Source organism: Saccharothrix sp. BKS2 (assembly GCF_047689505.1).
Lineage (GTDB): Bacteria > Actinomycetota > Actinomycetes > Mycobacteriales > Pseudonocardiaceae > Actinosynnema > Actinosynnema lopnurensis.
This window is the reverse complement of record NZ_JAUQOL010000002.1, coordinates 627,506-676,709: the sequence shown is the minus strand read 5'-3', so window position 1 is coordinate 676,709 and position 49,204 is coordinate 627,506. Positions and strand designations below refer to the sequence as shown.

Sequence of the window (49,204 nt, the reverse complement as noted above, 5' to 3'; positions counted from 1 at the left end):
GTTGTGGTTGAGCATCCGGGCCTCTTCCTGGGCCAGGACAACCACCCGCCTCGCGCGGTCGGTGAACCTCTCGAACATTTGCACTCCCTGACTGCTGCGCCGGCGGTCCTCGGGCTCGCCACGGGCAGACCGTGGAGAGCGCGGCACCGTGGGACCACTGTAGTCGTCAGCCCCGACACTCTCAGTTCCCGTTCGCACGCCGTGGTCTCCGGGGCCCTCCGACATCGGTACCAACGCGTGATCTGCCAGGCAGATTCCACGGATCGGGCGTTGTCCGCTGAGCGCGAACATTCAGCCGTTCGGCGTCCCGCAGGTGACCGGCGTCACGGGGTGGACACAAGTTAGGTTAACCTGGCTAAGGTTAGGCAAGCCTGACGAAGAACGACCCAGACGACCACCGGACGCTGAGGACTCCTGGACATGACCGTACCGGCGAGGGTGACCGCGCGCGACGCGACGACACCCCTGTCCGAGTCCCTGACCAGGGCGGCGTCCCTGGCCACGGGGTTCGAGGTGCGGTTCGGCCTGCCGGCCGACCCCGTCGAGCGGGCGGGGTGGACCACCTGCGCGGAGTTCACCGCGGAGCCGGCGCGGTTCGACGCCTGGCGGGGTTCGCTGGCCGAGTGGCTGCGGGAGCAGTACGGCGAGGCCCCGGAGCGCACCACCGCCGGCTACGTCATGAGCTGGTACCTCAACGTCGTCGGCGTGCTCGGCGGCGTGCTGTTCCACATGGCCCGCCGGGTGCCGTCGCTGCGGCCCCAGGACGTGGCCATCAAGGTCGCCGGCCAGGGCCGCCCGCACACCATGGGCGTGGCCCTGCTCACCGACGACTTCGCGTGCCTGCCCGACGACCCGGCCGGGGACCACCCGGCGGCCACCGTGGTCGCCGACGAGGGTGCCCTGGCCGCGCTCCTGCGGGCCAGGTTCGCGGCGCACAGCGCGGCGTTCGTGGCCGCGTTCGGCCCGACCGTGCGCCTGGGCCGCCGGATGCTGTGGGCGGCGGCCACCGACGCCCTGGACAGCGCCGCGTGGACGGCGGGCCAGATGTGCGGCGACGAGTCCTCGGGCGTGGTGGACGCGTCGCTGCTGCTGCCCGCGAAGCTGGAGCCGTTCACCTCGGCCTCGACCCTGCGGGCGACCGAGACGGGCTGGACGCGGCGGCGGGAGAGCTGCTGCTTCCACTACGTCCTGCCGGGCGCCGAAGCCTGCGGCACCTGCCCGAGGGTCCGCTGAGGGCTTTCCGCTCGAAGGGCTCTCCGCTCGAAGGGCTTTCGCTCGAACCCCCGAGGGCTTCACCCCGAGACCCCCACGAGGGCCGGTCGCACCTCACCGGTGCCGGTGCCCGATCGGCACGACCAGCGGCGTGCCCGCCACCGGGTCGACCACCACCCTCGCCTCCAACCCGAACACCTCCAGCAGCACCTCCTCGGTCAACACCTCGGCCGGCGCCCCGGCCACCACGACCTCCCCGGCCCGCATCGCCACCAGCCGATCGGCGTACCGGGCCGCCAGGTTGAGGTCGTGCAGCACCATCACCACGGTCCGCCCGAACTCCGCGTTCAACCGCTGCACCAGGTCCAGCACGTCGATCTGGTGGGCCAGGTCCAGGTAGGTCGTGGGCTCGTCCAGCAGCAGCAGGTCGGTCCCCTGCGCCAGCGCCATCGAGATCCACGCCCGCTGCCGCTGCCCGCCGGACAGCTCGTCCACGGCCCGGTCCGCCAGCGCGGCCATCCCGGTCATCTCCAGCGCCGCCGCGACCGCGGCCTCGTCGTCCGCCGACCACTGCCGGTACCAGGACTGGTGCGGGTGCCTGCCCCGGGCCACCAGCTCGGCCACGGTCAGCCCCTCGGGGGCCTGCGGCGACTGCGGCAGCATGGCCAGCACCTTCGCCACCTCGCGCGTGGGCGTGCGGTCGATGCGCTCGCCGTCCAGCAGCACCGCGCCCGAGCGGGCGGGCAGCAGCCGGCCCAGCGCCCGCAGCAGCGTCGACTTGCCGCACCCGTTGGGCCCGATGACGGCCGTCACCGAGCCGGACAGCACGTCCAGGTCCAGCCCGGACACCACCAGCCGCTCGCCGTAGCCCACGGACAGCGACTCCGCCCGCAACCGGACCCCGGGAACAGCACCGACCCTGGTCATACCCGTGCCTCCCGACGACCGCGGACGAGCAGGTACATGAGGTAGGGCGCGCCGAGCACCGCGGTCACCACGCCGACCGGCAGCTCCACCCCGCCGAACGCGACCCGCGTGACCAGGTCGGACGCCACCACCAGCAGCGCGCCGACCACGGCGGACCCCATCAGCGGCGGCGTGGCCGTGCCCGCCAGCCGCAGCGCGACCTGCGGCGACACCAGCGCCACGAACGCCACCGGCCCGGCCGCCGCCGTGGCCAGCGAGGCCAGCACGACCGCCAGCAGCAGCAACCCGCCGCGCGCCCGGTCCAGCCGCACGCCCAGCCCGCGCACCGTGTCGTCGTCGAGCTGCAACGCGCCCAGCGACCGGGACCCCACCAGCGCCACCGGCAGCAGGACCGCCAGCGCCAGCGCGACCGGCACCACGTGCTCCCAGCCGCGGCCGTTCAGGCTGCCGGTCAGCCACGTCATGGCCCGCGCCGCGTCGTCGACGTCACCGACGGTCAGCAGGTAGCTGGTGACGTTGACCGCCACGGCGGCCACGCCGATGCCCACCAGCACGAGCCGGAACCCCTCGATGCCGCGCCGCCACGCCAGCCCGTGCACCAGCAGCCCGGCCACCAGCCCGCCGGCCAGGGCCGCCAGCGGCACCCCGACGCCGGACAGCGAGCCGCCGACCGCGCCGAACGACCCGGCGAACGTGATCAGCAGCACCGCGCCCACGGCCGCGCCCCCGCTCACCCCGAGCACGTCCGGGCTCGCCAGCGGGTTGCGCGCGATCGCCTGGAACACCGCCCCGGCCACCCCGAACGCGGCGCCCACGCACACCCCGGTCAGCACCCGGGGCAGGCGCAGGTCGAGCACGATGAACCGCTGCCCGCGCGTCCCGCCGCCGAGCAGCACGTCGAACACCCGGCCCAGCCCGATCGGCACGTCGCCGAGCCCGACCGCGATCCCGCCGACCACGGCGAGCGCCGCCAGCCCCGCCACGACCAGGGCGAGCGGCCGCCACCGCACCCGCCAGGACACCGGCCCGAGCCGCAGTCCGACGGCGCGGTGCCGCACCCCGGCCCGGACCGCGGCCGGCCCCGCCCCACCACCCCGGCTCACAGCCTCACCAGCTTCCGCCGCCGCACCAGGGCGATGAAGAACGGCGCGCCCAGCAGCGCCATCACGATGCCGACGTCCAGCTCACCGGGTCGGGCCAGCACGCGCCCCACCACGTCGGCCGCCAGCAGCACCACCGCGCCCACCACCGCCGAGAACGGCAGCAGCCACCGGTGGTCGGGCCCGGTCAGCGCCCGCGCCACGTGCGGCACCACCAGCCCGAGGAACCCGATCGGCCCGCACGCCGCCACCGCGCCGCCCACCAGCAGGGTGATCGCCACCACACCGACCACCCGGGTCGCCACCACCCGGTGCCCGAGCGACCGGGCCACCTCGTCGCCCAGGGCCAGCGCGTTCAGCCCACCCGCGTTGAACGCCGCCAGCGCCAGCCCGACCAGCAGGAACGGCAGCACCTGCCACAGCACCGACAGCTCGCGCCCGGCGAGCCCGCCGACCTGCCAGAACCGGAACGCGTCCAGGCTCTGCCGGTCCAGCAGCACCAGCGCGGACACCAGGCCGGTCATCAGCGCCGACACCGCCGCGCCCGCCAGCGCCAGCGTCACCGGGGTGGGCCCGGACCGGCCGGAGCCGAGCAGGAACACCACCACGCTCGCCACCAGGGCGCCGGCGAAGGCGGACCACACGTATCCGTAGAGGTTGTCCACCCCGAGGGTGAAGATCGACAGCACCACCGCGAACGACGCGCCCTGGGTGACGCCGAGGATGCCGGGGTCGGCGAGCGGGTTGCGGGTGTGGCCCTGCATCAGCGCGCCGCCGACGCCGAGGGCCGCGCCCGCCGCCACGCCGAGGGCCGTCCTCGGCACCCGCAGACCGCGCACGACCAGGTCGTTCTCGGCGCCGGTCGGGGCGGTCAGCGCCCGCCACACCTCGTCCGGCGGGATGTCCCGCGCGCCCACGGCGAGGCTCACCAGGGCCACGAGGACCAGGACGCCGGACAGCGCGCCGAGGAGCACGAGCAGGCGGGTGGCGCGGAGGCCCACGGTGTCCTCCTCACCAGTCCAGACCAGGTGAGGCAAGCCTAACCGAACACGATCAGGTGAGAGCCGCCGCACGCCACGTGCCGGAACCCGGCCCCGAACAGGACCCGAAGCCCGTCCCCGAAGCCGACCCGGGCCGGACCCGAAGCCGACCCCGAACCGAACCCGGCGCGAACCCGGGCCCGCCCGAAGCCGACCCGAAGTTCGTGCCGAAGCCCGTGCCGAAGGCGTGCCGAACGCCACAACCAATCGAGACGACGGCGGTCCGAACAGAAGATCACCACTGCGGGGAACGGCCGAACAAATGGATCTTCACCCCACCACCGGGACCGAAGATCACCCACCCCACCGTGACAAGCACCACCACCCCGGGTCGGTGCGAAAAAACAACCAAGGGGTGCCGGAATACCCGGCACCCCTTCGTCGATTGACGTAATTGCGCGTGACCTGCGCCACGTCGCGCCCGTCAGCCCTGCTGGTGGTACGCCTCCAGCACCTCGGCCGGGATCCGACCCCGGTCCGAGACCTTCATGCCCTGCTTGCGGGCCCACTCCCGGATCGCCTGGTTCTGTTCCCGGTCAGCCGAGGCCGGACGCGCCGCCTTCACACCGGCGGGCCGACCAGGACCGCGCTTGCGGCCACCGGCCTTGCGCGCACCGGCGACGAAGTCGGCGAGGGCCTCGCGAAGCCTGGACGCATTGCCCGCGGAAAGGTCGATCTCGTAGGACACGCCGTCCAAACCGAAACCGACCGTCTCCTCGGCCTGCCCACCGTCCAGGTCATCGACCAGGGTCACGGTGACCTTCTGCGCCATGCGTATCCTCCTGGACTCGAATGCGCGGTGTTCCCCGACCGCGACCTAAAGCATTGGCGGGTGCAGGTTAGCGCACAAGTAGCGTAATGCGCCGCCCGGAGTCCGAGAAGTTACTCATTCCGGGCGCACGAGGGGGAACAGGATCGTCTCCCGGATACCGAGACCGGTGAGCGCCATGAGCAGCCGGTCGATGCCCATTCCGACCCCGCCGCTCGGTGGCATTCCGTACTCCAGCGATCGCAGAAAGTCTTCATCGACGGGCATGGCCTCGACGTCCCCGCCGGCGCCAAGGCGCGCCTGGGCTTCCAAGCGCTCCCGCTCGACCACCGGGTCCACCAGTTCGGAGTATCCCGTGGCCAACTCGAAACCGCGCACGTAGAGGTCCCACTTTTCGGCCACACCCGGACGGGTGCGGTGCTGCCGGGTGAGCGGGGAGGTCTCCACCGGGAAATCACGCACAAACGTGGGCGCGTGCAGGTCGTTGCCCACCAGGTGCTCCCACAGCTCCTCGACGAGCTTGCCGTGGCCGAGCTTCGGGTCCACCTCCAGGCCCCGCGCGTCGGCCAGCTCGCGCAGCCGCCCGGCGGTCGTGTCCGGCGAGACCTCCTCGCCGACGGCCTCCGACAGCGACTCGTACATGCCCAGCGTGGTCCACTCGCCGCCGAGGTCGTACTCCTCGCCGTCGACCAGCGTCACCACGTGCGAGCCGGCGACCGCCATCGCGGCCTCCTGGATCAGCTCCCTGGTGAGCACGGCGTTCGTGTCGTAGGTGGCGTACGCCTCGTAGTACTCCAGCATCGAGAACTCGGGCGAATGGGACGAGTCCATGCCCTCGTTGCGGAAGTTGCGGTTGATCTCGAAGACCTTCTCGATACCGCCCACCACGCAGCGCTTGAGGTACAGCTCCGGCGCGATGCGCAGGAACAGGTCGATGTCCAGGGCGTTGGAGCGGGTCACGAACGGCCTGGCGGTGGCGCCGCCCTGGAGCGTCTGCAACATCGGCGTCTCGACTTCGGTGAAACCACGGCGGTGGAACGACTCCCGCAAGGAGCGCACCACGGCGGCCCGGTTGCGCACCGTGTTCCGCGCCTGCTCGCGCAGGATCAGATCCACGTAGCGCTGCCGAATGCGGGTTTCCTCGGCGAGTTCCTTGTGCGCGACCGGGAGCGGGCGCAGCGCCTTGGCGGTCAACCGCCACTCGTCGGCCAGCACGGACAGTTCGCCCCGGCGCGAGGTGATGACCTCGCCGTGCGCGAATACGTGGTCGCCCAAGTCGACGTCGGACTTCCATTCGGCCAGCGCCCGCTCCCCGACCCCGTCCAGGCTGAGCATCACCTGGAGTTCGGTGCCGTCGCCTTCGCGCAGCGTCGCGAAGCACAACTTGCCGGTGTTGCGGATGAACATGACCCGCCCGGTCACGCCCACGACCTCACCGGTGGAGGTGTCCGGGACCAACCCCTGATGAGCCTCGCGCACCTGGCGCAACGTGTGCGTGCGGGGAACTTCCACCGGATAGGGATCGACACCCCGTTCCAGCAGACGCGCCCGCTTCTCGCGGCGCACCCGCATCTGCTCGGGGAGGTCGTCGTCGCTGGTGGTGGAAGGGATCGCCGGCTGCTCGCTCACGGAGGGGAAGGGTACGGAAGAACTCCCCCGGTATTCGAACCGGCTCTCGCTAGGCTCGGGGCGGTGACGTCAGACGACCTGATGGCCAGGCGGGCCAACTCCTTCGGAGCGCACGCCGCGGCCTATGCGGAACACCGTCCCGACTACCCGGCCGCGGCCGTCCGGTGGGCGTTGGCGCCCCTGGGCGGCGGACCGCACCGGGTGCTCGACCTGGGCGCGGGCACGGGGAAGCTGACCGGTGTCCTGCTCGCCGAGGGCCACTCCACGACCGCCGTCGAGCCGGACGAGGGGATGCTCGGCGAGCTGGTGCGCCGGCACGGCGCGGCGCGGGCGCTGCCGGGCAGCGCCGAGCGGATCCCGGTGCCGGACGACACCGTGGACGCCGTCCTGGTGGGGCAGGCGTTCCACTGGTTCGACCCGGCGCGCGCGCTGCCGGAGATCGCGCGGGTGCTGCGGCCGGGCGGTGTGCTGGCGGCGCTGTGGAACGGCGACGACGAGTCGGTGCCGTGGTTCGCCGGGTTCAACCGGGCGGCCAGGTCCAGCGTCAACGAGCACGACGAGCCGTCGGGCGAGTGGCAGCCGGTGCCCGACCACGAGCTGTTCACCGACACGACCCACGGCGAGTTCCCGCACGCGCAGCGGCACACCGCCGAGTCGTTGGTGGCGACCATCAACACCCACTCGCACATGCTGGTGATTCCGCCCGAGGAGCGCGACGCGGTCAACGCCCGGATGCTCGCCTTCCTCCGGTCCCGCCCCGAGACCGCCGAGGGCGAGTTCGACCTGCCGCTGATCACCCGTGTCGTGCGGATGCGGTCGACGCGCTGACCCGTGCTCCACCCGCGCCGCGCCGACCCGCACGGCACCGACCCGCAGCACGCCGACCCGCAGCGCACGGCACCGACCCGCGCCGACCCGCGGTCAGCGCATGTTCCGCTCGAAGACCAGCCGCAGGCCCAGCAGCGTCAGGTCCGGCACGTGCGCCTGGATCGTGGCCGACTCCGTCACCACCAGGGGGGCGAGCCCGCCCGTGGCGATCACCGTCACGGGGCCGGGCTCGCTCGCCTGGAGCTCGGCCTCGATCCGCCGCACCAGGCCGTCGACCTGGCCGACGAACCCGTAGACGATGCCGGACTGGAGGCACTCCACGGTGTTCTTGCCGATCACCGACCGGGGCCGCACCAGCTCCACCTTGCGCAGCTGCGCGGCGCGGGAGGCCAGCGCGTCCACCGAGATCTCGATGCCCGGCGCCAGCGCGCCGCCCAGGAACTCGCCCTTGGCGGAGATGACGTCCAGGTTGGTCGAGGTGCCGAAGTCCACCACCACGCACGCGGTGCTGTGCAGGTGGTGCGCGGCCAGCGTGTTGATCACCCGGTCGGAGCCCACCTCCTTGGGGTTGTCCACCAGCAGCGGCACGCCGGTGCGCACGCCCGGCTCGACCAGCACCTTGGGCACGGACGAGTAGTAGCGGCCGAGCATCACGCGCAGCTCGCGCAGCACCGCGGGCACGGTCGACAGCGCCGAGATGCCGGTGACCCGGTCCGCGTACTCGCCGAGCAGGCCGCGCATGGTCAGCGCCAGCTCGTCGGCGGTCATCCGGGCGTCGGTGCGCATCCGCCAGTCGCGGACCAGGGAGGCCGTGTCCCCGGCCCCGTCGTACAGGCCCAGCACGATGTTGGTGTTGCCGACGTCGATGGCGAGCAGCACAGCCGTCCCCCCTGGTTCTCGCTGGTTCTCGTCAGTTCTCGGCCTGGATCAGCGCGTCCAGCGCCGCGGCGTCCTCGGTCTCCGCGGACACCGGCTCGACCGCGCCGACCGGGGTCCCGTTGGTCCGGTCGGTGTGGGCCGTCCCGCCGTTGACCAGGCCGGAGCCCTCCGGGGCGTGCGCGGGGTCGGCGCCCAGGTCGACCACCCGGTTGTCGGCGTCCACGAAGACGACCCTCGGCCGGTACGCCCGCGCCTCGGCGTCGTCCAGCTGGCCGTAGGCGATGAGGATGACCAGGTCGCCCGGCTTGACCAGGTGCGCGGCCGCGCCGTTGATGCCGATCACGCCGCTGCCGCGCTCGCCGGGGATGACGTAGGTCTCCAGGCGGGCGCCGTTGGTGACGTCCACGATGGCGACCTGCTCGCCCGCGAGCAGGTCGGCGGCCTCCATCAGGTCCTCGTCCACCGTGACCGAGCCGACGTAGTGCAGGTCGGCCTGGGTGACGGTGGCCCGGTGGATCTTCGACTTGAGCATGGTGCGGAACACCGCTGTCCCCCTTCTACTCGTCACCGGTGCCGAGCAGCACGGCGGCGTTGTCGATCAGTCGGGTCGAGCCGACGCGGGCGGCGAGCAGCAGCCGGGCGTCGCCGTTCTCGGGCGCCGGACCGAGGTCGGGCGCGCGCAGCTCCAGGTAGTCCAGGTCCACGCCGGGTTCGGCGGCGAGGGTGTCGTGGGCGGCCTTGAGCACCGCCTCCGCGCCCTGGGCGCTGACGTGCGCGCCCGCCACCAGCGCGGCGGACAGCGCGGTCGCCGCGTGCCGCTCGGCATCGGACAGGTAGCGGTTGCGCGAGGACAGCGCCAGGCCGTCGGGCTCGCGCACGGTCGGCACGCCCACCACGTCCAGCGGGAAGTTCAGGTCGCGCGCCATCCGGTGGACCAGCGTGAGCTGCTGGTAGTCCTTCTCCCCGAACACCGCGTAGGTGGGCTGCGCGATGTTGAACAGCTTGGCCACCACGGTGAGCACGCCCGTGAAGTGCCCCGGCCGCGACGCGCCCTCCAGCTCCTCGCCGAGCGGGCCCGGATCGACGGTGACCGTGCCGCCCGGCGGGTACATGTCGTCCACCGAGGGCGCGAACACGAGGCCGACGCGCTCCTCCCGGCAGATGTCCACATCGGACTCCAGGGTGCGGGGGTAGCGCTCGAAGTCCTCACCCGGCCCGAACTGGGCCGGGTTCACGAAGACGGAGACGACGACCACGGTGTTCTGGAGCACCTGGGCCTCGCGGATGAGCTTGCGGTGGCCCTCGTGCAGCGCGCCCATGGTCGGCACCAGCGCGACGTTGCGGCCGGCCGCCCGCAGCGCCCTGGTGACGCGGTTCAGGCGCCGGGGGTCGTGGTGCACCGTGACGTCGCCCGGCTGGTAGTCGTCCCTGGTGAGCGGCTTGGTCATGCCTGTCAGTCCTCAAGGGTGGAGCGGACGTCGGACGCCGGTCCGGGCTTGAGCAGCCCGGCGGCTTGCGCGCGCGCCGCGGTGCGGCGCGCGAGCACACGGTAGGCGGGCAGGGCGTCGTGCTCCCCGAGCACCTCCAGGTGCTTGGCCACGGTGCCCGCGTCGCCGCGCGCCACCGGGCCGGTCAACGCGCGGTCGCCGTGCCGCAGGACGTTGTCCAGCGCGGCCGACAGCAGGGGGCCGAGCACCCGCTCGGCGTTGGCCACGCCCGCCTCGCGCAGCAGGTCGGCGCAGTCGGCGACCAGGGTCATCAGGTGGTTGGAGCCGTGCGCGAGGGCGGCGTGGTAGAGCGGGCGGGCGGCCTCCGGGACGCGGACGGGCTCGGCGGACATCTCCACCACGAGCGCCTCGCCCACGTTCCAGGCGACCTCGTCGCCGTCGGCCGCGGTGACGCCGACCGAGCAGGCGGTCATCCGCTGCACGTCCTCGGCGCGGCCGGTGAAGGTCATCACGGGGTGCAGCGCCACGCACAGCGCGCCGGCCGCGGCCGCCGGGGCGAGCACGGCGACGCCCTGCGCGCCGCTGGTGTGCACCACGATCTGGCCGGGGCGCAGCGAGCCGGTGGCGACCAGGCCGCGGACCAGGCCGGGCAGCTCGTCGTCGGGCACGGCCAGCAGCACCAGGTCGGCGGAGGCGGCGACCTCGGGCGGGGGCAGCACGGGGGTGTCGGGCAGCAGTTCCTCGGCGCGGCGCAGCGACTCGCGCGACACGGCGGAGACGGCGCTCACCACGTGCCCCGCTCGGGACAGCGCGGCGCCGAGCACCGAGCCCACCCGACCGGCCGAGATCACTCCCACGGCCAGCCGCGCGGGGCGGGGGGTCGCGTCCATGCGACACAGCTCCTTAAGCGGCGTTCCAGTCCCTTCCAGCGGGTACCGGACGACGGCCGCGAGCGTAATCCGGTGGGTTGCCCACCGCGGTCAACTGCGACGAACACCACCCGCGGCCTTCAGCGCGCCCGGCGCGTCCACAGCGGCCTGACGTGCGGCGACGAGGGCTTCGAGCAGCTTCGCGTGACGTTCGTCGGCGTGCGCGCCCGCGGTGCCCTGGGCGATCCGGTGCCGCAGGAACGCCAGCTCCGTGGCGGCCACCTGGTAGCCCGTGACCGCCTTGGCCGCCTGTTCGCCGACCTTGCGGCGGACCGCGCGCCGCCACCGCCGCCGCCCCTGGAGGCTGGCCAGCAGGGTGACCTCGCTGGAGGCGATCCAGCGCCGCGCGGCCATCTCCGGCAGCTGCGCCGCGACGACCCGCTGCTCCCGGCGGCGCTGCCAGACGACCATGCACACCATGCCCGCGAAGATCGGGACCATGATCAGGAAGTACAGGTTGATGAAGGTGGAGCCGGTGCCGACCGTGGTGGAGAAGTTCCACAGCGAGTGCAGGCCGACCGCGGCGAGGTAGCCCAGGACGGGGGCGGCGAACTTCACCGCGCGCCTGCCGGTCATGGCGGCGAGGCCGATGCCGATGCCGGCCAGCGAGGTGAACAGCGGGTGCGCGAACGGCGAGAGCACGCCGCGCAGCACGAACAGCGCCACCACGCCGCTGCTCAGGTCGCCGAACCCGCTGTCGTCGAAGACGCGGGCGAAGTACCAGATGTTCTCGGTGAACGCGAAGCCCGCGGCCGTGACGCCCGCGTAGACGATGCCGTCCACCACGCCGTCGAACTCGTGCCTGCGGCGCAGGAACACCGCGACGATGAACGCCGCCTTGGCGGCCTCCTCGACCACCGGCGCGCCGATGACGGCGGCGAACGTGGCGCCGTCGCCGTTGATCAGCTCGCCGAGCACGTAGGCGGTCTGGTTGAACACCAGGGAGGTGATCGTCGCGCCGCACGCGCCCCAGGCGAAGGCCAGCAGCAGCACCTTCGCCGGTTCGGGTTCCCACCGGTCCACCCACAGGTAGGCGCCGAGCACCGCGAGCACCGGCACCAGGGCGGCCACCGCGCCGACCAGGATGGGCACCAGGCCGACGCTGCTCGTGCCCAGGCCGAACAGCACCAGCCCGGACACGCCCAGCGCGATCAGGCCGACGACCGGGAGCAGCACGGTCCACCGTCGCTGGTCGACGCGCTTGCGGGCGGGAGTGGTCACGACCGCAAACCTTAAAGGGACACTTGACCGGTGGTGGAGTCGGAATCCGCTTGGCGGGGAGCGCTGTACGGACCGGCGGGGTTCTTCACGCGCGGTGAGGTGCCCGCCGACCACTTCCGCACCGCGCCCCTGGTCGGGCCGGAGCTGGCCGAGGCGCTGCTCGTGCTGCTGGACCGGGTCGACGCGGCGCTGGGGCGTCCCGATCGGGTGGACTTCGTGGACGTGGGCGCGGGCGGCGGCGAGCTGGCCGCGGCGGTGCGGGAGCTGGCGCCCCGGTCGCTGGCCCCCCGGCTGGTGGTGACGGCGGTGGACGTCGGGCCGGCGCGGTCCCTGCCGGGGGTGGCGTGGACGCGGGAGGCGCCGTCGTCGGTGCGCGGGCTGCTGGTGGGGCACGAGTGGCTGGACGCGGTCCCGTGCCCGTTGGTCACCGGGCCGTCGGACGACCCGTGGCTGGCCCGGTGGTGGCCGGTGCGGGAGGGCGAGCGGGCGGAGGTGGGCGCGCCCCGGGACGCGGCGTGGGCGGGCGCCGTGGCGCGGGTGGCGGCGGGCGCGGCGCTGGCGGTGGACTACGGGCACGTGCGGGCGGACCGGGCGGCGGGCCGGTACGCGGCGGGCACGTTCGCGGCCTACCGCGGCGGGCGGCGGGTGGAGCCGGTGTTCGACGGGAGCTGCGACCTGACCGCGCACGTGGCGCTGGACGCGTGCGCGGCGGCGGCCGGCGGGGACCGGGTGCTGGTGTCGCAGCGGGACGCGCTGGGCGCGCTGGGCCTGACCGGCTCGGTGGACCCGGCCGCGCCCGACTGGCTGGCGGCGGCCGAGCGGGCGTCCCGGGTCGCCGAGCTGCGGGCGGTGGGCGGCCTGGGCTCGTTCGGCTGGCTGCTGCACGGGGTGGGGGTGCCGGTGTCCGCCCTGCTGCCGCCCCTGCCGCCCTGGCGGCCGTGAGGGCTACCGGGCCCAGGGCGGGGTGATCCGCTCCTCCCCGACCAGCGCGGTGATGCCGACGGAGGTGGCGACCAGCACCGTGGCCGGGCCGCCGACCAGCTCGAAGTCGGTGTGGGGCGGCACGACGACGGTGTCGCCGGGACCGGCCTCCCGGCCGTGGACGGTGACCCGGCCGTCGAGCACGTGGAACACCTCCTCCTGGTCGACGCGGTGCCGCTCACCGCGCGCGTCGGCGGGCACCCGCACCGTCCACAGGGCGATCCGGGTGCTGCCCGGCGACGGGGTGGCGTGCGGGGTGAAGACGAACCCGTGGCGCTCGAACATCGGTCCTCCAACTAGTCAACTTGGTTGTCTAGTTGCGGACTAGATGGTCGTGGAGCCCGTGTCGACGCTGTTCGCCCGCACCTTCCGCGTGATGACCGACAGGTTCCACGCGCGGCTCGCCGAACGGGCGCCGGACCTGGAGCCGCTGCGCCCGGCCCACGGCTTCGTGTTCCGCTTCCTGGCCGGGGGCGGCGGCCGCACCGCCGTCGAGCTGGCCGGCCACCTGGGGGTGACCAAGCAGGCGGCGACCAAGACCGTGGCCGAACTGGTCGACTGGGGCTACGTCCGCCGCACCGCCCACCCCACCGACCGCCGGGCGCAGGCCCTGGAGCTGACCGGGAAGGGTCGGACCTACCTCGACCTCGCCGACGCGCTGTGGGCGGAGCTGGAGGCGGAGTTCGCGGCGACCGTCGGGGACGAGCGCGTGGTGGCGGTGCGCGGGGCGCTGGAGGCGTACCTGGACGGCCTGGAGGGCGGGCTCCGGCCGGTGTGGTGAGCGCGGCGGGCGGGCGGCGCCGGGGCCGGCGAGCCGGTGGTGCTGTCCGCCACGCGCCGACCGCCGGGCGCGGGCCGTACGAGGCACGGCCGCTCCCTGTTCGCCGTCACCCGCGACCGGGGGCCGTGCGAGCATGACCGGGTGGAGATCACCGTTGGCGTGGGGGCCGGGGCACGCCACCTCGGCGTGGACCGGGTGGTCGACCTCGGCCCCCTGCACCCGTCGGCGCACGGCGCGTACCGGTTGCGGCTGACCGTCCGCGACGACGAGGTCATCACCGCGGCCGAGCCGCTGGTGGGGCACCTGCACCGGGGCGCGGAGAAGCTGTTCGAGGTCCGCGACTACCGGCAGGTGCTGACCCTCGCCAACCGGCACGACTGGCTGGCCGCGTTCTGCAACGAACTGGCCGTCGCGCTGGCCGTGGAGCGGATGACCGGCATGGAGGTGCCGCACCGGGCCCAGGTGCTGCGCGCCGTGCTGTGCGAGCTGAACCGGGTCATGGCGCACCTGGTGTTCCTCGCCCCGCTCACCGGGACGCGCGACCGGGACGCGGTGCAGGCCGTGCTGGAGGAGGCGTCCGGCGGGCGGATCCACTTCATGTTCAACCGGATCGGCGGCCTGCGCGAGGACGTCCCGGCGGGCTGGACCGACCGGGTGCGCGAGGTGCTGGCCGGCGTGGACCCCGGCGAGGCGCCGCCCGGCCTGGCCGGGCTGGGGGTGCTCGGCCGGGAGGACGCGCTGGCGTTCGGCGTGACCGGTCCCGTCGGGCGGGCGTCCGGGGTGGACTTCGACCTGCGCCGCGACGACCCGCTGCCCGGTTACGCGGGCCTCGAGGTGCGGCCGGTGGTGCGCGTGGAGGGCGATGCGCTGGCCCGGGTCCGGTGCCTGGTGGACGAGGTGCGCCAGTCCGTCGACCTGGTCGGGCGCTGCCTGGACCGGTTGCCGGGCGGGCCGGTGAACGTGCGGCTGCCCAAGGCGGTGAAGGCGCCCGAGGGGTCGGTGTACACGTGGGTGGAGGCGCCGCTCGGGACGTCGGGGGTGCACCTGGCGTCCCGGGGGGAGAAGACGCCGTGGCGGTTGAAGCTGCGGACGCCGTCGTTCAACAACGTGCAGGCGCTGTCGGCGCTGCTGCCGGGTACGCGGGTGGCCGAGCTGCCCGCGGTGCTGGGGTCGTTCGCCGTGGTCGTGGGGGACATCGACAAGTAGGGCACCACAAGTAGGGCACCACCGACCACGGCCCGGTCCGGCACCAACCCGGCCCTAGCCCTGCTCGGCCCAACCCAGTCCCAACCCTGCCCTGCGCGGCCCCAACCCCGCCCGGCCCCAGCCCGGCGCGCCCCAGCCTCACCAGCCCCGGCTCCAGCAGCCCTAGCTCCAGCAGCCCCAGGCCCAGCCCGGTTCTAGCCCAGCCCGGCTTCAGCCCAGCCCGGCTCCAAGCAGGCCCGGCCCGGTCTCGGCCCTGGGCCGGCCTCGGCTCAGTCCTCGCCGCGGCGCCGGCGGCGGCGCGGCGACTCGGCACCGCCGAACGCGGCGAGCAGCTCGCTGACCGACTTGCCGTCCGCGTGCGCACCGGCGGGCTCCACCGGCTCGGGCGCCTTGCGCCGGCTCGGCTTGGAGATCTCCTCCCACGTGTCGCTCCGGTCCTCGACCCGGCGGCGCCCTCCCGCGTCGGCGGCCTCGGGCGCCCGGCGTCGGCCCGGGGAGGACGCGGCTTCCGCCTCACGCCGCTCCACCGACCGGCGGCCCGACCGCGCCTCCGACTCGGCCGACGGGCGGCGGGCCTCGGCTGCCACGGGGCGATGGCTACCGGTCTGGTCCGCGCGCCCACCGGTCACGGGCTGGTGGGTCCCCGTCGGCTCGGCCCGCCGGCCGGCCACCGGCTGGTGCGTCCCGGTCGGCTCAGCCCGCCGACCCGCCACCGGCTGGTGCGTGCCGGTCTGGTTCGCCCGGCCACCGGCCACCGGCTGGTGCGTGCCCGGCTGCTCGGCCGACCTGCCCTGCGCCGACTGCCGGGACCCGTTCTGGTCCCCGCGCCCACCGGCCACCGGCTGGTGGGTCCCCGTCGGCTCGGGACGTCGGCCCGGCGGCGGCTGGCGGGTCGCGTTCTGGTCCCCGCGCGCACCGGCCACCGGCTGGTGCGTCCCGGTCTGGTTCGCCCGCACCCCGGCCACCGGCTGGTGGGTCCCGGTCTCGGTGGCGTGCGCGCCCGTCACGGGCCGGTGCTCACCGGTCAGCTCGGCGCGACGCGCCTCCAGGCTCGGGCGGCGACCCGCTGCGCTCGTCACCGGTCGGTGCTCACCCCCGAGGTCGACCCGCCCGGTACCGGACCGGTGCGCGTCACCGGCGTGGTCCTCGCCCACGGGGCGGTGTTCGTCGCCCGGCTCGACCCGGCGACCCGGCACGGGGCGGTGCTCACCCGTCAGCTCCGCCGGTGACCGGCCGGCCGCGCGCTCGGCGGGCGACCGCCGCACCGGGACCGCCCGCGTCGCCTCCGGTCGGCGTGCCTGCTGGGCCTCCGCCTGCCGCGCCTGCTGGGTCACCGCTTCCCGGCTGATCATCTCGGTGCGCTCGGCCACCCGGCTGCGCCGCTGGCCGCCGTGCTCGGTCTGCGCGCCGGGCTCCGGCGCGCGCTGGGCGGGCTGCGCCGCCCGCGCGGGTTCGGCCGGGCCCAGTCGGCTCGCCGCGTCCTCCCGGCCCGCGTCCCCACGGCCCGCGTCCCCGCGCCCGGCATCCATCCGGCCTGCGTCCCCACGCCCGGCATCCATCCGGCCCGTGTCCCCACGGCCCATGTCCCCACGCCCAGCGTCCACCCGACCCGCGTCCCCACGCCCGGCATCCCCGCGCCCCACCGCGTCAACCCGGTTCACGCGCTCGACCGGCTCCGCCTTGGCCGCGGCCTCCCGCCGCACCACCGCCGGCGTCCCCGGCCGCTGCTGGGTCGCACGGGCGGGATCGCGGCGCACCGGCTGGGCCGCCTCCCGCCGCGCCGGCTCCGGGCGCGCCGGTTCGGGACGCCGAACCTGGTCCTTGCGGGAGGTGTCGTGGGGAACGCGCTCGATCAGCTCGGTCCGCTCGACGCGCTCCGCCGCGGGCTTCTCCGCGGCCTTGCCCACCGCGACCTTCTTCGCGCTCGCGGTGGGCAGCGAGGTCCCCGCGGTGATGATCCGCTGGTCACCCATCGACATCAGCCGGGACTGGTCGGACAGGGCGCGCATCCGGGTCGACTCGGCGCGCAGCGCCACCCGTTCGACCAGGACCTCGCCGCCGAGCAGGGCCTCCAGGTTCTCCCGCAGGGCGCGCAGCTCGTCGCGCAGCGCCTCCAGGTCGTCCTTGGCCTCCTCCTGCACCCGCTTGCGGGTCTCGGCCTCGACCTCCAGCTCGTACTCGCGGCGGGCCGCGACCTCGCGCTCCAGCTCCAGCTCGTAGACCGACTGGAGGTCCGCCACCTCGTCCTCGCGGTCGGCGATCTGCCTGCGGTAGCGGGCGGCCAGGAAGGCGCCCACCAGGGCCGCCCACAGCGCGGCGACCACGGCCAGGCGCAGCCACCGGGCGCTGTCGCTGAGCACGAGCACCGCCGCGGCACCGAGGGCGAGCGCCAATGCCGCTACCAGCAGTAGTCGCCCGGAGCCACGACCGTGATCCTGCTGCTCGTCATCGTCCGACGCGCCTCGCCCGGTCATGGCGCCTACCGTACCGGTCAGTTATCCGATTGAGACCTCGGCGTCGGTATTCACTCGTCCCGGTGAGGATCGGTGGGGGTTCTGCAGCAGTGCTCCAGCCACAGCGCGGCGCCGATGAGCGCGCCGGCGCACCCGATCCCGACGATCGCGCTGACCAGGTCGTTGCCCGCCGCCTCGAACTGGTCCCGCACCGGCAGCACGTAGAACAGCACACCGGTCCACGCGCCGAGCATGATCGCCCCGAGCAGGGACGACGCCTTGGCCAGCGCCACCGCTCGGGCCGCGGTCAGCGGCTGCACCGGCTCCGCGCCGGGCCTGCGCAGGATGCGGGCGCGCAGCGAGAACGCCAGCCACAGGTCCACCGCCGCGATGACCAGCAGGGTGAACCCGGCGAACGTGGGCAGCGGCGGCAGGGTGTCGTAGGCGAGCCTGATCAGCAGGTGCGCGAGCAGGCCCGCGACGAGGCCGGCGGCGAGCAGGTCACGGGGCTTGGTGAACCTCACCCCACCATCGTCCCCGAACCCGCGCGCACGATCCGATCAGCCCCGCGTCGACCGGTCACCCAGCCGGAGGTCGTCCCTCCGGGTGACGCCGCTCAGGTCGAGCCCCGCCACCAGGTCCGCCACCCGCCCGTGCCCCGGCAGCACCGCGCCCGGCTCCACGTCCAGCCACGGCACCAGCACCGTCGCCCGCTCGAACGCCCCGGGGTGCGGCAGCAGCAGCTCCGGGTCGGCCGAGGTCACCCCGTCCACCGACACCACGTCCACGTCCAGCGTGCGCGGCCCCCAGCGGCGCTCGCGGACTCGCCCCGACGCCTCCTCCAGCGCCTGCCCGCGCCGCAGCCAGCCCCACTCGTCGACCTCGTCGGAGACGATCAGCACCGCGTTGAGGAAGTCGTCCTGGTCGGTCACGCCCCACGGCGCGGTCTCGTACACCGGGGACACCGCCACCAGGGACCCGGCGAACCCCTCCACCGCCAGCCGCAGGTGCCCCAGCCGGTCGCCGAGGTTCGACCCGATCGACAGGACCGCCCTGGTCACCGGTCCGCCCTAGTCACGGGTCCGCCGGATGGTCACCGACACGTCCCCGAAGGTCAGCGGGATCGGGGCGGACGGCTTGTGCACCGTCACCTCGGCCGCCCGCACCCGCAGGTCGGTCATCACCTCGTCCGCGACCTTGCCCGCCACGGTCTCGATCAGGTCGTACGGCCCGCCGGCCACGATCGCCGCCGCCCGCTCGGCCAGCTCGCCGTAGTGCAGCGTCTCCCGCAGGTCGTCGGTCGCCGCCGCGCGGGAGAGGTCCAGCCAGGCGGTGACGTCGACCAGGAAGTCCTGGCCGTCGCGCTTCTCGTGCTCGAACACGCCGTGGAAGCCGCGCACGCGCAGCCCCCGCAGCGAGATCCGGTCAGCCATCCCGACCCTCCCGACCCGACCGCCAGGCCCCGGCCACCGCGACCGCGTCCAGCGACTTCCCCACGTCGTGCACCCGCACGCCCCACGCGCCGTTGAACGCCGCCAGCGCCGAGACCGCCGCGGTCGCGTCCTCGCGGCCGTCCGGGTCGCGGTCGCCCAGCAGCGAGCCCAGGAAGCGCTTGCGGGACGCGCCCACCAGCACCGGGAACCCGAGCGACACCAGCGCGTCGAGGCGGTTGAGCAGCTGCCAGTTGTGCTCGGCGTCCTTGGCGAAGCCCAGGCCCGGGTCGAGCACGAGGTCGTCCTCCGCCACGCCCGCGGCCAGCGCCGCGTCGACCTGGCGGGACAGCTCGTCCCGCACGTCCTTCACCACGTCGTCGTAGACGGCCAGCCGGTTCATCCCCCGGCTGTGCCCGCGCCAGTGCATCAGCACGTACGGCACGCGCGCCGACGCGACCAGCGGGATCATCGCCGGGTCGGCCAGCCCGCCGGACACGTCGTTGACGATCGACGCGCCCGCCCCCAGCGCCGCCTCGGCCACCCGGGCCCGCATGGTGTCCACGCTGACCGGCACGCCCTCGGCGACCAGCGCGCGGATCACCGGCGCGACCCGCCCGGCCTCGACCTCCGCCGCCACCCGCTCCGCGCCCGGCCGGGTCGACTCGCCGCCCACGTCCACCAGGTCGGCGCCGCGCCGGAACATGGCCACGCCGTGCGCCACCGCGTCGTCCAACCCCAGGTAGCGGCCGCCGTCCGAGAAGGAGTCGGGGGTGACGTTCAGCACGCCCACCACCACGCAGCGGTCCGGCCTGGCCACGCTCACCGGAGGCGTCCCCGGATCAGCTCGATCGCCTCCGCGCGGGACGACGCCGAGTCGCGCAGCAGCCCGCGCACGGCCGAGGTGGTGGTCCGCGAACCGGGCTTGCGCACGCCGCGCATCCCCATGCACAGGTGCTCGGCCTCGACCACCACGATCACGCCGCGCGGTTCGAGCCGCCGCGCCAGCGCGTCCGCGATCTGCGAGGTCAGCCGCTCCTGCACCTGCGGCCGCTTGGCGTACAGGTCGACCAGCCGGGCCAGCTTGGACAGGCCGGTCACCCGCCCGTGCTCGTTCGGGATGTACCCGACGTGCGCCACGCCGTGGAACGGCAGCAGGTGGTGCTCGCAGAACGAGTACATGGGGATGTCGGTGACCAGCACCAGCTCCTCGTGCGACTCGTCGAACGTCTTGGCCAGCACGCTGTCGGGGTCGGTGAACAGGCCCGCGAACAGCTCGCGGTAGGCCCGCGCCACCCGCGCCGGGGTGTCGCGCAGGCCCTCGCGCTCCGGGTCCTCACCGCACGCGAGCAGCAGCTCGCGCACCGCGGCCTCGGCCCGCTTCTGGTCGAAGGGTCGGCGTGCGAGACCGGCCCCCCCGTTTCCGGGGAGGCCGGTCTGGTCGATCTCGGTCACGTGCGGTTGTCCGGATCCGTCTCGAAGTTCCGCTTGCCCGCCTCGGCGTCCTGCGGTTGTCCGGGCTGCGGCTGCCACGGCGGCTGGGCGACCCCGCCACCCGGCGCGGTCGCCGGGGTCCACCCGGGCGGCGCGCCGTAGTTCGGCGGGACGGCCGACGGCGCGTGCGGCGGCTGCGGCTGCGCCGGGTAGGGCTGCCCCTGGTAGGGCTCCTGGTACTGCGGCTGCCCCTGGTACTGCTGGCCCTGGCCCTGGTACTGCGGCTGACCGGGCTGGCCCTGGTACTGCTGACCGGGCTGCGCCGCCGGGTACGGCTGCGGGTACTGCGCCCCGTTGCTGCCGTTCGGCCCGTTCGGGTTGACCGGCGGCCCGGGGGTCGGGTCCGGCACCGAGGGCTCACCGTCGCGCACGTCCTCGATCGCGGGCGGCCACGGCTCGCCGCGCTCCTTGGCCAGCTCCGCCGGGGTCTTGACCGGCGGCTTGTCCGAGGGGGTGCGGTTGCCGAACTCGTTGAACTTGGTGATCCGGGGCCGCTTCTCGACGCTGGCGAACACCCGCTCCAGGTCCTTCTGGTGCAGGGTCTCCTTCTCGATCAGCTCCAGGGTCAGCGCGTCGAGCACGTCGCGGTAGGTGTTGAGCACCTCGTACGCCTCGGTGTGCGCGGCCTCGATCAGCTCGCGCACCTCCTCGTCGATCTCGTGCGCGACCTCCAGCGAGTAGTCCGCCTGCCTGCCCGCGGTGCGGCCGAGGAACGGCTCGCCGCCCTCCTGGCCGTACTTGACCGCGCCCAGCCGGGCGGACATGCCGTACTCGGTGACCATCGCGCGGGCGATCTTGGTCGCCTGCTCGATGTCGTTCGACGCGCCCGTGGTCGGCTCGTGGAAGACCAGCTCCTCTGCGGAGCGGCCGCCCAGCGCGAACACCAGCCGGGCGATCATCTCGGACCTGGTCATCAGGTCCTTGTCCTCCTCGGGCACGGACAGGGTGTGACCACCCGTCCGGCCGCGGGCCAGGATCGTGACCTTGTAGACCGGGTCGATGTCCGGCATCGCCCACGCGGCCAGGGCGTGCCCGGCCTCGTGGTAGGCGGTGATCTTCTTCTCCTTCTCGGAGATGATCCGGCTCTTGCGGGCCGGACCGCCGATCACGCGGTCGACCGACTCCTCCAGGGCCTCGTTGGTGATGACGGTGCCGTTCTGGCGGGCGGTCAGCAGGGCGGCCTCGTTGATCACGTTGGCCAGGTCGGCGCCGGAGAACCCGACGGTGCGCTTGGCCAGGCCGTCCATCTCGGCGTCCGGGGCCAGCGGCTTGCCCTTGGAGTGCACCCGCAGGATCTGCTTGCGACCCTTGAGGTCCGGCACGGACACCGGGATCTGCCGGTCGAAGCGGCCCGGCCGCAGCAGCGCCGGGTCGAGGATGTCCGGCCGGTTGGTCGCCGCGATCAGGATGATGCCGCCGCGGGAGTCGAAGCCGTCCATCTCGACGAGCAGCTGGTTCAGCGTCTGCTCGCGCTCGTCGTGGCCGCCGCCCATGCCGGCGCCGCGGTGGCGACCGACGGCGTCGATCTCGTCCACGAAGATGATGCAGGGCGCGTTCTGCTTGGCCTGCTCGAACAGGTCGCGCACGCGCGAGGCGCCGACGCCGACGAACATCTCCACGAAGTCGGAGCCGGAGATCGAGTAGAACGGCACCCCCGCCTCGCCGGCCACGGCGCGCGCGAGCAGCGTCTTGCCGGTGCCGGGCGGGCCGTAGAGCAGCACGCCCTTGGGGATCTTGGCGCCCAGGGCCTGGTAGCGGCCCGGGTTCTGGAGGAAGTCCTTGATCTCGTAGAGCTCCTCCACCGCCTCCTCGGCGCCCGCCACGTCGGCGAACGTCGTCTTGGGCATGTCCTTGGAGAGCTGCTTGGCCTTGGACTTGCCGAAGTTGAGGACGCGGTTGCCGCCGCCCTGGGCGTTGTTCATCATCCACATCAGCAGGAGCAGCAGCAGGCCCAGCGGGACCAGGTACAGCAGCATCTGCGTCAGGAACGAGTCCTGGGTGACCTTGGTCTCCAGGACGGGGTCGTTGGGCGCCTCGTCGAGGATGGTGAAGATCTCGTCCGTGGAGCTCGCCGGGAACTGCGCCCGCACGCGGTTGCCGCCCTCGACGGTCACCCCGTCGTTCAGGGTGAGCTTGAGCAGCTGCTCCTTGTCCTCGATCGTGGCTTCCTTGACCTGGCCGTCCCGGATCTGCTGCAGTGCCTGGGACGTCTTGATCGGGGTGTAGCCCCGGTTGTCGTCGAAGAGCACGTTGAAGGCGTAGAAGAGCAACAACACCGCCACGATCCACAGCAGCGGGTTGCGAAGCAGGCGCTTGCGGTCCATGCACTTACGGCCGGCGGGCGGCCTCGACCCTCCCTGACTTGTCGACGGGCGCGGACGGGCACACCCGTCCGACCAGCCTACCGCCCGTGCTCGGGCGGAGCGCTCCGCGTTCGGGACCCGTCGTGTCCTGCCGGACCAACGGGCGGGAGCCCCCCGGTGTTCCCGCCCTGTTCGACCCGGTGACCTCGGACACGGATCGCAGGTCGAACCGGTTCAGCCGGGCCGGGCGCCGGCGGTGAACCGGTCGCGCCTGAAGGCCGTAGTAACTCACCGGGGGTGGCGTGTGACCAGCAGGTAGCGAGGATGTGAGCGCCACTCGAGTGACATGTAACACGAGAGTTTGTCATGTGACGCCGCCGTGTCATCCTCGGCAACTACCACGAGTTCTCAGTTCGTCCAACCGGGTGAACACCGAGCGAAGGTGTCAAGCATGGCAACGCGCAACCGAGCCACCCCCGGTCGCCTCCGCCGCGTCGCCCTGCCCGTGGGCGCGCTGCTCGGCGTCGTGGCCGCCGCCGGTGCGGCCGTCGTGGCGATCCGGGTGACCGGCGGACCGGAGTGCCGGGGCACCCTCCCGCTCAAGGTCGCGGTCACGCCCGCGGTCGAGCAGGTGGTGCGGGGCGCCGCCGACGACTACCTGGCCACCCGGCCCGTGGTGGACGGCAGGTGCGTGCAGGTGCAGGTGGAGGCGCGCGGCGCGGCCGACGTGGCGAAGGAGCTGCCCACCGCCCAGATCAACCCGCCCGCGCTGTGGGTGCCGGACTCGTCCATGTGGGCGGCGGAGACCCGGCGGCAGTCGGGCGACGAGGGCTCGGGCGCGCCGCGGCTGGAGATCCGCGCCCCGCTGGCCACCTCCCCGCTGCTGATCGCGGGCTCCGAGCGGGCGATGACCGCGCTCGGCTGGCCCGTCACGCCCGTGAGCTGGGCGCGGGTCGTCGACCCGAAGGTGTCGGTGACGCTGAGCGACCCGACCACCTCCACCGAGGGCCTGGCCACGCTCGCGGTCATCCGCGCCCGGCTGGGCAACCCCGACGGCACGCCCAGGCCCGAGCTGATCGGCGCGCTGCTGCGGGTCGGCCGGGACGCGCTGCCGTCCGTGCGCGACGCGTTCGGCAAGGTCGTGCAGGGCACCGAGGACGCCCCCGTGTTCACCGCCTCCGAGCAGGGCGTGCTCAGCGCCAACCGGGCCGCCGGGGAGCGCCGGGTCGTGGCCTCCCAGCCGAAGGAGGGCACGGTCGCGTTCGACTTCCCGCTGGTGCGGGTCAGCCGGGCCGGCGAGGCGGCGGGCACCGAGGCGGCCGCGGCGGGCTTCGAGCAGGCGCTGCGCGCCGACCGCACCGACCGGCGGTTCGCCGAGGCGGGCTTCCGCGCCCCCGACGGCACAGCACCCGAGGGCTGGACCACCGAGGCCGACGGCGTGCGCGGCAGCGACGTGGCCACCCTCGCCACGCCGTCCCCCGACGAGGTCTCCGAGCTGCTGCGCACCTGGGGCGCGGTCAGCCTGGACACGCGGCTGCTGGCCGTGCTGGACGTGTCCGGCTCGATGGCCGAGACGACCAGCGACGGCCGGACCAGGGTCGACGCGGCGAAGGAGGCCGCGCTGACCGCGCTGGGGATGCTGCCGGACACCTCGGAGATCGGTCTGTGGGCGTTCTCCACGAACAAGAAGCCCCCGAACGACTGGATCGAGCTGGTGCCGATCGGTCCGCTGGGCGAGCCGATCGCGGGCGCGCCGCGCCGCGTGCAGCTCCAGAAGGGCGCGAACGGCCTGAACCAGCTGGTCGGCGGCGGCACCGCGCTGAACGACACGGTGCTGGCCGCGTTCCGCCACGTGCAGCGGACCTACGACCCGTCGATGATCAACTCGGTCACGCTGATGACCGACGGCAGCAACGACGACATCTCCAGCATCGACCTGCCCTCCCTGCTGACCGCGCTGCGGGAGGAGGCCGACCCGTCCCGGCCCGTGCCGATGATGATGATCGGCCTGGGCCGGGAGGCCGACATGGACGCGCTCAAGCACATCGCGGAGGCCACCGGCGGCAAGGCGTACCAGGCCCTGGAGCCGGAGGACATCCGCGGCGTGCTGCTGGACGCCATCTCGCAGCGCCGCTGCCGGCCGAACTGCTGAGCGGGGTCGGGGCGGTCCTCGCCGGGACCGCCCCGACCGCGCGGCTCAGCCCGAGTAGACCTTCGGGTCCAGGGTGCCGATGTAGGGCAGGTCGCGGTAGCGCTCGGCGTAGTCCAGGCCGTAGCCCACCACGAACTCGTTGGGGATCTCGAAGCCGACGTACTTCACCGGCACCTCGACCTTGACCGCGTCCGGCTTGCGCAGCAGCGTGCAGACCTCCAGCGACCGCGGCTTGCGCGAGGCCAGGTTCTTGAGCAGCCACGACAGGGTGAGGCCCGAGTCGATGATGTCCTCGACGATGACCACGTCGCGGTCGGCGATGTCGCGGTCGAGGTCCTTGAGGATGCGCACCACGCCGGAGGACGAGGTCGACGAGCCGTAGGAGCTCACCGCCATGAACTCCAGCTGCACCGGCACCGGCAGGGCGCGGGCCAGGTCCGTCATGAACATCACCGCGCCCTTCAGCACGGTGATCAGCACCAGGTCGTTCCCGCCGTCGGCGGGGTAGTCGGCGGCGACCTTGTTGGCCAGCTCGGTCACCTTGTCGCTGATCTCCTGCTCGGTGATGAGCACGGAACTGATGTCGCCGTCGTACACGGACGGTTCCCCTTTGGTCATGCCTGCACTGGTTCCACTTCAAGCCTGCCATGCGCGCGCCGAGCCACAAAGCCGCCGGGCAGCCACACCCCGCCCTGACCTCGCCAGTCGCTCACCAGGGCGTCCACCCGTCTCAGGTGCGAGTCGGACAACTCGGGCACGCTCTCCCGCAGCAGCCACCGCCGCAGCACGCGCCGGCGCAGCGCGGCGGGCAGCGGCTCGACCTCCACCACCGCGCAGCAGTCGCCGTCGAACGCCGCGGCCAGCTCGTCCAGGGCGTCGTTGTCCTCCCGCAGCTGGGCCGCGGTGCGGGCGAGGGCGTCCGCGACCCCGCCCCGGAGCACGTCCTCCAGCAGCGGCAGCACCTCCGCGCGCAGCCTGACCCTGGTGTAGCGGGGGTCGTCGTTGTGCGGGTCGTGCCACGGGGTCAGGCCCAGCTCGGCGCAGGCGGCGGCGGTGGTGGCCCGGGAGACGCCCAGCAGCGGGCGGCCCCACGGCGGGTCGTGCGGGCGCATCCCGGCGATGCTGCGCGGCCCCGAGCCGCGACCCAGGCCGAGCAGCACGGTCTCCGCCTGGTCGTCCCGGGTGTGGCCGAGCAGCACCAGCCCGCGCTCCGGTCTCAGCGCCGCGTACCTGGCCCGCCGGGCGGCCGCCTCGGGACCACCTGGACCGGTGACCTCCACCCGGCGCACCTCGGCGTCGAGCCCCAGCTCGCGGCAGGTCCGCGCGGCGTCCTCGGCGACCCGCGCCGAGCCGTCCTGGAGCCCGTGGTCGACCACGACGGCGAGCGCGCCGGTCAGCCGCGCGGTCACGGCGGCCAGCGCGAGCGAGTCCGCGCCGCCGCTCACCGCGACGGCGACCGCCTCCGGCCGGTGCTCGTCGAGGAACCGCCGCACGGCCACGCGGACCTCCGCCAGCGGCCCGTTCACGGCAGGCGCCTCACGGTTGGACGCGGCGCAGCCAGGCGGCCGGGTCGGCGATCTCGGCGCGCGTCGGCAGGGTCTCCGGGCCGGTCCAGACGGTGTTGAAGCGCTCCATGCCGACCGCGTCGACCACGTGCCCGGTGAACGCCGCGCCCTCGGCGTACTGGCGGACCTTGGCCTCCACGCCCAGCAGCGTGCGCAGCACGCGGTCCAGCAGGCCGCCGCCCTTGCGGCGGGCGGTGAAGCGCTCGCGGATGACGCGGACCGACGGCACCACCTCCGGGCCGACGGCGTCCATCACGTGGTCGGCGTGCCCCTCCAGCAGCGTGGACAGGGCGAGCAGCCGGTCCAGCACCTCGCGCTGGGCGGGGCTCTGGAGCAGGTCCACCACGCCGCCCGCCTCGCGCAGCCGCCTCGGCAGGTCGCGCAGGCGGGGCGTGGAGCTCTCGTCCATGGTGCCGAGCAGGGTCGTGACCAGGCCGGAGAAGTGCCCGGCGAGCCACGGCACGGCGGTGAACTGGAGCCGGTGGGTGCCCTCGTGCAGGCACACCCACATGCTGAACTCCTCGCCGGGCACGTCGAGGGACCGCTGGGCGCCGACGATGTTGGGCGCCACGAGCAGCAGCCTGCCGCCCTCGGAGAACGGGTCGTACTGGCCGAGCACCCGGCCGCTGAGGAACGCCACGACCACGCCCGCCTGCACGCCCGCCGTGCCCGCCAGGACACCGCCGAACGCCCCGGGCTGCCGGGGCAGCGCGCCGTCGGTCAGCGCGGCCAGCCCCTGCACGGCGGCCCGCACCCAGCCGGGCCGGTCCACGACCTCGCCGGGCCGCAGCGGCAGCCCGTGCCCGAGGCCGGTCAGCTCGCGCACGTGGACCTCGGCGTCCACGGCCAGCTCGCGCAGCCGGTGCACGGCCACGTCCGCCTCGGCCCTGGGCACCACCGGGCCGGGGCGCAGGAGCTTGGTCGCGGTGGTGACGGCCAGGTCCCAGTCGACCGTGGTCCGGTGGGGGGCCTGCCCGCTCGGGGCGCTGCGGTCCTGCGTCGCCGGGTTCACCCCGTTGACGCTACCTGCGCCGACCGGGTGGGCGACACACCAACCGGGCACCCGGGGTGCTAGCAGCCGCAGGTGCGCAGGGCCGCCGCCAGCTCGTCCAGCCCGCCGCGCACCCCCAGGGTGTTCTGGTTGCTCAGGGACATGAACGCGAACACCAGCAGCCGCCCGTCGGTGTCCAGCACCACCCCGGCCAGGGAGTTCACGCTGGTCAGCGTCCCGGTCTTGCCGCGCACCCAGCCGCGCCCGCCGGCGCCCTGCTCGGTGAACCGGCCGGCCAGGGTGCCGCTGCCGCCCGCCACCGGCAGCGCGGTCAGCACCGGCCGCAGCTTCGCGGTCTTCGGGTCGGCGGTGTCGGGGCCGGCGGCCGCGGCCAGGAGGTCGGCCAGCAGCCGCGAGGGCAGCTTGTTGTTCGGCGACAGCCCGCTGCCGTCCACGAACGTGGCCCCGGTGAGGTCGAACCCGTTCTCGACGAGCACGTCCCGCACCGCCTGCGCGCCGCCCGCGAACGACGGCTCCGCGCCGCGGGCGATCGCCACCTCGCGCGACAGCGTCTCGCCGAGCACGTTGTCGGACAGCTGCATCATGTTCTCGACCAGCTGGTCCACCGGCACGGACCGCACCTCCCCGAGCACCTCGGCGCCCTCCGGCGCGGCGCCGGCCGCGACCGACGGGACGCCCAGCCGCTGCGCGAGCGCGGTCGCGGTGTCGGCGGCGGGGGTCTCGGTGCGCCGGACGTCGAGGAACGTGGGGTCGCTGCGGCCGCCGCTGAGCATCAGGGGCTGGATCGGCGAGATGTAGCCGTTGGGCACGTCGGCCGGGTCCCAGCCGGGCGCCATCCCCGGTCCGGTGTAGCGCGACGCGTCGTAGAGCACCTGGGTGACCTGGCCGGGCGAGGCCGCCTTGACCTGGGCGACGAGGTCGTCGAGGGTCGGCGCGTTCGGGTAGACCGTGGGCTGCCCGACGGGCAGCGGGGACAGCGTCGGGTCACCGCCGCCGACCAGCACGACCGTCCCCGGCTGGGTGCCCCGCACGACCTTCGTCGACAGCTGGTCCGTGTGGTCGAGGACGAGCAGCGCGGCCGCGGCGACCAGGATCTTGGTGGTGGACGCGGGGGTGGCCGGGGTGGTCTCGCCCTGGTTCCACAGCACCTGGCGGGTCGCCGGGTCGATCACGGTGCCCGTCAGCGGGGCCAGCGGCCCGTCGGCCAGCGGCCCGGCCAGCGCGGACCGCACGCCCGCCGGGGTGGGCCGCTCGCCGTCCGGGCCCACGCCCCGGACCGCCATCGTCACCGGCGCGGGCGGGGCGGGCGCCGCGGTGGTCGCGGCGGGCGTCCGGTCGAACCACCCGCGCTGGGTCCCCGCCACGGCCGTGCCCGCCAGCGCGAGCACGAGCAGCACGGCCGCGGCGAGGACGAACGGGCGCTTGCGCCGCCGGGCGGGCGGGGCCGGTTCTTCACGTTCCGTGATCGGTTCAGGAGCGGGTTCAGGTTCCGACTTGATCTCTTTCCCGGCCCCCGCCGGGGGCGGCGGCTGCGGCGCGGCCGGTTCGGGCGCGGGCGGCCTGCGCTCCGGCGGTACCGGGGCCGGGATGCGCACCGTGGGCGGGTCCGGCCGCCTGACCTGCACCGTCGGCGGTTCGTGCCTGGCGTCGTCGCCGTCAACGGTGGGCCAGGATGGCTCGTCGGGCAACGCGATCCTCCGCGGTCGAGTACGGGCAACGTCACACCCTGGGCTCGGGGTTGACGACACGTCGTAGTCCACACTAGTGGCGTAACGAACGGCGAGAACGAGCGAGGACCGCGTAGTGGAGTTCGACGTCACCATCGAGATCCCCAAGGGGGTCCGCAACAAGTACGAGATGGACCACAAGACGGGGCGCATCCGGCTGGACCGCACCCTGTTCACGGCCACTCAGTACCCGGCGGACTACGGGTTCGTCGACAACACGCTCGGTGAGGACGGCGACCCCCTCGACGCCCTCGTCCTGGTCCAGGAGCCGACCTTCCCGGGCTGCCTCATCCGCTCCCGCGCCATCGGCATGTTCCGGATGACGGACGAGAAGGGCGGCGACGACAAGCTGCTCTGCGTGCCGGCGGAGGACCCGCGCAGCGAGCACCTGCGCGACATCCATCACCTGAACGAGTTCTACCGGCTGGAGATCCAGCACTTCTTCGAGGTCTACAAGGACCTGGAGCCGGGCAAGAGCGTCGAGGGCGCGACCTGGGTGGGCCGGACCGAGGCCGAGGCCGAGATCGTCCGCTCCTACCAGCGCCTCAAGGACGCCGTGGCGCGCGGCGAGGAGCACTGAGCGCGTAAGGCGTGCTGCCGGAAGGCCCGCCCCCGGACCGGGGAGCGGGCCTTCCGGCTTTCTCGCGTCGGTGCCCTCGCGTCGGTGCCCTCGCGTCGGCGCCCTCGTGTCAGTGCATCGCGATGGGGGCGGGCTCCTCGCCCTCGGCGTCCTTCACCCGCTCCAGGCCGGAGCGGGAGGACAGCGGCACCTCGCGCAGGAACCACACGATCACGAAGCCGACCAGGGTGACCAGCGAGCCGACCAGGAACACCAGGTCGATCGAGCCGGAGAAGCCGTCCAGGAACGGCCGGGCCAGCACCGGGTCGAGCCCGTTGAGGAACTCGGTGTTGTCCAGGTCGAAGCCCTGCCCGCCCTGGAGCGCCCCGGCGAACTCGCGGTTCTCCGGGCGGGCCAGCGCGGCCTGGAACTCCGGCGAGCCCATCGCCGAGCGCAGCGCGGCGCCGATCTTGTCGCCGACCGTGCTGAACAGGATCGACAGGAACACCGCGGTGCCGACCGTGCCGCCGATCTGCCGGAAGAACGTGGCCGACGAGGTCGCCACGCCCATGTCGCGCGGCTCGGCGTCGTTCTGGATGGCCACCAGCAGGGTCTGCATGTTCAGGCCGAGGCCGACGCCCAGGAAGAACATCAGCGCCAGCGGCTGGTAGAGCGGGGTGTCCGGGCCGACGAAGCTGAACAGGAACAGCGCGACCGTCATGACGCCGAACCCGGCCACCGGGAACACCTTGTAGCGGCCGGTCCTGGCGGTGATGCTGCCGCTGGTGCCCGCCGCGGTCATGATGCCGAGGGTCATCGGCACCATCATCAGGCCGGACTCGGTGGCCGAGTACCCCTGCACGATCTGGAGGTACAGCGGCAGCGACACCATGCCGCCGAACATGCCCAGGCCGAGCACGAAGTTGATGGCGTTGCCCAGCGAGAACGTCTGGCGGCGGAACAGCCGCAGCGGCAGCAGCGCCTCGTCGCCCATGCGCTTCTCGGTCAGCACGAAGCCGATCAGGCCGAGCACGCCGACCGCGTACAGGGCGATCGAGGTGCCCGAGGCCCAGCCCCACTCGCGGCCCTGCTCGGCCACGATCAGCAGCGGCACCAGGCCGACGGTGAGCAGGCCCGCGCCGACGAAGTCGATCCGGTGGTTCACCCGCTGGTGCGGGATGTTCAGCACCTTGGCCACGACGGCCAGCGCGACCAGCGCGATCGGCACGTTGATCAGGAACACCCAGCGCCAGCCGGCCGTGCCGAGGAACGTCTCCAGGCCCGCGAACAGGCCGCCGACGACCGGGCCGGCGACGCTGGCCACGCCGAACACGGCCATGAAGTAGCCCATGTAGCGGCTGCGCTCGCGCGGCGAGGTGATGTCCGCCATGATCGCCATGGCCAGCGACATCAGGCCGCCCGCGCCCAGGCCCTGGACCGCGCGGAACGCGGCCAGCTCGTACATCGAGCCCGCGATGCCCGACAGCAGCGAGCCCGCGAGGAACAGCGAGATCGCGGTCAGGTACATCGGCTTGCGGCCGTAGATGTCGGACAGCTTGCCGTAGAGCGGCGTGGAGATCGTCGCGGTGATCAGGTAGGCCGTGGTCGCCCACGCCTGGAGGGTCTGGCCGTGCAGCTCGTCCGCGATGGTCTTCATGGCGGTGGCCACGATCATCTGGTCCAGCGCGGCCAGGAAAAGCCCCAGCAGCAGGCCCGACAGGATGGTCAGGATCTGCCGGTGGGTGAGCAGCGCGGCGCCTGGTGGCGTCGCGTCCGCTCGGGTCGCTTCCGACATGCTCATCTCTCCCCTTCTGAGCGCGGCCCCAGCCCGCCCTCAGCGATGAAATACGGGAGCGCCTTCTCGTAGTCCCCCACGAAGCGCTCGAAGAACTCGACGAACCGGTCCCGGTCCTCGGGGCTCCAGTCCGCGAACAGGTGGATCAGCGCCTCGTTGCGCTGCTTGCGGCGTTCGGCCAGCAGCCGGGCCCCCGCCCCGGTCACCGCCAGCACGCTGGCGCGGCCGTCCTCCGGGTCGGCCCGGCGCTCGACCAGCCCCTCCTTCACCAGGACCGCCACCTGGCGGCTGACCGTGGAGGGGTCCGAGAACACCGCCTCGGCGAGGGCGCTCGACCGCGAGGGCCCCAGCTGGTTCAGGTTGGCCAGCAGGACGAAGGCGGACTTGTCGACCCCCGTCTTGCTCAGGTGGGCGGCGACGCAGGCGTGCATCTTGTTCATCCGCACCAGGGCCATGCCCAGCCGGTCCGCGCTGACCAGGTCGTCGGCCTGCGCGTCGTGACGCCCCGGGGTCGCCATGCCACACTCCGTTTGCTTGCATCAAACAACTAGTTGCTGAGTACAAGCATGAACCTGCCGAAGAGTTCTGGCAAACGAAATACCCGTGACCGCCGTCTCATCGGTTACCGACCGGTAATGTCGCGGCCATGAGCGCTGATCACTCGTTCGTCGCCGAGGCGATGAAGCAGGCGGTGCCGTGGGTCGGGACCACGGGCGTGGAGTTCCTGGAGGTCTCGGGCGACCGGGTGGTGACCGGGCTGCCCGACCGGGAGGACCTGCACAACCACATCGGCGGGCCGCACGCGGCCGTCGTGTTCGGCGTGGGCGAGACCGCGTCCGGCGCGGTGGTGATGGCCGCGTTCGCGCCGCACCTGGAGCGGGCCACGCCGCTGGTCGTCCGGTCGGAGATCGCCTACCGGAAGCCGGCGCTGGGTCCCCTGCGCGCCGAGGCGGTGCTGGGCCGGCCGGCCGCCGACGTGGTGGCGGAACTGGAGGGCGGCACGCGGCCGGAGTTCCCCGTGCACGTGACGATCACCAACGCCGAGGGGGTCACGACCGGGGAGATGACCGTCGTCTGGACGCTGCGGCCGAACCGCTGACGACCGCGGCGCGGGCCGTCCGGTCACCGGGCGGCCTGCTCCGTTCGGCGGTAGCTTGCCCGCTGTGAAGGTGGACCGGGTGGAGATGAGCCCCGACCCGACAGCAGCCCTCGACCTCGCGCGGGCCGCCGAGGAGGCGGGCTGCGACGGGTTCTGGGTGGCCGAGACCTGCCGCGACCCGTTCGTCGCGCTGAGCCGCGTCGCGGGCGAGGTGGACCTGGACCTGGGCACGGCCGTCGCGGTGGCGTTCGCGCGCAACCCGATGAGCACCGCCGTGCTGGCCAACGACCTCCAGCTGCTCTCCTGCGGGCGCTTCCACCTGGGCCTCGGTTCCCAGGTGGAGGCGCACATCACCAACCGGTTCGGCATGCCCTGGTCACGGCCCGCGGCGCGGATGCGCGAGTTCGTGCTCGCGCTGCGCGCGATCTGGCGCGGCTGGGCCACCCGCGAGCCGCTCCGGTTCCGCGGCGAGTTCTACACCCACACCCTGATGACGCCGATCTTCGACCCGGGGCCCAACCCGTTCGGCAGTCCCGCGGTGTGGCTGGCCGGCGTGGGCGAGCGGATGACCGAGGTCGCGGGCGAGGTCGCCGACGGCTTCCTGTGCCACAGCTTCACCACCGAGCGGTACCTGCGCGAGGTGACCCTGCCCGCACTCGCCCGCGGTCGGGCGAGGTCGGGCGGGCTGCCGCCCGTGGAGGTCCTGGGCCCCTCGCTGATCGCCCACGACGACCGGTCGGTGGCCAGGCTCCGGCGGCAGATCGCCTTCTACGGCTCCACCCCGGCCTACCGCGGGGTCCTCGACCTGCACGGCTGGGGCGGCCTGCACGAGGAGCTGCACCAGCTCTCCCTGGACGGGCGGTGGGAGGAGATGAACGGCCTGGTCACCGACGAGGTGCTGCACGCGTTCGCCGTCGTGGGCACGCCCGCCGGGACGAGGGCCGAGTACGCCCGCCGCTACGGCGGCCTGGTCACCAGGTTCGCCGAGCCGACGCCGACCGCCGTCGTCGGGGCCGGGTTCGGGGCCGGGATCAAGGTCGGGGCCGGGGCCGGGGTCGGCTGAGTCCCCGCGCGGGCCCGACCGGGACCGCGACGGGCGGGGAGCGAGTAGGTTCGCCGGCGTGAAGGTGGACCGGCTGGAGCTCGACCCCGACCCGACGACCGTCCCGGAGGCGGCCCGCGCGGCCGAGGAGGCGGGCTGCGACGGGTTCTGGGTGGCCGAGACGCGGCACGACCCGTTCGTCGCGCTGAGCCGCGTCGCGGGCGCCGTCGACCTGGAGCTGGGCACGGCCATCGCCGTCGCGTTCGCCCGCAACCCGATGAGCACCGCCCTGCTGGCCAACGACCTCCAGCTGCTCTCCGGCGGCCGGTTCCACCTGGGCCTGGGCTCGCAGGTGGAACCGCACGTGACCAAGCGGTTCGGCATGCCCTGGTCACGGCCCGCGGCGCGGATGCGCGAGTTCGTGCTCGCGGTCCGCGCCATCTGGCACAGCTGGGCCACCGGCGACCGCCTGCGGTTCCGCGGCGAGTTCTACACCCACACGCTGATGACGCCGTTCTTCGACCCGGGACCCAACCCGTTCGGCGCCCCCTCGGTGTGGCTGGCGGGCGTGGGTGAGCTGATGACGGAGGTCGCGGGCGAGGTCGCGGACGGCTTCCTGTGCCACAACTTCACCACCGAGCGGTACCTGCGCGAGGTGACCCTGCCCGCCCTGGCGCGCGGCCGGGCCAAGGCGGGGCACGCGGCGGACCTCGGGGTCCTGGGCCCGTCCCTGGTCGCCCACGACGACCGGTCGGTGGCCGAGGTCCGGCGGCAGATCGCCTTCTACGGCTCCACCCCGGCCTACCGCAAGGTCCTGGACCTGCACGGCTGGGGCGAGCTGCACGAGGAGCTGCACCGGCTGTCGCGGCGCGGGGAGTGGACCCGGATGGCCGAGGCGGTGACCGACGAGGTGCTGCACGCGTTCGCCGTCGTGGGCACGCCCGCCGAGGTCGCGGCCGAGTACCGCCGCCGCTACGGCGACGTGGTCACCAGGGTCGCCGCGCCGGTGCTCAGGACCGGGTGAGGCTCAGGGCCGGATGAGGCGCCGGGCCGGGTCCTCCACCGGGAGGCGGTGCCGGAACAGCTCGGTCCGCACGCGCGGCCGCACCCACCGCCGGCGGCCGACCCGCGCCGCCAGCACGGCGAGCGGCAGGGCGAGGACCGTCGCCAGGACCATCGTGCCCATCGGCGATCACCTCCAGGCCGGCAACGACACCGTCGCCCACCCCTGACGCCGAGGACAGAAGTGTCACCCTGATGGAGCAACGACTGATGGAGCAACGACGAAGGCCCCGGACCGGGGTCCGGGGCCTTCGCATCTCGCGAGCCGCCTATCGGAATCGAACCGATGACCTGCTCATTACGAGTGAGCCGCTCTGGCCGACTGAGCTAAGGCGGCGAGACGTGACAACTATAGCCGAAGCGCGGGCGTCACCTGACCGGGGGGTTCGTCGTTAGCCGGAACGTGACGGATGCACGCGTCCGCCGCACCTGACGCCGTCACGGGAGGTACCAGACCACATGCGCCCGTTGGCCCTGCCCGCCGCCGCCCTGCTGGTCGCGCTGGCCGCCTCCCCCGCGTTCGCCCAGCCCGTCGTCACCACGCCGGTGCCGGGGCCGCAGGACCCGGGCCAGCCGCCCGCGTCGTCGGGGCCGGAGCTGGTCACCCACGCGATCGGCGACGCGGGCACCGGGCTGGCGGTGGTGCGGCTCGCGCCGGACTCGACGCCGACCAACACGGTCCTGCCCGGCTTCGGCGAGCGGCTGCCCAAGCAGTCCGCCGCCGAGATCGGCGTGGGGCTCGCCAGCGCCCAGGCCAACAGCGAGGCGTTCCTCGGCTACGAGCGCGCGGTGGCCCAGGCGTCTCCCCTCGGGTTCGCCGTCCAGGGCCGCGCGCCCCAGACGCCCGGCACGCTCGTCCAGACCGCCTCGCCGGACAACCCCGAGCCCCTCACCGGCGGCCTCACCCCGCCCGCCACGCCGCTGGACGCCCTGCTCCGGGTCGGCCTGCTCAACGGCAGCGTGCACGCCCGCTGGCACGACGAGCTGGGCCCCTGCGTGAGCCCGGTCGCGGACGCCCGCACCTCGGTGGCGAGCCTGAGCGTGCTCAACGCCATCCCGACCCTGCCCAGCTCGCAGGACCTGACCGGGATGCTCACCCAGGACACGCCCCGGCTGGACGAGCAGGCCGAGCGGTCCCTGGTCGACAACCTCAAGCAGCTCGCCGGCCCGCTCAGCAGGCTCGGCGGCCTGCTCTCCGGCACCCCCGACAGCGGCGCGACCGGCTCGCTGCTCAGCCTCCCGGACACCCTGAGCGCCCACTCGACGGTCGAGCTGGTCGACCTGCCGGGCAGCGCGAACAAGGCCGTCAAGTCGACCTCCACGCTCCAGGCGGCGAGCATCCGCCTGCTCCAGGGCACCCCGGTGGAGCTGCGGATCGACGTGGTCTCGCAGCCCGCGCTGACCGCCCTGTCCACCGGTGACGCGGCCACCTCGTCGGTCACCTACACCGCCCCGGTGCTGAGGGTGGCCCAGGGCGGCCGGGAGCTGGGCGTGCTCGACGCCGCCAACCCGCGGCTGGACGTGCCGATCGGCGTCCTGCCCGGCCGGGACCTGCCCCTGGTCGGCGACCTCGCCGACGCCCTCGACATCGGTGTCCTGCGCCTCCAGATCGCCCAGTTCAACCAGAAGGAGCAGGTCATCGACGGACCGCTCCAGCAGGGCGGCCCCTCCGTCGAGGGGTTCATGCTCGGGGCGACCGCGCGCCTGCTCGACCTCCAGCTGCTGCCGACCGATGCCCTCGGGCTGCCGAACCTGCCGTCGGCGTTGGCGCAGGTGTCCCTGGGTGAGCAGATCGTGCGCGCGGCCGCCCCGACCGGCGGGGTGGTGTGCGGGGCGCCCACGCCCACCCAGCCGGAACCGGGCGGTGCCGGCCCGGCCGCGCCGCCGAAGCAGCAGCTGGCCTACACCAACGCGGCGTACAAGACGGTCCCGATCTTCTGGACCGGCACCGCCCTGCTGCTGCTCGGCGTCGTGCTGGTCGCCGCCCTGCCCGCCCGCCGCGCCGGCGCCGTTCGAGCGCCCGAGCGGACCCCGTCGGACTGAGGGCCCACGGCACCGCCGGGAGGCGTTCAGCCGCGCTGGAGCGTGAAGAGCATGGCCTCGACCGCGATGCGCGGCTTGACGTTGCGCCCCAGCGCGGTCCGGCACCCCAGCACCGCCTCCAGGCGGCGCAGCGTCGACTCGGCCGACCACGCCTCCGCCGCGCGCCGCGAGTCCTCGGCCCGGTCCGGGTGGTTCAGCGCCGCCCCCGCGCCCGAGGAGGTGACCAGCACGTCCCGGTAGAACGCGGCCAGGTCCACCAGGGCCTGGTCCAGCGAGTCGCGCTGGGTCCGGGTGGCCCGCGACTTCTGCCGCTTCTCCAGGTCCTTGATCGCGCCCTTCGCGCCCCGGGTCGCGGCCGCGGTGCCCTTGCCGGTGCCGCCCGCGCCCATGGCCGTCTCCAGCGCCTCGCGCTCGGCCGCGTCACGCCCCTCGTGCGCGCTCACCGCGTCCGCCTCGGCGGTGGAGACGAGCTGGTCGGCGCACGTGAAGACGTCCGCGGGCCGGCGCAGCGCGAGCGGGATGCGCAGCACGGCCTCGCGCCGCGCCCGGACGTCCTCCTCGGTGGCCAGCCGCCGCGCCCGCTCCACGTGCCCGCCGCACACCGAGGCCGCCCACGAGGCCACCTCGGGCGCCAGGCCCTCCTCCTCCAGCGCCGCGGCGATGGCCGCGGGCCGGGGCGTGCCCAGCGGCACCACGCGGCACCGCGACCGGATGGTCACCGACACGTCGTCCGGGTGGGACGACGGCGCGCACAGCAGGAACACGGTCCGCTCCGGCGGCTCCTCCACGGACTTGAGCAGCGCGTTCGCCGCGCCCTCGGTGAGCCGGTCGGCCTCGGTGATGATCACCACCTGCCAGCGCCCGGCCGTCGGCCGCCGCGCGGACACCTGGACCAGCGACCGCATCTCGCCCACCGAGATCGACAGGCCCTCCGGCGCGACCACGCGCACGTCCGCGTGCGTGCCGGCCAGCGTGGTGTGGCACCCGGGGCACGTGCCGCAGCCAGGCCGGTCGTCCGCCACCGAGCACTGGAGCGCCGCCGCGAACGACCGCGCCGCGTCCACGTGCCCGGACCCGGGAGGCCCGGTGAACAGCCACGCGTGGGTCATCGCGCCCGGCGCCGGGGACCCGCCCGCCACGACCGACGCGGCCGCCTCCGCCGCCGCCGACAGCACCGCGACCGCCTCGGGCTGACCGACGACGTCGCCCCACACACCACGGTTCACCAGGCGACCGTACCGATCCGTCAGGACGTCTCGGCCACCGGTCGGGACGTCATGCCGGCCCGCCGCGACAGCAGCGGCAGCACCGACCGCGCCACCCGGTCGGCGATCTCGTCCTCGGTGGCGTCCGCGTCGACCACCACGTACCGCTCGGGGTCGGCCGCGGCCATCTCGGCCAGCAGCTCCCGCACCCGCCAGTGGTGCTCGACGTTCTCCATCGCGCCGCCGCCGGCGGCCCGCGCCCGGGACGGCGTGCGGTCCAGCAGCACGGTCACGTCCGGCCGCAGCCGCCCGGTGGCCCAGTCGACCAGGCCCTCGACCTCCCGCGGCTCGACGCTGCCCACCGCGCTGAAGTGCGCCAGCGGGCTGTCGACGTACCGCTCCATCACGACCAGCGCGCCGCGGTCCAGCGCGGGCCGCACCTCGCGCTCCACCACGTCCGCCCGCACCGCCGCGGCCACCAGGGCGTGCGCCCGCACGCCGGCCAGGTCGGCGGTCGTCAGCAGGTTGCGCAGCCGCTGCTCGTCCAGGTCCGGGTCCGACGCCAGCAGCACGTCGCGCCCGTCCGCGCGCAGCGCCTCGGCCAGCCGCCGGGCCTGCGTGGCGGTGTCCAGCCGGGTGTCGCCCTCGACCGCGATGAGCACGCCGCCCTTGTGCCGCCCGCGCCCGCGGAAGGCCGCGAGCAGGTCGGACAGGATCGGCTCGCTGCGCCGGTCGTCCATCTGCCGGTAGGCGACCAGGCCGAGCAGCGCGGCCAGCAACCCGGCCCCGAGCAGCACCGGCCGGGTGCCGTCGACCTGCATCGGGTGCCCGAACACGGTGATCGTGCGCTGCTGCACCAGCGACACCAGCAGCGGCACGGTGGCCGTGGAGATGGCCAGCACCACCTTCAGCAGCGACTGGAGCAGCGCCACGGTCCGGCCGCGCATCTCGTCCTCGACCTGCGAGCCGACGATGGTCAGCCCGGTCAGGAACGCCACGCCCGCCGACGCGCCGACGAACGCCACCGCGACCAGCGCCACCCACAGGTGCGGCGCGAACGCCACCACCACCAGGCTCAGCCCCGCGACCTGGATGGTCAGCCCGAACAGCCGGTCGTGCGACAGCTGCCGCGCCATCCGGGGTGCCGAGCCCATGCCGAGCGCCAGACCGGCGAACACCGCCACGAACAGCAGGCCGAACGTCGACGCGCCGCCCAGCAGCGACAGGGTGTAGAGCGGCGCGGTGCCGATGACCGCGCCCGCGGCGGCGAACGCGCCGACCATGCCGATGACCAGCCCGCGCACCAGCCGGGTGCGGCCCGCGTACCTCAGGCCCTCCCGCATCATGGCGAAGAACCCGGGCGCCTCGCCGTCCTCCCGGCGGCGCCGGTTCTCCGACGCGATCCGCCCGGACAGCTCGGGGATGCGGGTGGCGACCAGGATCGCCGCGGTCACGTACAGCGCGCCGTTGACCATCACGGCGATGGTCGCGATCCGGAACTCCAGGTTGGAGCTCTGGAGGTGCAGGTAGCCGGGGATGCCGGAGATCAGCGCGTACAGGCCGGACGCGGAGATGACCGAGATGCCGTAGGTCATCACCAGGCCGAGCTGGTTGGCCGTCTCCACCTGGGCGGGCCGGCGCATCAGGTTCGGCACCGCGGAGTCCTTGGACGGGATCCACAGCATCGCGCAGCAGCCGACCAGGAAGTTCGCGATGAACAGCCACCAGGCGGTGCCGACCAGGGCGATCGAGATGAACAGGGCGCCGCGCAGCAGGTCGCAGACGACCATGACCTTGCGGCGGTCGAACCGGTCGGCCAGCACGCCGCCGACGGGGGCGAACAGGATGCCCGGCAGCAGCTGGGTCAGCACCACCAGGCTGAGCGAGAAGCTCTGCCACTGGTAGCTGTCCGTCAGCTGCGTGACGAGGCCCGTGAGCGCCAGGAACGACAGCCAGTCGCCCACGCTGCACAGGTAGGTGACACCCCAAAGCCTGCGGAACGGCCGGATCGCCAACACGCCGCGGATCCGGTGGCTGGTCGAAGCCGCTGTGCCGCTGTCCTGGATCGTGCTCACCCCCCGTTGTGCCAGGCCATCAGCGTAGCCGGGGTCCCTCACCCGGATGACCGCATCCGCCACACGGGTGACCGAAGCGAGATTCACCTCAGCAGTTCGGCCACCGCTTCGATGATCTCACGCAGGACGTTGAACAGCAGTCCCGCCAGCACGATCAGCCCGATCAGGCACCCGGCGAGCGCGCCCCGGCCCTTCTTCGGCTCGGCGGGCAGCGCCGCGTGCGGTGCGAGCGCCACCGGCACCAGCGGGGTGGGCCGCGGCGCCTGCCGGCGGACCGACCCGCGCCGGGCGTGGACCACCGGCGGCGCGACCACCACCGGGGGCAGGACCACCACGACCGGTGGCGCGACCTGCGCGAACACCGACGCCTCGCCCGTCACCAGCCCGGCCAGCGCGTCGGGGAAGAGCCGGGGAGGTGGCAGGGGCTGCGTCCCGTCGGGGCCGAAGTCGTCCACGCCACCTCCCGGGGTCGGCTGCTCCCGAGACTAGCCCTTGGACTTGGCCGGGGCCTTCTTCCGAGCGGGTGCCTTCCTGGCCGCCGGGGCCTTCTTCTTGGTCACCGGGCCCTTCGCCCGCTTCTCCGCCAGCAGCTCGGCCGCCCGCTCGTCGGACAGGCCCTCCACGCTGTCGGACTTGCGCAGCGACGCGTTGGTCTCGCCGTCGGTGACGTAGGGCCCGAACCGGCCCTCCTTGACCACCATCGGCTTGCCCGAGACGGGGTCGGCGCCCAGCTCCTTCAGCGGCGGCGCGGCCGCCGCCCGACCCCGCTTCTTCGGCTCCGCGTAGATCTTCAGCGCCTCGTCCAGGGTCACCGTGAACAGCTGGTCCTCGCTGGTCAGCGACCGCGAGTCGGTCCCCTTCTTCAGGTAGGGCCCGTACCGCCCGTTCTGCGCGGTGATCTCCGCGCCCGTCTCCGGGTCCTTGCCGACCACGCGCGGCAGCGACAGCAGCTTCAGCGCGTCGTCCAGCGTCACCACGTCGAGCGACATCGACTTGAACAGCGACCCGGTGCGCGGCTTCGCGGCCTTCTTGCCCTCCGCGGGCTCCGGCAGCACCTCGGTCACGTAGGGCCCGAACCGGCCCTCCTTGGCCACGATCTCGTGCCCGCTGACCGGGTCGACCCCGAGCGAGCGCCCCTCCTGCGGGGTGGCGAACAGCTTCTCCGCGACCTCGGGCGCCAGCTCGTCCGGCGGCAGGTCGTCGGGCAGGTTGGCCCGCTGGGAGGTCCCGTCGACGTCCCGCTCCAGGTAGGGCCCGTACCGGCCGACCCGGACGTAGACCGTGCGCCCCTCCTCGTCCGCGAACAGCGGGATCGAGTTGACCTCCCGGGCGTCGATCTCCTCGACGCTCGACCCGACCAGCTTCTTCAGCCCGCCCGACCGCCCGACTGAGGACTCCGGCCCGACGTTCCCGCCGAAGTAGAACCCGGACAGCCAGGTCGTCCGCTCCTGCCGGCCGGCCGCGATGCCGTCCAGCTCGTCCTCCAGCGCCGCGGTGAAGTCGTAGTCGACCAGCCGCCCGAAGTGCTGCTCCAGCAGCCCGACCACGGCGAACGCCACCCACGACGGGACCAGGGCGGAGCCCTTCTTCCACACGTAGCCGCGGTCCTGGATGGTGCTGATGATCGAGGCGTAGGTGGAGGGCCGGCCGATGCCCAGGTCCTCCATCGTCTTGATCAGCGAGGGCTCGGTGAACCGGGGCGGCGGCGAGGTCGAGTGCCCGTCCGCCGACAGGTCGGCGGCCGTCACGACCTGGTCCTTCACCAGCTGCGGCAGCCGCGACTCGACGTCGTCGGACTCCCCGCCCGCCTCCGCGTCGACGGTCTCCACGTACGCCTTGAGGAACCCGGCGAACGTGATCGTCCGGCCCGAGGAGGCGAACGTGACCTCCTCGCCGCCGGCGGCGCGCCCGGTGATCCGCACCGAGGTGGTGTTGCCCCGGGCGTCGGCCATCTGCGAGGCGATCGTCCGCTGCCAGATCAGCTCGTAGAGCTTGAACTCGTCGGACTCCAGCTCGCGCGCGACCTGCCCCGGCGTCCGGAACACCTCGCCCGCGGGCCGGATGGCCTCGTGCGCCTCCTGCGCGTTCTTGACCTTCCGGTTGTACTGGCGGGGCGCGCTCGCCACGTACTGCGACCCGTACAGCTCGGTGGCCTGCGCGCGGGCGGCGGAGATGGCCGTCTCCGACAGCGTGGTGCTGTCGGTGCGCATGTAGGTGATGTAGCCGTTCTCGTACAGCTTCTGGGCGGTCCGCATGGTCCGGTCGGCGGAGAACCGCAGCTTGCGCCCGGCCTCCTGCTGCAACGTCGAGGTCATGAACGGCGCGTAGGGCTTGCGCGAGTACGGCTTCTCCTCGACCGAGGAGACCGCCAGCGACGCGTTGACCAGCCCTTCCGCGATGGCCCGCGCCTGCGCCTCGTCCAGCACCCGGACCTCGGCGCCCTCCTTCAGCCGCCCGTCCGAGCCGAAGTCGCGCCCGACCGCCAGCCGCACCCCGTCGACCGCGACCAGCCGCGACCCGAAGTTGCGCGGCGACGCCTCGGCCCCGGCGTCCATCACGGCCGACACGTCCCAGTAACCGGCGGTGACGAACTTCATCCGCTCGCGCTCGCGCTCGACCACGATCCGGGTCGCCACGGACTGCACGCGGCCCGCCGAGAGCTTCGGCATGACCTTCTTCCACAGCACGGGGCTGACCTCGTAGCCGTAGAGGCGGTCCAGGATGCGCCGCGTCTCCTGGGCGTCGACCAGGCTCTGGTCCAGGTCACGGGGGTTGGCGGCGGCCGCGCGGATGGCCGGCTCGGTGATCTCGTGGAACACCATCCGGCGCACGGGCACCTTGGGCTTCAGCGTGTCCAGCAGGTGCCAGGCGATGGCCTCGCCCTCGCGGTCGCCGTCCGTCGCGAGGTAGAGCTCGTCGACGTCCTTGAGCAGCTCCTTCAGCTCCGCGACGGTCGCCTTCTTGTCCGGCGTGACCACGTAGAGCGGCTCGAACGCGTTGTCGACGTCGACACCCAGCCGCGCCCAGGACATGCCCTTGTACTTCGCCGGCACGTCGGCGGCGCCCCGCGGCAGGTCCCGGATGTGCCCCTTGGACGACTCCACGACGAAGTCCCGTCCGAGGTAGGACGCGATCTTGCGCGCCTTCGTGGGCGACTCGACGATCACCAGCCGCCGGGTCACCGCGCCCCCGTTTGTCTTCTTCGCCCGTGTCGATCCAGCCACGCCGTCCCGCTCTCTTCGAACACTGTGTCCCAACCCGCCAGTGTGCACTGTCCTTTGTCGCCGTTGGGCAGCCCTGGTCGGGACAGGGTGACACAACTGTGCCCGATCTTCCGCCAGGAGTGCGCGCTACGCGGCCGGCCAAGTGCGCTCAGCAACCCCTCGCGGAGCCCGTCCGACCAGCTCCGCGAGCCGTTCGAGCCGCCTCCGACCGACCACACGAAGTGCGGGCCCGCCCGAGATCGTCGACGGCAGCCCCGCCGAGCCCAACGCCCCGCGCAGGGCCTCGTGGGTGTCCGGCGCCCCGGCGTCGAGCCCCAGGAAGTACCCGGACTCGATCCACCGACCGGACGCCAGCGCCCACAGGCGGAGCACCCCGCCGTCCAGGGCGAACCCCGGCGGGACGACCTTCCTCCCACCATCAAGCCACTGGGAGGCCAACCCGGTCAAATCAGTTCGGAAAGCGGTCGAGACCCGAAACCCCTCGTCCCCGACCTCGACCCGGGCCCCCACCGCCCGCTCGGCCAACGCCGCGACCACGGCCAGCCCCCGGACCTCCGTGTCCACCCCCACCGAGACCCGGGCCGCCCGCCCCCGGGCGAACCCCAGCGCCTGGCCGGGTCCGCACAGCAAACCCGCCAGGTCAGCGACACAAGGCTGCCGGGCCTCCGCCGAGAAGAAGGACAGTTGCCCCACGGCCAAGCAGCGTAGAACACACGTTCGACCCCCACCAGTCTCCGAAGGGTTGAACCCACCAGCCCCACCAGCCACAAGGGACCGCGAACGCAGAACTCACCCACCCCGAACGTTCGACACGGTGGTCATGAACGTTCGACTCGCGCCAACACTCAACTCACCGGGCCTGAACGTACGACTCGCGGGCCCCGAACGTACGACTCGCGCAACACCCGAAAGAAACACCAGGTCAGAGGCACCGAGCCGGGAACACGACGAACCGCACCGACCACGGCCCCGATTTGACATGGGTTCGAGTGCCATAGGCTGGTCGGAGCCGGCAGGCTCGGCGGGACGCTTTCCCCCGCCGTGCCTGCCGGCTGCGGCCTGCCTCCGGTACTCGTAAGGGCCCCATGTCAAATCGAGGCCTACGCAACCACAGGCCAAACCAGCCTCAACCAGCCGAAACAACAACAACGGCCACCGCCGTCAGCCGCCCAGCGACTTGAGCATCTCCGTCATCTGCACGCACTGCGGGGCCTGCTTGAACGCCTCACCCAGCACCGGGTCGTTCTGGAGCTTCTTCACCTGCTCCTGCAACTTGGACGGGTCGGCCTGGTCCCCACCCAGCTGCTCCAGCTTGGTGGCGAACTCCGGGTCGTTGGGGTCCAGCGTCGCCAGCTCCTCGTTGACCTGCGTCAACGTGACCCCGGAGTCGCTGAAGAACTTGACCAGCTCGTCGTGCAGCTCCTGGCTGTCGGCCGACGGCGCGCCCATCTCCTCCAGCTTCGCCCCGGCCTCGGTCAGCGACTTCCCGGCCGGCCCGCTGTAGTCCAGCAGCGCCTTCTTCTGCACCGCCGGGTCCTCGGCACCACCCTCGAACATGGTCTTGAGCAGGTTCATCACGCCCTCGACCGTGGGCCCGATGCCCTCGCAGAACGTGCCGGCCCACTCCACCGGGTCGGCGTCGGCCGCCGCCGTCGTGGTGGTGGTCGCCGCCGCGGTCGAAGAGCCGGACGCCGAGCCCGAAGACCCGCTGCCCCCGCAGGCGGCGGTCATCAACACCACCGCCAACGCACCGGCGACCGCCACGCGGCGCTTCAGGACAACCTTCACAATTACCCCCCATAGGGTGAAAGTCAGAGGGCGCAACCTACTACGCCACCCACACCACGGCTGCCGTGCCCCGGACGCACTGATCCAGGCACGCGCCCCCGTCAGGTACCCCCGCCCAGGTGGTCCCGTAACCCGCGAAACCTCACGAAGTGGGCACAACGCTCTCCGGGGCGTCACTGCCCGGCGCACCGCTCCCGGGCGCACCACTCTCCGGCGCACCACTCTCCGGCGCACCACTCTCCGGCGCACCACTCTCCGGCGCGTCACCCGCGGGCGGCGTCAACGTGCGCAACGACTGACAGGCCTCGGCCTTCTCCGCCGCCGCCGCCAACTCCGGAGACGCCTCCAACTGCTTCAACGGCTCCACGAACGAGTCCAACCGGGCGATCGCCTCACCGGCGGCCTGCAACCCACCCACCGGGTCGTTCGCGTCAGCCGCCTCCAACGCCGCCTTCGCGTCGCTGAAGTTCTTCGCGATGTCGGTGAACGTGACCGCCATCCGCTCGACCTGCTCACCCTCCCCCGCCACCGGCGAGGGCCCGACCTCCCGCAGCTGACCGGCCGTCCGGGTGAACGCCTCGGCCATCTGCCCCATGTACGCGGCCATGTCGGCCTTCAGCTTGACCGGGTCGCCCCCGTCCAGCCGGGGCGGCGTCTTCGTGGTCGTCACGAACGCGGAGGCCGCCGTGCACACCTTGTCCATGTAGGCGACCGCCGCCACCTCCTCCGGCGGGGCGGACGACGACGGCGCGGTGGAGTCCCCCCCTGACCCGCACCCGGCCACCACCAGCACCGCGGCCACCAGCGGAACAAACCTCATCAGGGCACTCCCAACCTCTCCGTCACCCACCCCCAGTCTGCCCCACCGACGCGGAGGAGCGGGACGCCCGCACCGGGCGCCCCGCTCCTCCTGCACTCGAAAGACCAACCGAACGCGCGGCTCACGCCGAGGTGGTGGCCTCCGCCGGCGTGTCCGCGATGGCCGTCCCGCGGCGCTTGGACACCACGACCGACGCCACGATGATCGCCGTGGCCACCGCCGCGATCGCGTACCGCACCCCGGCCGAGGCGTCCGCCCCCACCGAGTAGGTCACGATCGCCGGCGCGATGAGCACCGACACCAGGTTCATCACCTTGATCAGCGGGTTGATCGCCGGACCGGCGGTGTCCTTGAACGGGTCGCCCACGGTGTCGCCGATGACGGTCGCCGCGTGCGCGTCCGACCCCTTGCCACCGTGGTTGCCGTCCTCGACCAGCTTCTTCGCGTTGTCCCAGGCGCCACCGGAGTTCGCCAGGAACACCGCCATCAGCGTGCCCGTGGCGATCGCGCCCGCCAGGTACCCGGCCAGCGGCCCGACGCCCAGCCCGAACCCGACCGCGATCGGCGCCATGACCGCCAGCAGACCGGGGGTGGCCAGCTCGCGCAGCGAGTCGCGGGTGCAGATGTCCACGACCCGGCCGTACTCCGGCTTCACGGATCCGTCCATGATCCCGGGGTTCTCCCGGAACTGCCGGCGCACCTCGAACACGATCGCACCGGCCGCCCGCGTCACCGCGTTGACCGCCAGGCCGGAGAACATGAACACCACGGCCGCGCCGATCACCACGCCGACCAGCACGTTCGGGTCGGACACCAGGTTGGAGAACGAGATCGGCAACTCGCCCAGGCCGATCGACACGTCGGCCAGGGCCTGCGAGATCGCGTCCTTGTAAGACCCGAACAGCGCCGTCGCGGCCAGCACGGCCGTGGCGATCGCGATGCCCTTGGTGATGGCCTTGGTCGTGTTGCCCACCGCGTCCAGCTCGGTGAGGATCTGCGCGCCCTCGCCGTGCACGTCGCCGGACATCTCCGCGATGCCCTGCGCGTTGTCCGACACGGGGCCGAAGGTGTCCATGGCCACGATGACGCCCACCGTGGTCAGCAGGCCGCAGCCGGCCAGCGCCACCGCGAACAGACCCACCACCACGGACCCGGACAGCAGGAACGCGCCGTAGACCGCGGCGCCGATGACCAGCGCCGTGTAGACGGCGGACTCGAAGCCGATCGAGATGCCCGACAGGATCACCGTCGCCGCACCGGTCAGCGAGGTGCGCCCGACCTCCTTCACCGGCTTGTGCTCGGTGCCGGTGAAGTAGCCGGTCAGCCACAGGATGACGCCGGCCAGCAGGATGCCGATGATGACCGCCATCGCCGCGATGAACCGCGGGTTGCCGCCGGTCGCGGCCACGGCCTCGGACACGCCCTCCAGCGCCCCGAAGGACGAGGGCAGGTAGACGAACGCCGCCACCGTGCACAGCACCGCGGAGATGACCGCCGAGATGTAGAACGAGCGGTTGATGGCCGACAGGCCGCTCTCGCCGACGCGGGCCCTCGTGATGTACACGCCGATGACCGCGGTCAGCACGCCGATCGCGGGGACGATCAGCGGGAACAGCAAACCCTGCACGCCGAACGCGGCGGTGCCCAGGATCAGCGACGCCACCAGCGTCACCGCGTAGGACTCGAACAGGTCGGCCGCCATGCCCGCGCAGTCGCCGACGTTGTCGCCCACGTTGTCCGCGATGGTCGCGGCGTTGCGGGGGTCGTCCTCGGGGATGTTCTGCTCGACCTTGCCGACGAGGTCGGCGCCGACGTCGGCGGCCTTGGTGAAGATGCCGCCGCCGACCCGCATGAACATCGCGAGCAGCGCCGCGCCGAAGCCGAAGCCCTCCAGCACCTTCGGGGCCTGACCGGTGTAGACGAACACGACCAGCGCCGCGCCGAACAGGCCGAGGCCGACGGTGAACATGCCGACCACGCCACCGGTGCGGAACGCGATCCGCATGGCCTTCTCGCGGCCACCCGTCTCATTGGCCGCGGCGGCGACGCGCACGTTCGCACGGGTCGACAGCCACATGCCGAGGTAGCCGATGATCGCCGAGAACAACGCGCCGACGATGAAGAACAGCGACCTGCCGATGCGTTCCCAGGTGTCTTCGGCCGGGAGCGCGAACAGCAGCACGAACACGACGACCACGAAGATGCCGAGCGTGCGGAACTGCCGGTTGAGGTAGGCCGCCGCGCCCTCTTGGACCGCCTTGGCGATGTCCTGCATCTTCGGGGTGCCCTGGCCCGCGGCCAGCACCTCCCGGAGCAGAACGTACCCGACGGCCAGGGCGGCCAGCGCGACCACGGCGATCACGGCCACGAGGCCGCGATCACCTCCGGAGAGCTCCAAGCCCTCCGCGAGGAATTGCCGGGACATCCGTCCTCCTGGTGAGTTTTTCTGGCCCGATGAGGGCCATCCCGCTGATGTGAGGCCGGTCACTTTCGTGCCTGTCACCCTCGTCACAACGTGATGCATCCCTCATTGGATGCGATAGCGGCGGAGTCTATTCATAGCGCGCAACAGGGCAACGACGCGCGTCGATCCGTACACACACCGTTATCCACACAGGAAGCGCCACAGCCCCGTCCAGTACCCCGAACAACGTGTGAACACACCCGAAGCAGCCGTAGTACTACAGCTCCGCCTGGCCGGGCCCACCGCCCTCCCCAGCCCGCCACACCCCAAGTCCCCCAACACCCCCACCCCCAGCTCCTCCCGCGCGAACCCCACCCCACCCCCGGTGTGCGAAGCTGCCGAACGTGGCGAACCAGGGACGTCGTTTGCTGGACCGGGTCCTCGCCGGCGTGCCGACCGGCGAATCGCCGCTGACGCACACCGAGGACCTGCCACCCCGCCCCGCCCGACACGCCCCCTGGCCGTCCTGGGTGCCGGAGGCCGTCACCTCGGCCCTGGTGGAACGCGGCGTGCCCCAGCCCTGGCGGCACCAGGCCGAAGCCGCCGAACTCGCCTGGGCCGGCGAGCACGTCGTGGTCGCGACCGGCACCGCCTCCGGCAAGTCGCTGGCCTACCAGCTGCCGGTGCTGAGCACCCTGACCACCGACCCGAAGGCCACCGCCCTCTACCTGTCCCCCACCAAGGCGCTCGGCGCGGACCAGCTGCGCTCGGTGGAGGAGCTGCGGCTGCCCGGCGTGCGCGCCGCGTCGTTCGACGGCGACACGCCCATCGCGGAGCGCGACTGGGTGCGGGCCCACGCCAACTGGGTGTTCAGCAACCCCGACATGCTGCACCGCGGGGTGCTCCCGAACCACGCCCGGTGGATCCGGTTCCTGCGCCGGCTGTCCTGCGTGGTGATCGACGAGTGCCACACCTACCGCGGCGTCTTCGGCTCGCACGTGG

General features: G+C 73.4%; 45 protein-coding genes and 1 tRNA gene (1 of these 46 only partly in view). 12 read left to right on the top strand and 34 right to left on the bottom strand.

Annotation, left to right across the window (positions count from 1 at the left end; genetic code table 11):
* Window positions 1–420: 420 nt before the first annotated feature.
* The gene (locus Q5530_RS05880) at window positions 421–1,233 is read left to right on the top strand and encodes a (2Fe-2S)-binding protein (RefSeq protein ID WP_415361161.1); all 813 of its coding nucleotides are present in this window, start codon (window positions 421–423) and stop codon (window positions 1,231–1,233) included.
* 93 nt (window positions 1,234–1,326) lie between these two features.
* Here the strand turns inward: Q5530_RS05880 and Q5530_RS05875 are convergent, their stop codons facing one another.
* The 5 genes from Q5530_RS05875 to lysS form a co-directional block, all read right to left on the bottom strand.
* Complete coding sequence (locus Q5530_RS05875) at window positions 1,327–2,139, bottom strand: ABC transporter ATP-binding protein (protein WP_415361160.1); 813 nt, start codon at window positions 2,137–2,139, stop codon at window positions 1,327–1,329.
* A complete protein-coding gene (locus tag Q5530_RS05870; protein ID WP_415361159.1) occupies window positions 2,136–3,242 on the bottom strand; it encodes a FecCD family ABC transporter permease in 1,107 nt (368 codons plus the stop codon). Before Q5530_RS05870 ends, Q5530_RS05875 begins: the two co-directional genes overlap by 4 nt.
* Window positions 3,239–4,240 (bottom strand): FecCD family ABC transporter permease, encoded by a 1,002-nt coding sequence (locus Q5530_RS05865; RefSeq protein ID WP_380632142.1) that lies wholly within the window; start codon window positions 4,238–4,240, stop codon window positions 3,239–3,241. The genes Q5530_RS05870 and Q5530_RS05865 overlap by 4 nt, the downstream gene beginning before the upstream one ends.
* Window positions 4,241–4,703: 463 nt before the next feature.
* On the bottom strand, window positions 4,704–5,051 hold the full coding sequence (locus Q5530_RS05860; RefSeq protein WP_380632144.1) for a histone-like nucleoid-structuring protein Lsr2: 348 nt from the start codon (window positions 5,049–5,051) through the stop codon (window positions 4,704–4,706).
* A 114-nt stretch (window positions 5,052–5,165) separates the two neighbouring features.
* On the bottom strand, window positions 5,166–6,677 hold the full coding sequence (lysS, locus tag Q5530_RS05855) for a lysine--tRNA ligase (RefSeq protein WP_415361158.1): 1,512 nt from the start codon (window positions 6,675–6,677) through the stop codon (window positions 5,166–5,168).
* 81 nt (window positions 6,678–6,758) lie between these two features.
* Here lysS and Q5530_RS05850 point away from each other — a divergent pair, with 81 nt between their 5' ends.
* Complete coding sequence (locus Q5530_RS05850; RefSeq protein WP_415361179.1) at window positions 6,759–7,505, top strand: class I SAM-dependent methyltransferase; 747 nt, start codon at window positions 6,759–6,761, stop codon at window positions 7,503–7,505.
* A gap of 93 nt (window positions 7,506–7,598) precedes the next feature.
* Here the strand turns inward: Q5530_RS05850 and Q5530_RS05845 are convergent, their stop codons facing one another.
* The 5 genes from Q5530_RS05845 to Q5530_RS05825 form a co-directional block, all read right to left on the bottom strand.
* Entirely contained in the window at window positions 7,599–8,384 is a 786-nt protein-coding gene (locus tag Q5530_RS05845; protein WP_415361157.1) for a type III pantothenate kinase, read from the bottom strand.
* A 31-nt stretch (window positions 8,385–8,415) separates the two neighbouring features.
* The gene (gene panD, locus Q5530_RS05840) at window positions 8,416–8,928 is read right to left on the bottom strand and encodes an aspartate 1-decarboxylase (RefSeq protein WP_380632151.1); all 513 of its coding nucleotides are present in this window, start codon (window positions 8,926–8,928) and stop codon (window positions 8,416–8,418) included.
* 13 nt (window positions 8,929–8,941) lie between these two features.
* Window positions 8,942–9,832 carry a pantoate--beta-alanine ligase gene (gene panC, locus Q5530_RS05835; RefSeq protein WP_415361156.1) on the bottom strand — a complete coding sequence of 297 codons (891 nt, stop codon included), beginning with the start codon at window positions 9,830–9,832 and terminating at the stop codon, window positions 8,942–8,944.
* A gap of 5 nt (window positions 9,833–9,837) precedes the next feature.
* Window positions 9,838–10,722 (bottom strand): Rossmann-like and DUF2520 domain-containing protein, encoded by an 885-nt coding sequence (locus Q5530_RS05830; protein ID WP_415361155.1) that lies wholly within the window; start codon window positions 10,720–10,722, stop codon window positions 9,838–9,840.
* A gap of 90 nt (window positions 10,723–10,812) precedes the next feature.
* A complete protein-coding gene (locus tag Q5530_RS05825; RefSeq protein ID WP_415361178.1) occupies window positions 10,813–11,937 on the bottom strand; it encodes a PrsW family intramembrane metalloprotease in 1,125 nt (374 codons plus the stop codon).
* A 75-nt stretch (window positions 11,938–12,012) separates the two neighbouring features.
* On the opposite strand from Q5530_RS05825, the gene Q5530_RS05820 reads away from it, so the two are divergent.
* Window positions 12,013–12,924, top strand: coding sequence for an SAM-dependent methyltransferase (locus Q5530_RS05820; protein WP_415361154.1), 912 nt, complete (start codon window positions 12,013–12,015; stop codon window positions 12,922–12,924).
* A gap of 3 nt (window positions 12,925–12,927) precedes the next feature.
* Here Q5530_RS05820 and Q5530_RS05815 read toward each other — a convergent pair whose 3' ends face one another.
* Window positions 12,928–13,248 (bottom strand): cupin domain-containing protein, encoded by a 321-nt coding sequence (locus tag Q5530_RS05815; protein ID WP_415361153.1) that lies wholly within the window; start codon window positions 13,246–13,248, stop codon window positions 12,928–12,930.
* Between the two features lie 43 nt (window positions 13,249–13,291).
* On the opposite strand from Q5530_RS05815, the gene Q5530_RS05810 reads away from it, so the two are divergent.
* Together Q5530_RS05810 and Q5530_RS05805 are read left to right on the top strand one after the other, a co-directional pair.
* The gene (locus tag Q5530_RS05810) at window positions 13,292–13,744 is read left to right on the top strand and encodes a MarR family winged helix-turn-helix transcriptional regulator (protein WP_415361152.1); all 453 of its coding nucleotides are present in this window, start codon (window positions 13,292–13,294) and stop codon (window positions 13,742–13,744) included.
* Between the two features lie 141 nt (window positions 13,745–13,885).
* Window positions 13,886–14,950, top strand: coding sequence for an NADH-quinone oxidoreductase subunit D (locus Q5530_RS05805; protein WP_415361151.1), 1,065 nt, complete (start codon window positions 13,886–13,888; stop codon window positions 14,948–14,950).
* 269 nt (window positions 14,951–15,219) lie between these two features.
* Here Q5530_RS05805 and Q5530_RS05800 read toward each other — a convergent pair whose 3' ends face one another.
* From Q5530_RS05800 to ftsH, 7 genes are read right to left on the bottom strand one after another with little or no spacing between them, the layout of a single operon-like run.
* Window positions 15,220–17,424: a DUF6779 domain-containing protein gene (locus Q5530_RS05800; RefSeq protein ID WP_415361150.1), complete on the bottom strand. Its 2,205-nt coding sequence runs from the start codon at window positions 17,422–17,424 to the stop codon at window positions 15,220–15,222.
* Window positions 17,425–17,474: 50 nt separating this feature from the next.
* Window positions 17,475–17,927 (bottom strand): DUF3180 domain-containing protein, encoded by a 453-nt coding sequence (locus Q5530_RS05795; RefSeq protein WP_415361149.1) that lies wholly within the window; start codon window positions 17,925–17,927, stop codon window positions 17,475–17,477.
* 36 nt (window positions 17,928–17,963) lie between these two features.
* On the bottom strand, window positions 17,964–18,464 hold the full coding sequence (gene folK / locus Q5530_RS05790; RefSeq protein ID WP_415361148.1) for a 2-amino-4-hydroxy-6-hydroxymethyldihydropteridine diphosphokinase: 501 nt from the start codon (window positions 18,462–18,464) through the stop codon (window positions 17,964–17,966).
* A gap of 9 nt (window positions 18,465–18,473) precedes the next feature.
* Window positions 18,474–18,836: a dihydroneopterin aldolase gene (folB, locus tag Q5530_RS05785; protein ID WP_415361147.1), complete on the bottom strand. Its 363-nt coding sequence runs from the start codon at window positions 18,834–18,836 to the stop codon at window positions 18,474–18,476.
* Window positions 18,829–19,659, bottom strand: coding sequence for a dihydropteroate synthase (gene folP / locus Q5530_RS05780; protein WP_415361146.1), 831 nt, complete (start codon window positions 19,657–19,659; stop codon window positions 18,829–18,831). The genes folB and folP overlap by 8 nt, the downstream gene beginning before the upstream one ends.
* Window positions 19,656–20,279 (bottom strand): GTP cyclohydrolase I FolE, encoded by a 624-nt coding sequence (gene folE / locus Q5530_RS05775; protein WP_415361177.1) that lies wholly within the window; start codon window positions 20,277–20,279, stop codon window positions 19,656–19,658. Before folE ends, folP begins: the two co-directional genes overlap by 4 nt.
* Window positions 20,280–20,284: 5 nt before the next feature.
* The gene (gene ftsH / locus Q5530_RS05770; protein ID WP_415361145.1) at window positions 20,285–22,651 is read right to left on the bottom strand and encodes an ATP-dependent zinc metalloprotease FtsH; all 2,367 of its coding nucleotides are present in this window, start codon (window positions 22,649–22,651) and stop codon (window positions 20,285–20,287) included.
* Between the two features lie 430 nt (window positions 22,652–23,081).
* On the opposite strand from ftsH, the gene Q5530_RS05765 reads away from it, so the two are divergent.
* Entirely contained in the window at window positions 23,082–24,782 is a 1,701-nt protein-coding gene (locus Q5530_RS05765) for a substrate-binding domain-containing protein (RefSeq protein WP_415361144.1), read from the top strand.
* Window positions 24,783–24,827: 45 nt separating this feature from the next.
* On the opposite strand, the gene hpt is transcribed toward Q5530_RS05765, so the two are convergent.
* From hpt to dacB, 4 genes are read right to left on the bottom strand one after another with little or no spacing between them, the layout of a single operon-like run.
* Complete coding sequence (gene hpt / locus Q5530_RS05760) at window positions 24,828–25,379, bottom strand: hypoxanthine phosphoribosyltransferase (RefSeq protein WP_380632825.1); 552 nt, start codon at window positions 25,377–25,379, stop codon at window positions 24,828–24,830.
* A gap of 17 nt (window positions 25,380–25,396) precedes the next feature.
* A complete protein-coding gene (tilS, locus tag Q5530_RS05755; RefSeq protein WP_415361143.1) occupies window positions 25,397–26,308 on the bottom strand; it encodes a tRNA lysidine(34) synthetase TilS in 912 nt (303 codons plus the stop codon).
* A 10-nt stretch (window positions 26,309–26,318) separates the two neighbouring features.
* A complete protein-coding gene (locus Q5530_RS05750) occupies window positions 26,319–27,359 on the bottom strand; it encodes a zinc-dependent metalloprotease (RefSeq protein WP_415361142.1) in 1,041 nt (346 codons plus the stop codon).
* Window positions 27,360–27,418: 59 nt separating this feature from the next.
* Window positions 27,419–29,047, bottom strand: a complete 1,629-nt coding sequence (gene dacB / locus Q5530_RS05745; protein ID WP_415361141.1) for a D-alanyl-D-alanine carboxypeptidase/D-alanyl-D-alanine-endopeptidase — start codon at window positions 29,045–29,047, stop codon at window positions 27,419–27,421.
* A gap of 115 nt (window positions 29,048–29,162) precedes the next feature.
* Here dacB and Q5530_RS05740 point away from each other — a divergent pair, with 115 nt between their 5' ends.
* A complete protein-coding gene (locus Q5530_RS05740) occupies window positions 29,163–29,666 on the top strand; it encodes an inorganic diphosphatase (protein WP_415361140.1) in 504 nt (167 codons plus the stop codon).
* A gap of 109 nt (window positions 29,667–29,775) precedes the next feature.
* Here the strand turns inward: Q5530_RS05740 and Q5530_RS05735 are convergent, their stop codons facing one another.
* Window positions 29,776–31,440, bottom strand: a complete 1,665-nt coding sequence (locus tag Q5530_RS05735) for an MDR family MFS transporter (RefSeq protein ID WP_415361139.1) — start codon at window positions 31,438–31,440, stop codon at window positions 29,776–29,778.
* Between the two features lie 2 nt (window positions 31,441–31,442).
* Entirely contained in the window at window positions 31,443–31,958 is a 516-nt protein-coding gene (locus tag Q5530_RS05730; RefSeq protein WP_380632185.1) for a MarR family winged helix-turn-helix transcriptional regulator, read from the bottom strand.
* A gap of 128 nt (window positions 31,959–32,086) precedes the next feature.
* Here Q5530_RS05730 and Q5530_RS05725 point away from each other — a divergent pair, with 128 nt between their 5' ends.
* The 3 genes from Q5530_RS05725 to Q5530_RS05715 all read left to right on the top strand — a co-directional run bounded on the left by Q5530_RS05725 (window position 32,087) and on the right by Q5530_RS05715 (window position 34,605).
* A complete protein-coding gene (locus Q5530_RS05725) occupies window positions 32,087–32,539 on the top strand; it encodes a DUF4442 domain-containing protein (protein WP_415361138.1) in 453 nt (150 codons plus the stop codon).
* Between the two features lie 64 nt (window positions 32,540–32,603).
* Entirely contained in the window at window positions 32,604–33,602 is a 999-nt protein-coding gene (locus Q5530_RS05720; RefSeq protein WP_415361137.1) for a TIGR03617 family F420-dependent LLM class oxidoreductase, read from the top strand.
* 58 nt (window positions 33,603–33,660) lie between these two features.
* The gene (locus Q5530_RS05715; protein ID WP_415361136.1) at window positions 33,661–34,605 is read left to right on the top strand and encodes a TIGR03617 family F420-dependent LLM class oxidoreductase; all 945 of its coding nucleotides are present in this window, start codon (window positions 33,661–33,663) and stop codon (window positions 34,603–34,605) included.
* Window positions 34,606–34,608: 3 nt separating this feature from the next.
* Here the strand turns inward: Q5530_RS05715 and Q5530_RS05710 are convergent, their stop codons facing one another.
* Complete coding sequence (locus tag Q5530_RS05710) at window positions 34,609–34,767, bottom strand: hypothetical protein (protein ID WP_415361135.1); 159 nt, start codon at window positions 34,765–34,767, stop codon at window positions 34,609–34,611.
* Window positions 34,768–34,906: 139 nt separating this feature from the next.
* Window positions 34,907–34,980 (bottom strand) — tRNA-Thr (locus tag Q5530_RS05705).
* A gap of 122 nt (window positions 34,981–35,102) precedes the next feature.
* Here Q5530_RS05705 and Q5530_RS05700 point away from each other — a divergent pair.
* Entirely contained in the window at window positions 35,103–36,686 is a 1,584-nt protein-coding gene (locus Q5530_RS05700; RefSeq protein WP_415361134.1) for a hypothetical protein, read from the top strand.
* A 26-nt stretch (window positions 36,687–36,712) separates the two neighbouring features.
* On the opposite strand, the gene Q5530_RS05695 is transcribed toward Q5530_RS05700, so the two are convergent.
* The 8 genes from Q5530_RS05695 to Q5530_RS05660 all read right to left on the bottom strand — a co-directional run bounded on the left by Q5530_RS05695 (window position 36,713) and on the right by Q5530_RS05660 (window position 48,223).
* The gene (locus tag Q5530_RS05695) at window positions 36,713–37,912 is read right to left on the bottom strand and encodes a DNA polymerase III subunit delta' (RefSeq protein ID WP_415361133.1); all 1,200 of its coding nucleotides are present in this window, start codon (window positions 37,910–37,912) and stop codon (window positions 36,713–36,715) included.
* A 20-nt stretch (window positions 37,913–37,932) separates the two neighbouring features.
* Window positions 37,933–39,966: a bifunctional MFS transporter/dTMP kinase gene (locus Q5530_RS05690; RefSeq protein ID WP_415361132.1), complete on the bottom strand. Its 2,034-nt coding sequence runs from the start codon at window positions 39,964–39,966 to the stop codon at window positions 37,933–37,935.
* Window positions 39,967–40,049: 83 nt separating this feature from the next.
* Window positions 40,050–40,421: a hypothetical protein gene (locus Q5530_RS05685; protein ID WP_415361131.1), complete on the bottom strand. Its 372-nt coding sequence runs from the start codon at window positions 40,419–40,421 to the stop codon at window positions 40,050–40,052.
* Between the two features lie 30 nt (window positions 40,422–40,451).
* Complete coding sequence (gene topA / locus Q5530_RS05680; protein WP_415361130.1) at window positions 40,452–43,190, bottom strand: type I DNA topoisomerase; 2,739 nt, start codon at window positions 43,188–43,190, stop codon at window positions 40,452–40,454.
* Between the two features lie 126 nt (window positions 43,191–43,316).
* Entirely contained in the window at window positions 43,317–43,883 is a 567-nt protein-coding gene (locus Q5530_RS05675) for a hypothetical protein (protein WP_415361129.1), read from the bottom strand.
* Window positions 43,884–44,351: 468 nt separating this feature from the next.
* Complete coding sequence (locus tag Q5530_RS05670; protein ID WP_415361128.1) at window positions 44,352–44,978, bottom strand: hypothetical protein; 627 nt, start codon at window positions 44,976–44,978, stop codon at window positions 44,352–44,354.
* Window positions 44,979–45,120: 142 nt separating this feature from the next.
* Window positions 45,121–45,798, bottom strand: a complete 678-nt coding sequence (locus tag Q5530_RS05665) for a hypothetical protein (RefSeq protein ID WP_415361127.1) — start codon at window positions 45,796–45,798, stop codon at window positions 45,121–45,123.
* A 121-nt stretch (window positions 45,799–45,919) separates the two neighbouring features.
* On the bottom strand, window positions 45,920–48,223 hold the full coding sequence (locus Q5530_RS05660) for a sodium-translocating pyrophosphatase (protein ID WP_415361126.1): 2,304 nt from the start codon (window positions 48,221–48,223) through the stop codon (window positions 45,920–45,922).
* A gap of 383 nt (window positions 48,224–48,606) precedes the next feature.
* Between Q5530_RS05660 and Q5530_RS05655 the strand changes: the two genes are divergently transcribed.
* Window positions 48,607–49,204, top strand: partial view of a DEAD/DEAH box helicase gene (locus Q5530_RS05655; RefSeq protein ID WP_415361125.1) — the start only. Its footprint extends 1,784 nt past the window's final position; only the first 598 of its 2,382 coding nucleotides appear in the window; it begins with the start codon at window positions 48,607–48,609; its stop codon lies beyond the right edge, outside the window.

Coding starts and splice junctions, on each gene's coding strand:
- Q5530_RS05815 (WP_415361153.1), bottom strand. CDS start 13,248: ATGTTCGAGCGCCACGGGTTCGTCTTCACCCCGCACGCCACCCCGTCG.
- Q5530_RS05800 (WP_415361150.1), bottom strand. CDS start 17,424: ATGACCGGGCGAGGCGCGTCGGACGATGACGAGCAGCAGGATCACGGT.
- Q5530_RS05830 (WP_415361155.1), bottom strand. CDS start 10,722: ATGGACGCGACCCCCCGCCCCGCGCGGCTGGCCGTGGGAGTGATCTCG.
- Q5530_RS05875 (WP_415361160.1), bottom strand. CDS start 2,139: ATGACCAGGGTCGGTGCTGTTCCCGGGGTCCGGTTGCGGGCGGAGTCG.
- Q5530_RS05850 (WP_415361179.1), top strand. CDS start 6,759: ATGGCCAGGCGGGCCAACTCCTTCGGAGCGCACGCCGCGGCCTATGCG.
- Q5530_RS05880 (WP_415361161.1), top strand. CDS start 421: ATGACCGTACCGGCGAGGGTGACCGCGCGCGACGCGACGACACCCCTG.
- Q5530_RS05810 (WP_415361152.1), top strand. CDS start 13,292: ATGGTCGTGGAGCCCGTGTCGACGCTGTTCGCCCGCACCTTCCGCGTG.
- Q5530_RS05730 (WP_380632185.1), bottom strand. CDS start 31,958: ATGGCGACCCCGGGGCGTCACGACGCGCAGGCCGACGACCTGGTCAGC.
- Q5530_RS05710 (WP_415361135.1), bottom strand. CDS start 34,767: ATGGGCACGATGGTCCTGGCGACGGTCCTCGCCCTGCCGCTCGCCGTG.
- Q5530_RS05725 (WP_415361138.1), top strand. CDS start 32,087: ATGAGCGCTGATCACTCGTTCGTCGCCGAGGCGATGAAGCAGGCGGTG.
- Q5530_RS05765 (WP_415361144.1), top strand. CDS start 23,082: ATGGCAACGCGCAACCGAGCCACCCCCGGTCGCCTCCGCCGCGTCGCC.
- panC (WP_415361156.1), bottom strand. CDS start 9,832: ATGACCAAGCCGCTCACCAGGGACGACTACCAGCCGGGCGACGTCACG.
- Q5530_RS05700 (WP_415361134.1), top strand. CDS start 35,103: ATGCGCCCGTTGGCCCTGCCCGCCGCCGCCCTGCTGGTCGCGCTGGCC.
- Q5530_RS05665 (WP_415361127.1), bottom strand. CDS start 45,798: ATGAGGTTTGTTCCGCTGGTGGCCGCGGTGCTGGTGGTGGCCGGGTGC.
- folB (WP_415361147.1), bottom strand. CDS start 18,836: ATGGCTGACCGGATCTCGCTGCGGGGGCTGCGCGTGCGCGGCTTCCAC.
- Q5530_RS05860 (WP_380632144.1), bottom strand. CDS start 5,051: ATGGCGCAGAAGGTCACCGTGACCCTGGTCGATGACCTGGACGGTGGG.
- ftsH (WP_415361145.1), bottom strand. CDS start 22,651: ATGGACCGCAAGCGCCTGCTTCGCAACCCGCTGCTGTGGATCGTGGCG.
- Q5530_RS05660 (WP_415361126.1), bottom strand. CDS start 48,223: ATGTCCCGGCAATTCCTCGCGGAGGGCTTGGAGCTCTCCGGAGGTGAT.
- Q5530_RS05735 (WP_415361139.1), bottom strand. CDS start 31,440: ATGTCGGAAGCGACCCGAGCGGACGCGACGCCACCAGGCGCCGCGCTG.